Source organism: Qipengyuania sp. (assembly GCF_043423005.1).
In the GTDB taxonomy this organism is placed as follows: domain Bacteria; phylum Pseudomonadota; class Alphaproteobacteria; order Sphingomonadales; family Sphingomonadaceae; genus Qipengyuania.
This window is the reverse complement of sequence record NZ_JBHWMI010000005.1, coordinates 1-55,106: the sequence shown is the minus strand read 5'-3', so window position 1 is coordinate 55,106 and position 55,106 is coordinate 1. Positions and strand designations below refer to the sequence as shown.

At 66.0% G+C, this 55,106-nt stretch carries 56 protein-coding genes (1 of these 56 running past the window's edge); 31 read left to right on the top strand and 25 right to left on the bottom strand.

Going from position 1 to position 55,106, the window contains the following annotated elements:
* The 5 genes in view from ACHFFA_RS01235 to ACHFFA_RS01215 are tightly spaced (at most 11 nt apart) and all read right to left on the bottom strand, a layout consistent with a single transcriptional unit that may run on beyond the window.
* Positions 1 to 431 carry the start of a hypothetical protein gene (locus ACHFFA_RS01235; RefSeq protein WP_394269017.1) on the bottom strand. 433 nt of this gene lie to the left of the window's left edge, so 431 of the gene's 864 nt are visible here — the first part of the coding sequence; its start codon is at positions 429 to 431; its stop codon lies off the left edge, out of view.
* Entirely contained in the window at positions 428 to 1,246 is an 819-nt protein-coding gene (locus tag ACHFFA_RS01230; RefSeq protein WP_394269016.1) for a hypothetical protein, read from the bottom strand. The genes ACHFFA_RS01235 and ACHFFA_RS01230 overlap by 4 nt, the downstream gene beginning before the upstream one ends.
* A complete protein-coding gene (locus ACHFFA_RS01225) occupies positions 1,212 to 3,749 on the bottom strand; it encodes a poly-gamma-glutamate biosynthesis protein PgsC/CapC (protein WP_394269015.1) in 2,538 nt (845 codons plus the stop codon). Before ACHFFA_RS01225 ends, ACHFFA_RS01230 begins: the two co-directional genes overlap by 35 nt.
* Before the next feature lie 11 nt (positions 3,750 to 3,760).
* A complete protein-coding gene (locus tag ACHFFA_RS01220; RefSeq protein ID WP_394269014.1) occupies positions 3,761 to 4,138 on the bottom strand; it encodes a response regulator in 378 nt (125 codons plus the stop codon).
* Positions 4,138 to 6,162, bottom strand: a complete 2,025-nt coding sequence (locus ACHFFA_RS01215) for a hypothetical protein (protein WP_394269013.1) — start codon at positions 6,160 to 6,162, stop codon at positions 4,138 to 4,140. Before ACHFFA_RS01215 ends, ACHFFA_RS01220 begins: the two co-directional genes overlap by 1 nt.
* Positions 6,163 to 6,240: 78 nt before the next feature.
* On the opposite strand from ACHFFA_RS01215, the gene ACHFFA_RS01210 reads away from it, so the two are divergent.
* On the top strand, positions 6,241 to 6,723 hold the full coding sequence (locus tag ACHFFA_RS01210; RefSeq protein WP_394269012.1) for a hypothetical protein: 483 nt from the start codon (positions 6,241 to 6,243) through the stop codon (positions 6,721 to 6,723).
* Here the strand turns inward: ACHFFA_RS01210 and ACHFFA_RS01205 are convergent.
* Genes ACHFFA_RS01205 through ACHFFA_RS01180 form a run of 6 tightly spaced genes read right to left on the bottom strand, consistent with a single transcriptional unit; the run spans position 6,696 to position 12,472 of the window.
* Positions 6,696 to 7,631 carry a ParB/RepB/Spo0J family partition protein gene (locus tag ACHFFA_RS01205; RefSeq protein ID WP_394269011.1) on the bottom strand — a complete coding sequence of 312 codons (936 nt, stop codon included), beginning with the start codon at positions 7,629 to 7,631 and terminating at the stop codon, positions 6,696 to 6,698. The two genes, ACHFFA_RS01210 and ACHFFA_RS01205, sit on opposite strands and share 28 nt — an antisense overlap.
* Positions 7,628 to 8,401, bottom strand: coding sequence for a ParA family protein (locus ACHFFA_RS01200; protein ID WP_394269010.1), 774 nt, complete (start codon positions 8,399 to 8,401; stop codon positions 7,628 to 7,630). Before ACHFFA_RS01200 ends, ACHFFA_RS01205 begins: the two co-directional genes overlap by 4 nt.
* Positions 8,398 to 9,027 carry a 16S rRNA (guanine(527)-N(7))-methyltransferase RsmG gene (rsmG, locus tag ACHFFA_RS01195; protein WP_394269009.1) on the bottom strand — a complete coding sequence of 210 codons (630 nt, stop codon included), beginning with the start codon at positions 9,025 to 9,027 and terminating at the stop codon, positions 8,398 to 8,400. The genes ACHFFA_RS01200 and rsmG overlap by 4 nt, the downstream gene beginning before the upstream one ends.
* The gene (mnmG, locus tag ACHFFA_RS01190) at positions 9,024 to 10,910 is read right to left on the bottom strand and encodes a tRNA uridine-5-carboxymethylaminomethyl(34) synthesis enzyme MnmG (protein WP_394269008.1); all 1,887 of its coding nucleotides are present in this window, start codon (positions 10,908 to 10,910) and stop codon (positions 9,024 to 9,026) included. Before mnmG ends, rsmG begins: the two co-directional genes overlap by 4 nt.
* Complete coding sequence (gene mnmE / locus ACHFFA_RS01185) at positions 10,910 to 12,184, bottom strand: tRNA uridine-5-carboxymethylaminomethyl(34) synthesis GTPase MnmE (protein WP_394269007.1); 1,275 nt, start codon at positions 12,182 to 12,184, stop codon at positions 10,910 to 10,912. The genes mnmG and mnmE overlap by 1 nt, the downstream gene beginning before the upstream one ends.
* Positions 12,185 to 12,199: 15 nt before the next feature.
* On the bottom strand, positions 12,200 to 12,472 hold the full coding sequence (locus tag ACHFFA_RS01180) for a DUF6489 family protein (RefSeq protein WP_394269006.1): 273 nt from the start codon (positions 12,470 to 12,472) through the stop codon (positions 12,200 to 12,202).
* Positions 12,473 to 12,558: 86 nt separating this feature from the next.
* Here ACHFFA_RS01180 and ACHFFA_RS01175 point away from each other — a divergent pair, with 86 nt between their 5' ends.
* The 3 genes from ACHFFA_RS01175 to ACHFFA_RS01165 all read left to right on the top strand — a co-directional run bounded on the left by ACHFFA_RS01175 (position 12,559) and on the right by ACHFFA_RS01165 (position 15,268).
* Positions 12,559 to 13,254: a dienelactone hydrolase family protein gene (locus ACHFFA_RS01175; protein WP_394269005.1), complete on the top strand. Its 696-nt coding sequence runs from the start codon at positions 12,559 to 12,561 to the stop codon at positions 13,252 to 13,254.
* A 65-nt stretch (positions 13,255 to 13,319) separates the two neighbouring features.
* Positions 13,320 to 14,873: an FMN-binding glutamate synthase family protein gene (locus ACHFFA_RS01170; protein WP_394269033.1), complete on the top strand. Its 1,554-nt coding sequence runs from the start codon at positions 13,320 to 13,322 to the stop codon at positions 14,871 to 14,873.
* Positions 14,870 to 15,268 (top strand): nuclear transport factor 2 family protein, encoded by a 399-nt coding sequence (locus ACHFFA_RS01165; protein ID WP_394269004.1) that lies wholly within the window; start codon positions 14,870 to 14,872, stop codon positions 15,266 to 15,268. The genes ACHFFA_RS01170 and ACHFFA_RS01165 overlap by 4 nt, the downstream gene beginning before the upstream one ends.
* Here the strand turns inward: ACHFFA_RS01165 and ACHFFA_RS01160 are convergent.
* The 4 genes from ACHFFA_RS01160 to hemE form a co-directional block, all read right to left on the bottom strand.
* Positions 15,265 to 15,771 carry an AAA family ATPase gene (locus tag ACHFFA_RS01160; protein WP_394269003.1) on the bottom strand — a complete coding sequence of 169 codons (507 nt, stop codon included), beginning with the start codon at positions 15,769 to 15,771 and terminating at the stop codon, positions 15,265 to 15,267. The two genes, ACHFFA_RS01165 and ACHFFA_RS01160, sit on opposite strands and share 4 nt — an antisense overlap.
* 9 nt (positions 15,772 to 15,780) lie before the next feature.
* Positions 15,781 to 17,046: a transcription termination factor Rho gene (gene rho / locus ACHFFA_RS01155; RefSeq protein WP_394269032.1), complete on the bottom strand. Its 1,266-nt coding sequence runs from the start codon at positions 17,044 to 17,046 to the stop codon at positions 15,781 to 15,783.
* A 186-nt stretch (positions 17,047 to 17,232) separates the two neighbouring features.
* The gene (locus ACHFFA_RS01150) at positions 17,233 to 17,676 is read right to left on the bottom strand and encodes a CopD family protein (RefSeq protein ID WP_394269002.1); all 444 of its coding nucleotides are present in this window, start codon (positions 17,674 to 17,676) and stop codon (positions 17,233 to 17,235) included.
* Between the two features lie 31 nt (positions 17,677 to 17,707).
* The gene (gene hemE / locus ACHFFA_RS01145; protein ID WP_394269001.1) at positions 17,708 to 18,733 is read right to left on the bottom strand and encodes a uroporphyrinogen decarboxylase; all 1,026 of its coding nucleotides are present in this window, start codon (positions 18,731 to 18,733) and stop codon (positions 17,708 to 17,710) included.
* A gap of 322 nt (positions 18,734 to 19,055) precedes the next feature.
* Here hemE and ACHFFA_RS01140 point away from each other — a divergent pair, with 322 nt between their 5' ends.
* The 11 genes from ACHFFA_RS01140 (at position 19,056) to ACHFFA_RS01090 (ending at position 28,192) form a co-directional block, all read left to right on the top strand.
* Positions 19,056 to 19,931 carry a pyruvate, water dikinase regulatory protein gene (locus ACHFFA_RS01140; protein ID WP_394269000.1) on the top strand — a complete coding sequence of 292 codons (876 nt, stop codon included), beginning with the start codon at positions 19,056 to 19,058 and terminating at the stop codon, positions 19,929 to 19,931.
* Positions 19,928 to 20,533 carry a Maf family protein gene (locus tag ACHFFA_RS01135; protein ID WP_394268999.1) on the top strand — a complete coding sequence of 202 codons (606 nt, stop codon included), beginning with the start codon at positions 19,928 to 19,930 and terminating at the stop codon, positions 20,531 to 20,533. Before ACHFFA_RS01140 ends, ACHFFA_RS01135 begins: the two co-directional genes overlap by 4 nt.
* Positions 20,530 to 21,387: a shikimate dehydrogenase family protein gene (locus ACHFFA_RS01130; protein WP_394268998.1), complete on the top strand. Its 858-nt coding sequence runs from the start codon at positions 20,530 to 20,532 to the stop codon at positions 21,385 to 21,387. Before ACHFFA_RS01135 ends, ACHFFA_RS01130 begins: the two co-directional genes overlap by 4 nt.
* Positions 21,384 to 21,995 carry a dephospho-CoA kinase gene (coaE, locus tag ACHFFA_RS01125; RefSeq protein WP_394268997.1) on the top strand — a complete coding sequence of 204 codons (612 nt, stop codon included), beginning with the start codon at positions 21,384 to 21,386 and terminating at the stop codon, positions 21,993 to 21,995. Before ACHFFA_RS01130 ends, coaE begins: the two co-directional genes overlap by 4 nt.
* A 30-nt stretch (positions 21,996 to 22,025) precedes the next feature.
* Complete coding sequence (gene dnaQ / locus ACHFFA_RS01120) at positions 22,026 to 22,715, top strand: DNA polymerase III subunit epsilon (protein WP_394268996.1); 690 nt, start codon at positions 22,026 to 22,028, stop codon at positions 22,713 to 22,715.
* A 64-nt stretch (positions 22,716 to 22,779) separates the two neighbouring features.
* Entirely contained in the window at positions 22,780 to 23,349 is a 570-nt protein-coding gene (gene hpf / locus ACHFFA_RS01115) for a ribosome hibernation-promoting factor, HPF/YfiA family (RefSeq protein WP_394269031.1), read from the top strand.
* Between the two features lie 11 nt (positions 23,350 to 23,360).
* Positions 23,361 to 23,831, top strand: coding sequence for a PaaI family thioesterase (locus ACHFFA_RS01110; RefSeq protein ID WP_394268995.1), 471 nt, complete (start codon positions 23,361 to 23,363; stop codon positions 23,829 to 23,831).
* Positions 23,831 to 24,157, top strand: coding sequence for a DUF1491 family protein (locus ACHFFA_RS01105; RefSeq protein WP_394268994.1), 327 nt, complete (start codon positions 23,831 to 23,833; stop codon positions 24,155 to 24,157). The genes ACHFFA_RS01110 and ACHFFA_RS01105 overlap by 1 nt, the downstream gene beginning before the upstream one ends.
* A gap of 212 nt (positions 24,158 to 24,369) precedes the next feature.
* A complete protein-coding gene (locus ACHFFA_RS01100) occupies positions 24,370 to 25,035 on the top strand; it encodes a cell wall hydrolase (RefSeq protein ID WP_394268993.1) in 666 nt (221 codons plus the stop codon).
* Between the two features lie 98 nt (positions 25,036 to 25,133).
* Entirely contained in the window at positions 25,134 to 26,627 is a 1,494-nt protein-coding gene (locus tag ACHFFA_RS01095) for a DUF2868 domain-containing protein (protein ID WP_394268992.1), read from the top strand.
* Positions 26,624 to 28,192 carry a DUF3482 domain-containing protein gene (locus ACHFFA_RS01090; RefSeq protein WP_394268991.1) on the top strand — a complete coding sequence of 523 codons (1,569 nt, stop codon included), beginning with the start codon at positions 26,624 to 26,626 and terminating at the stop codon, positions 28,190 to 28,192. Before ACHFFA_RS01095 ends, ACHFFA_RS01090 begins: the two co-directional genes overlap by 4 nt.
* Here the strand turns inward: ACHFFA_RS01090 and ACHFFA_RS01085 are convergent, their stop codons facing one another.
* Entirely contained in the window at positions 28,193 to 29,230 is a 1,038-nt protein-coding gene (locus tag ACHFFA_RS01085) for a glycosyltransferase family 2 protein (protein ID WP_394268990.1), read from the bottom strand. It abuts the gene before it with no gap.
* Complete coding sequence (locus ACHFFA_RS01080; RefSeq protein ID WP_394268989.1) at positions 29,227 to 31,068, bottom strand: ABC transporter ATP-binding protein; 1,842 nt, start codon at positions 31,066 to 31,068, stop codon at positions 29,227 to 29,229. The genes ACHFFA_RS01085 and ACHFFA_RS01080 overlap by 4 nt, the downstream gene beginning before the upstream one ends.
* Between ACHFFA_RS01080 and ACHFFA_RS01075 the strand changes: the two genes are divergently transcribed.
* From ACHFFA_RS01075 to ACHFFA_RS01055, 5 genes are read left to right on the top strand one after another with little or no spacing between them, the layout of a single operon-like run.
* A complete protein-coding gene (locus tag ACHFFA_RS01075; RefSeq protein WP_394269030.1) occupies positions 31,049 to 32,776 on the top strand; it encodes a glycosyltransferase in 1,728 nt (575 codons plus the stop codon). The two genes, ACHFFA_RS01080 and ACHFFA_RS01075, sit on opposite strands and share 20 nt — an antisense overlap.
* Entirely contained in the window at positions 32,773 to 33,774 is a 1,002-nt protein-coding gene (locus ACHFFA_RS01070) for a polysaccharide deacetylase family protein (RefSeq protein ID WP_394268988.1), read from the top strand. Before ACHFFA_RS01075 ends, ACHFFA_RS01070 begins: the two co-directional genes overlap by 4 nt.
* On the top strand, positions 33,771 to 34,649 hold the full coding sequence (locus tag ACHFFA_RS01065) for a glycosyltransferase family 2 protein (RefSeq protein ID WP_394268987.1): 879 nt from the start codon (positions 33,771 to 33,773) through the stop codon (positions 34,647 to 34,649). Before ACHFFA_RS01070 ends, ACHFFA_RS01065 begins: the two co-directional genes overlap by 4 nt.
* On the top strand, positions 34,646 to 35,713 hold the full coding sequence (locus ACHFFA_RS01060) for a glycosyltransferase family 2 protein (protein ID WP_394268986.1): 1,068 nt from the start codon (positions 34,646 to 34,648) through the stop codon (positions 35,711 to 35,713). The genes ACHFFA_RS01065 and ACHFFA_RS01060 overlap by 4 nt, the downstream gene beginning before the upstream one ends.
* A gap of 3 nt (positions 35,714 to 35,716) precedes the next feature.
* Entirely contained in the window at positions 35,717 to 36,751 is a 1,035-nt protein-coding gene (locus ACHFFA_RS01055; RefSeq protein WP_394268985.1) for a glycosyltransferase family 2 protein, read from the top strand.
* Here the strand turns inward: ACHFFA_RS01055 and ACHFFA_RS01050 are convergent.
* The 3 genes from ACHFFA_RS01050 to ACHFFA_RS01040 are packed head-to-tail and all read right to left on the bottom strand — an operon-like array spanning position 36,739 to position 39,967.
* Positions 36,739 to 37,764, bottom strand: a complete 1,026-nt coding sequence (locus ACHFFA_RS01050; RefSeq protein ID WP_394268984.1) for a glycosyltransferase family 2 protein — start codon at positions 37,762 to 37,764, stop codon at positions 36,739 to 36,741. The two genes, ACHFFA_RS01055 and ACHFFA_RS01050, sit on opposite strands and share 13 nt — an antisense overlap.
* Complete coding sequence (locus ACHFFA_RS01045) at positions 37,761 to 38,879, bottom strand: glycosyltransferase family 4 protein (RefSeq protein WP_394268983.1); 1,119 nt, start codon at positions 38,877 to 38,879, stop codon at positions 37,761 to 37,763. Before ACHFFA_RS01045 ends, ACHFFA_RS01050 begins: the two co-directional genes overlap by 4 nt.
* Positions 38,880 to 38,899: 20 nt before the next feature.
* Positions 38,900 to 39,967, bottom strand: coding sequence for an NAD-dependent epimerase/dehydratase family protein (locus ACHFFA_RS01040; RefSeq protein WP_394268982.1), 1,068 nt, complete (start codon positions 39,965 to 39,967; stop codon positions 38,900 to 38,902).
* 129 nt (positions 39,968 to 40,096) lie between these two features.
* On the opposite strand from ACHFFA_RS01040, the gene ACHFFA_RS01035 reads away from it, so the two are divergent.
* A complete protein-coding gene (locus ACHFFA_RS01035; RefSeq protein ID WP_394268981.1) occupies positions 40,097 to 41,155 on the top strand; it encodes a diacylglycerol kinase family protein in 1,059 nt (352 codons plus the stop codon).
* Complete coding sequence (locus ACHFFA_RS01030; protein ID WP_394268980.1) at positions 41,152 to 42,054, top strand: hypothetical protein; 903 nt, start codon at positions 41,152 to 41,154, stop codon at positions 42,052 to 42,054. Before ACHFFA_RS01035 ends, ACHFFA_RS01030 begins: the two co-directional genes overlap by 4 nt.
* On the opposite strand, the gene ACHFFA_RS01025 is transcribed toward ACHFFA_RS01030, so the two are convergent.
* The 4 genes from ACHFFA_RS01025 to ACHFFA_RS01010 all read right to left on the bottom strand — a co-directional run bounded on the left by ACHFFA_RS01025 (position 42,051) and on the right by ACHFFA_RS01010 (position 45,077).
* Positions 42,051 to 42,548, bottom strand: a complete 498-nt coding sequence (locus ACHFFA_RS01025; RefSeq protein ID WP_394268979.1) for a DUF2141 domain-containing protein — start codon at positions 42,546 to 42,548, stop codon at positions 42,051 to 42,053. The two genes, ACHFFA_RS01030 and ACHFFA_RS01025, sit on opposite strands and share 4 nt — an antisense overlap.
* 121 nt (positions 42,549 to 42,669) lie before the next feature.
* Positions 42,670 to 44,586, bottom strand: coding sequence for an asparagine synthase-related protein (locus ACHFFA_RS01020; RefSeq protein WP_394268978.1), 1,917 nt, complete (start codon positions 44,584 to 44,586; stop codon positions 42,670 to 42,672).
* Positions 44,587 to 44,616: 30 nt separating this feature from the next.
* On the bottom strand, positions 44,617 to 44,766 hold the full coding sequence (locus tag ACHFFA_RS01015) for a hypothetical protein (protein ID WP_394268977.1): 150 nt from the start codon (positions 44,764 to 44,766) through the stop codon (positions 44,617 to 44,619).
* A 44-nt stretch (positions 44,767 to 44,810) separates the two neighbouring features.
* Positions 44,811 to 45,077, bottom strand: coding sequence for a PqqD family protein (locus tag ACHFFA_RS01010; protein WP_394268976.1), 267 nt, complete (start codon positions 45,075 to 45,077; stop codon positions 44,811 to 44,813).
* 137 nt (positions 45,078 to 45,214) lie between these two features.
* On the opposite strand from ACHFFA_RS01010, the gene rpe reads away from it, so the two are divergent.
* From rpe to ACHFFA_RS00970, 8 genes are all read left to right on the top strand, one after another.
* A complete protein-coding gene (gene rpe / locus ACHFFA_RS01005; protein WP_394268975.1) occupies positions 45,215 to 45,877 on the top strand; it encodes a ribulose-phosphate 3-epimerase in 663 nt (220 codons plus the stop codon).
* Positions 45,874 to 47,754 (top strand): heparinase II/III family protein, encoded by a 1,881-nt coding sequence (locus ACHFFA_RS01000; RefSeq protein ID WP_394268974.1) that lies wholly within the window; start codon positions 45,874 to 45,876, stop codon positions 47,752 to 47,754. Before rpe ends, ACHFFA_RS01000 begins: the two co-directional genes overlap by 4 nt.
* An 8-nt stretch (positions 47,755 to 47,762) precedes the next feature.
* Positions 47,763 to 49,352: a bifunctional phosphoribosylaminoimidazolecarboxamide formyltransferase/IMP cyclohydrolase gene (gene purH / locus ACHFFA_RS00995; RefSeq protein WP_394268973.1), complete on the top strand. Its 1,590-nt coding sequence runs from the start codon at positions 47,763 to 47,765 to the stop codon at positions 49,350 to 49,352.
* 112 nt (positions 49,353 to 49,464) lie between these two features.
* Positions 49,465 to 49,596: a hypothetical protein gene (locus ACHFFA_RS00990; RefSeq protein WP_394268972.1), complete on the top strand. Its 132-nt coding sequence runs from the start codon at positions 49,465 to 49,467 to the stop codon at positions 49,594 to 49,596.
* Positions 49,596 to 50,276 (top strand): peptide-methionine (S)-S-oxide reductase MsrA, encoded by a 681-nt coding sequence (gene msrA / locus ACHFFA_RS00985; protein WP_394268971.1) that lies wholly within the window; start codon positions 49,596 to 49,598, stop codon positions 50,274 to 50,276. Before ACHFFA_RS00990 ends, msrA begins: the two co-directional genes overlap by 1 nt.
* 51 nt (positions 50,277 to 50,327) lie before the next feature.
* Positions 50,328 to 50,795, top strand: coding sequence for a Fur family transcriptional regulator (locus ACHFFA_RS00980; RefSeq protein ID WP_394268970.1), 468 nt, complete (start codon positions 50,328 to 50,330; stop codon positions 50,793 to 50,795).
* 66 nt (positions 50,796 to 50,861) lie between these two features.
* Positions 50,862 to 52,784 (top strand): 1-deoxy-D-xylulose-5-phosphate synthase, encoded by a 1,923-nt coding sequence (gene dxs / locus ACHFFA_RS00975; protein WP_394268969.1) that lies wholly within the window; start codon positions 50,862 to 50,864, stop codon positions 52,782 to 52,784.
* A 47-nt stretch (positions 52,785 to 52,831) separates the two neighbouring features.
* On the top strand, positions 52,832 to 53,221 hold the full coding sequence (locus tag ACHFFA_RS00970) for a hypothetical protein (RefSeq protein WP_394268968.1): 390 nt from the start codon (positions 52,832 to 52,834) through the stop codon (positions 53,219 to 53,221).
* Positions 53,222 to 53,230: 9 nt separating this feature from the next.
* Here ACHFFA_RS00970 and ACHFFA_RS00965 read toward each other — a convergent pair whose 3' ends face one another.
* Positions 53,231 to 54,226 carry an adenosine kinase gene (locus ACHFFA_RS00965; protein WP_394268967.1) on the bottom strand — a complete coding sequence of 332 codons (996 nt, stop codon included), beginning with the start codon at positions 54,224 to 54,226 and terminating at the stop codon, positions 53,231 to 53,233.
* Between the two features lie 116 nt (positions 54,227 to 54,342).
* On the opposite strand from ACHFFA_RS00965, the gene ACHFFA_RS00960 reads away from it, so the two are divergent.
* A complete protein-coding gene (locus ACHFFA_RS00960) occupies positions 54,343 to 55,029 on the top strand; it encodes an EI24 domain-containing protein (RefSeq protein ID WP_394268966.1) in 687 nt (228 codons plus the stop codon).
* Positions 55,030 to 55,106: the final 77 nt, after the last annotated feature.

Below are 55,106 nucleotides of genomic sequence, written 5' to 3'. Positions count from 1 at the left end.
CAGCCGGCATTCGCGCGCCGCGGGGCGCTGTTCCAGGCCGCGGCGGCGGCCGGGCTCTCGTCGAACAGAGATGCGGCAATCGTCCCCGTATGCCGATCCGAACCGCGATGGGGAGCAACGATCGCCAAGGGCAGGGCCGGGGGTTCCCGCAACAGATACGTGCCCTGCCCGCCGCACTGTCCGGCCTTTTCGCCGAGCACGCGATATCCTTCCTGGCGAACGGCGACCAGACCCGGCGGCAGCTGCGTATCATTGCCGGCAAGCGCGCTTGCAAACGCGGCCTCCGCCTTCTTCGCCTCGGCCGCGCTGGGAACGACGAAGCCGGTCGCTTGGCGGAGCGGGGAGAGGTAGCGGCTGGCTAGGGCGGCGAGGACAAGCATGGCAAGGACGAGCAGACCGGCACGGCGCCACTGGCGCCCAGATGTGCTCACACTCCCCCTCCGTCATCGTCGCGCCGCGGTGCGAAGGGACGTTCATAGACGACTTCGACCTGATAGTCCCGCCCTGCGATACCTGCCGGGCCAACCGCTTTCCAGCGGTTCGTCATCAGCGAGGATCGCTCCCGGTCGCTCAGCAATTCGGCCGAGAAGGCATCGGCGCGGGCGAGGTCCGCCTGCTCGTCCGGAGCGCGGCGGCGAAAGGCCGACATGGCCGAGGTGCCGATGAACGGCAGGCGCTCGTACAGCCGTGCGTCGACGCTTCTGACCCCGGCGGCCCGGTCGAGCGCAACAAGGTCGACCATCGCCACCTCGGTGGGAGCCTCGATAACCGCCTCGTCCTGCAGGGCGATTTGAAGGCGTGAGGTCCGATGGAAGCGGACCGGGCGCTTGTAGGCGCGCAGGCGATCCGGATGCAGCGCGCGAGAATAGATGTCATGCGCGGCGACGATGGCGCCATCTCCATCCCGCAGTACGGCGCGATACCCGTAGGTCCAGGTCCGATCGCGGCGCCAGTCGCCAGGATCGATATTGGGCTGCGAGGTGATGCGGACGATCGTCGTCGGTTGCGACAGAATGAAACGCACGCGTCCCCTATCGGGAACACGGTAGACCAGGGTCCGCGTGGTATCGGCAAGATTGCCCCCCGCGGACGGCGCCTCGCGCGTGATCATGGGCCCGAGGGCATCGCGGGCCGCATAGGCGCCGCCGGTGGCCAGAGCGGTCAGCAGCCCTGCCCCGGCGATCCTCCCTAGAACGGTCAACCGCACGAGGTCAGTCGTCCGCCGCCGGAGCATAGATGACGGCATACCGCTTGCCTTGCGAATGGGCGAGATACAGCAGCGCGGTCTGCGGATACGCCTCGAACCCCGCCACATCGCGCGTCCGGCGGGCAAGCACAGGGTCGAGCCCAGCGGCTCGAGCCACCGCCAGCACCTCAGCCGCCAGCGCGCCGGGCGTTCCCAGACGATCCATCGTCACGATCGCCCGCCCATCGGCGATCCCGGGATCGACGTCGGGGCGCGACCGCAGCTGCAGCACCAGCGCCGGCTGATCGCCCACGCGGTCGAGCGCAGTCTGCAAGACCACTCCGAACATCGTCTGCTGTTCGCTGTCATAGGCCAGTTCGCGTGGTGCAAGGGCGAACAGCGCCGCATCGGAGGCTCGGGCAATGGCGAAACCGATGTCGGCCAAAGTGTCCAGGCCGCCGCCGCCTCGCCGCTCCTCGCGCAGGGCCGAAATGACGATCCGGTCACGGCGCCCGGCCGGATCGATGAAGAACGTGCCGGCACCCTGCGGCCCTTGCAGTACGAAAAGCTTTCGGCCCGCGTCGTCGCACCGGTGCACGACAAAACCGGCAAGGCCCGCCGCGCGGGCGGGGATTGTCAGGTCGATGCGATTGCCGGGTTCGACGTCCAGGAGTGGATCAATCACTTGATCACGCAAATAGAGCCTCTGGGCAAGACTCAGATCGGGTGTTCGGTTCACCGAATAGGTGGGCGCGGTACAAGATGCCGAACCCGAAAGGTTCGTGAGCTCACCTTGGAGGATCCTGTTCAAACTATTGGGAGAGAGCGTTAGTCGAGCAAGCGGATTTTCGCGACCGCTTGCACTATCCCGGCGTGTCGCGATCCCAAGCCTCACGTCGGGCACCGCAGCCTGCAGACCCGTAAGGTCCAATCCGGAGGCGCTGCGGTCCGAAAGCATGAGCGTCGATGACCCGCCATCATCATCACCATCGCGAGCAATAACGAGTTCCAGCCCGGAATGCGCGCGGCGAAAAGCATCGATCGCCCGGCTCCCGCCCTGCCCCGTCGCTGCCGACAATCCCAGAAGCAACCACCGCGCTTCCAGCCGGCGTTGCAATTCGAGAGCCGCGAGCGCCAGCCCGGGGGTTTCCGGCTGCTCCACCATGATTGCGAGATCCCGTTTGGCCGCATCATCGAACAGCAGGAGTTCCGCCCCCTCGCCCCCTGCCCGCGCCAGCGCGACGCGTTTGTCGCCCAGGGTCTCGATCCGCCAGCCATCTGCCGCCGCGTTGGCTCCGGCCTGCAACGGCGGCAAACCAGCCTCCAGGATCGCGACGCTGTGCGCGAGCGCCGCCGCTTCCTCGCCGCTCAGGCCGCCGCCGCCAGTCGCAGCTTGCAGACTGGCCGCGCTTAAGGCCTGAACCACCATGTCGTCGACCCGTCCGCCCGCCCTCGCCCCCGCCGGCGCCGCCTTTGCCGCGCTGGTCGGGACGATCGCGGCAAGAGCAAGACCCGCAAGATTACCCAGCCCCGCGCCGATCAACGACACCTGCAAGGTCGAACGCATCAGGCGCGGAAAGATGTCCTTGTCGTGCGCCTTGATTGCCAGCAAGGTCGAGAGAAGGTAACCGAACCCGTAGAAATCGGTCGTCTTGACGTCCCATGCCAACCACACGAGGGCGTGACCGACGATCAGCTTGAGGACGAAGCTGATATTGAAGAACAGCAGGATCTTGTTCGCGCCCTCCATCGTCACCCCGGCCAGCCACGGCGTCTTGAGCAGCTGACGCGCGATCAGGTAAATCGCCGCCGCCTCGACGAAGGAAGTGACGATCTTGGTCGGCTGATACCACTGCAGCGCGATCAGCGCCGGGATCAGGATGCCGGAGAAGTCCCATCCATACCGCACGTTCATGTGCGACGCATACAGCGCGGTCAGGACCAGGATCATATAGGCTTTGGGGCTGGCCAGCACCGAACTGGCAAGCCCTTCGTAAAGATAGGTGACGCCGCTCATCCGGAAATTGGTGAACTCCATCAGGCCGTAGCGCACGATGATGAAGGTCAACCCGGTGACGACGGCGGTCGCGAACAGGCCTCGCGAGAGGCCGGGTTTCCAAAACTGGTTGGCAAGCAGCGAGATGATCACGAGCCCGAAGCTTTGCAGATCGCTCTGCCAATCGAGCTGGCGGTTGAAGTTGTCCGCCAACCAATCGGCGAGATGCGGCAAGGCCCAGCCGTCCATCGCCAGCCTGACCGCGATGCTGGCCAGGATAAGACCCATGAAGCGATCGCGGCCGAAAAGGCTCGGATAACGGCCGGGAGCCAGCCTTTCGGAAAATACCCATACGAGAAGATAGGCGAGGATCGCCTCGACCAGGATGACTGCAGCCGCGAGCGGCTTCACGATCATCAGCGGCACGACATAGCCTGGCACCACGAGGCCCGACAGCACCCAGCCGAAGCGCAGATTGAAAAAGCACAACACCAGCACGCCGACCCACACTGTGGTGATGACCGAACTGGCAAGAGCGCCCTCGGGAAAGATCGGCAGCGGGAACATCGAACTGATGGTTACGGCGAGGACGGCGCAAACGCCGCCGCCACCGCCCCGAGCAACCGCGCCGCATCAACAGGTTTGCGGATCATGCTGCGAACCCCGTAATCCCGCCCCTCGGCGATGATGTCCGCAGTGACCGATGCCGACATTACCACGATGGGCGGATGATCAGGCAGTTCGGCGGCGATCGTGCGCATGAACAACAGGCCGTCCATTCGCGGCATGACCAGATCGAGAAGGATGCAATCAAAACGTCTTCTACGGCACAGTGCGAGACCGGCGTCGCCATCGTGAGCGACCGCTACCGCATGGCCTTCGAGCTCCAGGAGCGCGGCGATCATGTCGCACAGCAGCTCGTCATCGTCGACGATGAGAATCGATCGGCCAGTCATCACACTCGTCTTAGCCGGATGGTGAAACGAAACCCTTTACCGGCCGCACTCCAGTAGCTTGCCTCGCCCCGCCATTTCAGGGTTTCGGCGATTCCGGCGGCGGCGATCTGGTATTCGGACGGCACCTCCCCGGCACGCGCGTCCAGTGCGTGCATGAACCGGTCGAACGGCAGCCCGAAGCCGCCGCTGACCTCGATCAACGTCGCCGCCTCGCTCTCGCTCAGCGACAGAACGACCGATCCGCCTTGCGCGGTATCGGCAATGACGATGCGCAGCATGGCCTCGATGGTGTCGGACAGCATCAGCGGTTCGGCGATGCTGAATCCGCCGATTGCCGGCATCGCGCTCGAAATCGTGACGCCCAGTTCCGCGGCATAGGGAGCCGCACGGTCAAGCGCCTGCTGCACGGCCCTGCCGGCCTCTATCGGATAGCACGCATCGGGCGAGGCGCCCGGTTCCTCCTCGAGCAGGTCGCGGACATCGTCGAGCCGGGTGCTTGCCCGGTCGGTCACCTCGGCGATACGGTCGAGTATGCGGCCCAGCGCGGACGCATCCAGCCGACTGTCGCGTGCCAGCCCCGTGCCAAGAGCGATCGCCTCGAGATCGTTGCGCAAATGCCGGTCGATGAAGGTTCCTATCGCCAGACGCAGTTCCGCCAACCGATCGAGTTCGGTGATGTCGACGGCTTCCAGCACAAGGACGGTTTGCGCGCGATGGCGCACTTGCGATGCGATGCCGAGACGCAGAATACGTTGCCGCGCGCCCAGATCGCGCATCGGCACGCGCATCTCGGTGCCGCACAGCAGAGTCTCGCGAACCATCGAACGTGCCTGGGCTACCTCCAGATCGGCCAGCTGGGTCAGAGTGTCCACCAGCATCACGGTATCGGGATCGATGCCGGCAAGGCCGAGGATGTCTCGCATCCCGGCGTTGGCGTGAATGGGCGTGCCCAGCGGGCGGAAAACGAATACTCCGGTGTCGAGCGCGTCGAGCCCGCGGGCGAGTTCATCGGAATGGATCGCGATGAGGTTGGACGCACTCCGGAGCCGGGAATCGATCGAATCCGTTCCCTCGGCGGCCAGCAGCCGGCTCTGCCACTCTCGCCCAGCCTGCAGCCGTGCCACCGCATCATCGAGAATTCGCCCTATCGGCCGCGCCTGTGGCCCGGGCGGCAAGGCGTAGGCAAACCGGTACTGGCGATCAGGATCTGCGATGATCGACTGACGAACCGGTCCAGCCGAGACCCCGTGGAGGAACAGCTCTTCCCAAACCCCTCGGGCGCCGCTGCGCACCTCCATCCGGGCGTAAGGCAGTCCTAACAGGGCGCCCGCCTGTTCGAAAACCGCCGGAATTTCGGCGCTCTTGTGAAACACACTGCGCTCGAACGACAGGTTGATGGCATTCGCCATCGTCCGCTCGAGACGCCGGTCCTTACCGCGCTCCTCTGCCAGCGTCTTCGTTATGGCGCCGATAATCAGCGCAAGGAGGATGGCCGTCAGGGGCAAAAGGACATGCGCGCTCTGAAGGGCGACCCACCATAGCGCAGTGAGCGTCGCCGTTCCCCCCGCAATGGTCGTAAGGAAACGGCGACGCAATGCAGGCCGGCGCAGCGCGATGCGGCCGGCAAGGCTGACCGACAGCAACAGGATGAGAGCAAGCGGAAGACCGGCTTCGACGACCTCGCGCCGGTCGATCAAGGACTGGACGGCATAGGCGCTGAACAGTGGCGGCGAGGAAAAGCGCGCGCCGGGATCGAGCGGGGTGCCAATCCTGCGCGAAGCCGCATCTTCAGACGAGGCAAGGGCAACGAAACCGCGCAGGGTATCGTCCGCGAAAGCGCCGGCAACGATCTGTTGGGCGTCTATGCGGGGGACGTTCTGCGTTGCCGGCATTCGCGGATAGTAGCGCTCAGAGACGTTTTCGCGATCAGCCAGCCGGGGCTCCATAAGCGGCAGCGGGCCGGATGGCCCTGCGACGAAGCTGGCATGGCGCCGCGTAATGCCGTTCGTGACGAGGGGACCCACCGCCGGCGCGAACTCGCAAGGTGTTTCCCTGTCATCCGCCGCAATCCCAGACGCCCCCGGCCTCGCGCTGATGGATGAGTGCGCGACGATGGTGAAGGCGCGGAGTCCAGGGCGGCAGAAAGCAGGTACCAGCGTGTCGTCCGCAAGACCAAGAGCACGGACGCCGGCAGACTCCAGCGCGGCCAGCAAATCAGCGGGATCGACGTCATCCGCGCGTTCGATGACGATAACCTGTGGCCGGGTAGGGTGATCGTATATTGTGGCCGTATCGAAGGCCCAGCCATCCAGCAGCTGGAATGGAACCGACGGAAGAAGAAGGCTGATAAGAAGCGCGATCAGGCCACTGGCAATGCAATCGCGAAGATCCTCGGACGCGCGCAGCCTTTGCCGCATCGCGCCTGTCCGGCCACCTCCCTGCCCCTGCTGTCCGCTGCCGCCCAAAAATCCCGTCCACCGACCCCGCCGGACGCTATGACGGCCACTGTCATGCTGCAAGCAATCTTGGCGTCAACTGGCGAGCCCGGGGCTGGCTATCAGATGTCGCCGCCGGTCAGCCGCTGACAAATGAGATCGAGTTGGTCGAGGGTTCGATAGCTGATCGTTACGCTGCCTTCGCTGGGTGCAGTTCCGGTAGCAATCCTGACCTTCAGCCCAAGGAATTCCTCCAGATGACCTTGAACGGCCAGGATGTCCGCGGCGTCCTCAGAGTTTTCGCCATACGAAGGCTTTGAATCTGAACGCTTTTTCGTTGGTTTGTCGCGTTTCGCAAGACGCTCGATCTCACGCACGGAAAGACCGCGTTGTGCCGCTTCGCTTGCGATCTCGGACGCGTTCTCATGCCCGACAAGCGCCCGGGCATGGCCCATCGACAACCGCCCATCCGCGACGAGCGCAAGAACATCATCCGGCAAGGACAACAGCCGTTGCAGATTGGCGACATGGCTGCGCGACTTATCGACCAGCTTGGCGATCTCGGCCTGGGTCATGTCGTCGGTATCGGCCAGCCGTTGATAGGCTCGCGCCTCCTCGATCGGGTTAAGGTCCTCGCGCTGGAGGTTCTCGATCAGCGCGAGGGCCATCGCATCCCCATCGTCCAGTTCGCGAACGATGGCAGGGATCTCATGCAACCGCGCCCTTTGCGCCGCACGCCATCGACGTTCTCCGGCGACAAGTTGGTAGCCACCTTTCCCGGTAGGCCGTACGATTATCGGCTGGATGACACCGCGAGCCGCAATCGAAGCCGCAAGTTCGTCCAATGCCGCGTCGTCGAAACGCGTGCGGGGTTGGCCGGGTAGCGGCGCAATGCGGGCGACCGGGATCGTTACCATCGCGCTATCGGTTGCGCCCGGCTCGTTATCGTTGTCACGAAAACCTGTGGCGGCATTGACCAGCGGTTCCTCGCGCCGCGTTTCTCCGAGCAGTGCGCCGAGGCCCTTGCCGAGCTTTTTCTTGCGATCGATCGTCGTCATGCCGCTTTCCTCTGTTCCGGCAGGCGCCCGATCAACTCGCGCGCCAACCCGATATAGGCGCGGCTGCCGGGACAGTTGTGGTCATAGATAAGGGCGGGAAGGCCATGGCTGGGCGCTTCGGACAACCGCACATTGCGCGGGATCACGTGTTCGAAAACAAGATTCCCGAGACAATCGCGTACGTCATCGGCGACCTGATCGGTCAGCCGGTTGCGCCGATCGAACATCGTCAGCGCAATCCCCACGATACCGAGACGCGGATTGAAACGCTCCTGCACCCGTTCGACCGTTTGCAACAGCTGGCTCAACCCTTCGAGGGCGAAGAACTCACACTGGAGCGGAACAAGCAATGTGTCTGCCGCACCCAGAGCATTGAGGGTAAGAAGCCCCAAGGACGGCGGACAATCTACGAAACAGACATCATAGTCGGCATTAGACAAGGCACGACGTAGCCGTTCGACGCGATCTTCGACTGCCACGAGTTCAACTTCCGCCCCCGACAAATCTTGCGTTGCGGGCACGATGTCGAGGTTGGGGATGTCAGTCCGCTTCACGCACAAAGGAAGCGCGGACCCCTCGACCAGGAGATCATAACTCGTGTGGGTTCGTTCAGCTGTCGGAATACCCAAGCCAGTCGACGCATTGCCTTGCGGATCCAGGTCGACAAGCAAGGTGCGCCAGCCGGAAGCCGCCATCGCAGTGGCAATATTGATCGCCGTAGTGGTCTTGCCCACCCCGCCCTTTTGATTGGCAATCGCCACGCAAATCATGGGAGCGGCTCCTTGTATTGGCCTATTCCGACAATGATGCCTGCGTCCGTATCCGTCAGCGATTGTTCCACGTGAAACATCGGCTGGGAATTGGGCGGAAGGTCATTGATCTCCTGCCGCGCATTCCGGCCCTTTGGCAAGACCCACCTTGTGGATGGTGCCGAGAATGGGGCACCCCACAACAACAATTGCCAAAGCGGAGCGACCGCACGCGCAGAGATGACATCCGCTGCAAAAGGCTTCAGGCGTTCGATCTTCGATGGCTCGACCGTGCAGTTAGCGAGGCCGAGCTCGGCATTTGCACGCGCCAGCCAATCTACACGGCGCGCACGCGGCTCCACGAGGGTCATCTCGATCGAAGGCTCAAGCACCGAGATAACCAGACCGGGAAGCCCCGCCCCGGACCCGATATCAATCCATCCGAGCCGCGACGATCGGGATATCAGTTCAAGCAGCTGAGCGGAGTCGACGATATGCCGCGCCCAAACCTCCGTCAGCGATTTGGCGGACACCAGATTCTGCTCGGAATTTTCCGCTCGCAGTAAAGCCACGAAGCGATCAAGCAATTCGAGTTTTTCCCGGCCCCACCGCTCCTCAAGCCAGGCTTTCGCTTCCTCTTCCGTCACGCGGCTAGCTGTTTTTTGTGTAAGCGTTGCGCCACGACCAGCAGAGCAGCAAGTGCCGCTGGCGTAACTCCGGGAACCAGACTTGCACTTGCCAGGGTTTCGGGTCGGGCCGAACTCAACCGCTCAACCATTTCATTCGACAAGCCCGGAACGGCAGCATAGTCGAAATCGATGGGAATATGGACACCGTCATTCGCTCGGAGCGAACGGATTTCGGCGTCCTGACGTTCGATGTAAGGGCGGTACAGCGCGTCCTCCGCGACCTCTACCGCCACCTCGTCAGCAGGATCGACACCACCCAGGAACGGCGCGAGATCCTGCAGGGTCAGCGATCCGCCCTCCAACCACGCGGCAAGGGCCTTCCGCCCGCTCGCGACGTTTACGGACAGCCCCAAGTCCCGCAATTGCGCGGCGGTGACTTCGGCATCCAGAGCCGACGTTACAGCCGTTGCCTTCTCCATCCTTTCTTCGAACCACGCCCTTCGATCAGCTCTAACCAAGCCGGCTTCGATACCGATCGGAGTCAGCCTGGTACCGGCATTTGCCGCCCGTAGACGCAAACGATATTCCGCGCGCGACGTGAGCATCCGGTAGGGTTCGCTGACTCCGTGTATGGTCAGGTCATCGACCATCACCGCCATATAGCTGTTCGCACGATCGAGCTTCAGGGGCTCGCGAGCGAGCACCCGCGCGGCCGCGTTTGCTCCGGCGATCAATCCTTGGGCAGCAGCCTCTTCGTAACCCGTGGTCCCGTTGATCTGACCTGCGCAGAACAGGCCTTCGACATCCTTGCTTTCCAGATTGGCCCGAAGCGCCCGGGGATCGATGTAGTCATATTCGACGGCGTAACCTGGAACGATCATCTCGACCCGCTCCAGGCCGTCCATTGTTCGAAGCATCGCTAGCTGAACGTCGGCCGGGAGAGACGTGCTGATCCCGTTCGGATAGATGACGGGGGTGCGAAGCCCTTCGGGTTCGAGGAAGACCTGATGCCCGTCCCGGTCGGCAAAGCGGTGAATTTTGTCCTCGATGGACGGGCAATAACGCGGGCCGGTGGCGCCGATGGCACCCGTAAACATCGGTGAGCGATCGAGATTTGCGCGAATGATGTCGTGCGATCGCTGGTTCGTTCGCGTGATGCCGCAGAAAACCTCCGGGTTTGTCCTTGCCGGGATTAGCGCCGACATCGTCCAACTTTCCGCATCCGAGGCTTGCATCTCCAACCGCGCCCAATCGATTGTACGCCCATCGAGACGAGGAGGTGTTCCGGTTTTCAACCGGCGGATTGGTAATTCCAGGAGGCGAAGATCGGCCGCGAGACGAGTCGCAGGCCGCTCCTCGATCCGGCCGCCCTCTTGCCGCTCGTCACCTCTGAAAAGCCGCCCGCCAAGGAATGTGCCGGTAGCCAGAATAACGCATTCGGTATCAAGCCGGGTGCCGCAGGCCAGTTCGACCCCAGCGACCCTTCCGCCTTTCAGGCGCAGGCCGACAACCTCGCCTTCGATGACCTCAAGATGATCGAGAGATCCAGCCATCTCCTGAACGGCTTGGCGGAACAGGCTACGATCGGCCTGTATGCGCGGGCCCCAGACCGCGCTCCCCTTGCTGCGGTTGAGCATCCGGTAATGGATAGCCGCACGATCGGCAGCACGAGCGAGAATCCCATCGAGCGCATCGACTTCCCGAACGAGATGACCTTTGCCCAACCCGCCGATTGCAGGGTTGCAGCTCATTTCGCCAATCTTTGACGCGTCGAAGGTTACGAGGGCCGTGCGTACACCCATCCGCGCGCTTGCAGCGGCCGCCTCCACGCCGGCATGACCCCCGCCAATGACGATAACATCATGCCCGCCTGGCGATCCAGATTGTTTCACGTGAAACATCACTTCCCAATACAGAACTGGCCAAACAGGTTGTCGAGCATTTCGTCGGTCGAAACGCGTCCGGTAATGGCATCGAATTCGACCCGGGCACTGCGCAAGGCCTCGGCTACGATAAGCGGGTCGGCGTCCTCCGAAATAACCGCCATAGCCTGCGCCACCGCGCAAATATGCGATCTATGCCGCGCGTTCAAGGCAGCAGCGCCCGGCTTGGGAAGTAACTCACGCGCCTGATGTGCAATGGCCGTCCTCAGCGCGTCGATCCCTTCCTGCGATACCGCCGAAACACGGTGGGCATCGGCGGACTTCAAATTTACGCCCATGTCCGCTTTCGATGCGACCTCAAGGGATCCTTTCGGCCCCGCCCCCTCCTCGCCAAGCCACAGGACGAGGTCCGCCTGTCCGACATGTTGGCGCGACAGGCCGATGCCGATCCGTTCGATCGTATCTTCGGCATCATCCCGCAGCCCTGCCGTATCGATCAAGGTGATCGGCACTCCGTCGAAAGCGACAGGACGCTCGATCACATCACGGGTGGTCCCGGCTATATCCGTCACAATAGCTGCTTGATCACCGAGCAATGCGTTGAAAAGAGAAGACTTTCCGGCGTTCGGCGGACCGGCGATGACGACCCTTATCCCTTCTCTCAAGCGTTCTGCGGAGGGTGCTGCCAAGGCTTCCGACAGGTCTTCCGACAGCTCCCGGGCTCCGGTCACGATGGTGGTCAGGTCTATCGCCACGTCGTCTTCGTCTGCGAAATCCAGTAGTGCCTCGAGGCGCGCCGAAAGCCCGATCGCGCGAGTGCGCCAGCTTTCGACCATCCGGGACAGCGCCCCGCCGAAATTGGCTTGGGCGGTAAGTCGCTGCACTTCGGTCTCGGCAGACAGCAAGTCGGCAAGCGCCTCGGCCTCTGCCAGATCGAGCCGGCCGTTCTCGAACGCCCGTCGCGTAAATTCGCCGGGCTGAGCAGGACGCAGTCCTGCCATGCGGCCGAGCTCTGCCTCGACTGCCCTGACAACCGCGCGGCCCCCGTGGCAGTGCAGCTCTGCCAGATCCTCGCCCGTCGCAGTCGCCGGGGACCTGAACCACAGGATCAGCGCCTGATCGATTGTCCTCCCGTCTTCGCCGCGCAAGATACGAACTCGCGCATGGCGCGGCTCGGGAAGACTGCCGGACAGGCGCGCCAGCGCAGTTCCGGCCATCGGTCCACTGATGCGGATGATACCGATTGCCGCTGGCGGCGCCCCGCTCGACAGCGCGAAAATGGTGTCACTCACCCTTAAGCTGATATTTCAGGGGGCTGGATCGCGCTTGGTCTCGGGGGCGGCGGCGGCCGCCTTTGCCGTCATCGCTCCTTCCATGAAGCTCTGGAAAAGCTTGAGCCCGGCCTGTCCCATGGGCGCCAGCTGGCGGGCGTAATCCTGCAGCTTGTCAGTATCGGAGACGCCTTGCATCGCCTTCGACATCATGTCGACATAGACCGCATTGGCCTTGCCGACATCGGGCAAGCCCATGAAGGCACGCGCTTCTTCGGGCGTGCAATCAATTTCGACATGGACCTTCATCGCGCTTCTCCGTTATCGTCTCACCAGTAATCTGGGATGTCCCGCGGCAGGCACAAGCGTACCATCCCCGCAGCAAAGGGAAAGCGATGAGCGAAACGATCCGCGTCCAAGGTCTCTCCGGAGACACCGACTTCCCCGCCTACGTGGCAAGACCGCAGGACAGTCCGACCGCCGCCATCGTGGTCATCCAGGAGATCTTCGGGGTGAACGCCGGAATTCGCCGCAAGTGCGACACGCTGGCCGAGGCCGGATATCTCGCCATCGCGCCCGACCTGTTCCACACCTTCGGCGAAGGGATCGAACTCGATCCCGACATCCCGGCGGAAATGGACCAGGCCATGACCCTGTTCCAGAAATTCGACCAGGATCAGGGCGTTCGCGACATCGAGGCAGCCATTCGCTGGGCCCGCGGTGAGGGCTGCGCCAAGGTTGGCGCGGTCGGTTACTGCCTCGGCGGACGGCTGGCCTACATGACCGCCGCCCGGACCTACAGCGATGCAAGCGTCGGTTATTACGCCGTCGGGATCGACAATCTCCTCCACGAAAAGCGCGCCATCGCCAATCCGCTCCTGCTCCATATCGCCGGCGATGATGGCTTCGTCGATACGGCGACCCAGAAAGCGATGCACGAAGGACTGGACGATCACCCGCGGGTGACGCTGTACGATTACGAAGGCATGGATCACGGCTTCGCCACCGAATTCGGCAAGCGCCGCAACGACGCGTGCGCCAGGCTGGCGGACGAGCGCACCATGGCCTTCTTCGCCGAGCATCTGGCGTGATCCACAAGGATCAGGATCGCCGCAACCCTCTCGACCTGTTTCCGCGGTTCGCGGTTCCGGCGATCGTGATCCTGCTTACTGCCCTGTGCGCCCTTGTTCCTGCCTTGAGCTGGGGCCTGCTGATCGCGGTTCCGGCGCTGCTGGTCACCGCGTGGGACTTCTTCCAGACCGAGCATACCCTCCGGCGCAACTATCCGCTGGTGGCGCGCGTCCGCTGGATCATGGAAGACCTGCGCCCCTTCGCCCGCGCCTATATCGTCGAAGGCGATCTGGAAGGCCGCCCCTTCAATCATGACGAGCGCAGCCTCGTCTATGCCCGCGCCAAGGGCGAACTCGACGTGCATCCCTTCGGCACCGAACTCGATGTCTATTCCGACGAATACGAATGGCTTGCCCATTCGATGGTGCCCAGGACGGATGCCCCGAAGGAATGGCGCGTGAACGTCGGCAGCCGGCAATGCAGCAGGCCCTATTCGGCGGCGCTGCTCAACATTTCGGCAATGAGCTTCGGTTCGCTATCCGCCAATGCCATCCGCGCGCTGAACAAGGGCGCACGCGCGGGCAACTTCTACCACGACACCGGCGAAGGCGGCGTATCGCGCCATCACCTCAGCGAGGGCGGAGACCTCGTCTGGGAGATCGGCAGCGGCTATTTCGGCTGCCGCGACAGCCGCGGCAACTTCGATCCCGAACGCTTCGCCGCCACCGCGGCCAACGACCAGATCAAGATGATCGAGATCAAGCTGAGCCAGGGCGCGAAGCCCGGCCACGGCGGGGTGCTGCCAGGTCCCAAGGTGACGCAGGAAATTGCCGAGGCACGCGGGGTCCAGGAAGGCGAGGAATGCGTATCGCCAGCTGCGCATTCGACCTTCTCGACGCCGATCGAACTGGTCGAATGGGCTGCGCGCCTGCGTGACCTCGGGGGCGGAAAACCGGTCGGCGCCAAGCTGTGCATCGGCAAGCCGCACGAGTTCTTCGCCCTCGTCAAGGCAATGCTGGAAACCGGTATCCGGCTGGATTTCCTCGTCATCGACGGGGCGGAGGGCGGGACGGGCGCGGCCCCGGTCGAATTTTCCAACCGGGTCGGGATGCCGCTGCGCGAGGGATTGATTCTCGCACGCAATGCCCTCGTCGGCGCGGGGCTGAAGGACGAGATCAAGCTGGCAGCCGCCGGAAAGGTTCATTCGGGTGCAGGCATTGCGATGAACCTTGGGCTCGGCGCCGACTGGTGCAATGCCGGACGGGCCTTCATGTTCGCCTTGGGCTGCGTCCAGTCGATGCAATGCCATACCGATCGCTGCCCTACCGGCGTCGCGACCCAGGACCCCGCCCGCCAGCGCGGCCTGGTGGTCGAGGACAAATGGGAGCGAGTAGCCCGGTTTCAGCGGCAGACCCTCGCGACCTTGCGCGAAATGGTCATGGCGATGGGCTATGATAACCCGTGGCAGATCAACCCCGCCGCGATCTCGCAGCGCCTCGATGCGGTGCGGGCCGAGCCGCTCGACCGAGTGCACCGCTTCCTTCAACCGGGCGAGCTCCTCGCAGACCCTGATGCAACGCCCTATGCGCGCTACTGGCACGCGGCGCAGGCCGGCAGCTTCATAGCGGCCGCCACATGAGCGCGCGCGAGGGCTTGGAGCGCTGGCACGGCATTCTTGCGAACGGCAGCAGCGCGCAGGACCTTGCCGCCATCATCCACGAGGATGCGGTGTTCCATTCGCCCGTCGTGCACACCCCGCAGCGGGGCCGGGCGCTGGTCGTCGCCTATCTCGCGGCGGCGGGGCAGGTGCTGGGCAACGAAAGCTTCCGCTATGTCCGAGAACTGGTCGACGGCAAGGACGCACTGCTCGAGTTCGATACCGAGCTGGACGGCATCCTTGTCAACGGCGTCGATCTCATCCGCTTCGACGAGGACGGCATGATCGCCGACTTCAAGGTAATGGTGCGGCCGCTGAAGGCGGTGAACAAGGTGTGGGAGGTGATGGCGGCTCAGCTGCAGGCGAACGGCGGCTAGTCGCCGCCGATGCGCGTGCCGCCATTAGCCTGCCATTCGTCCTTTTCAGGCGGTTCCCACATCCCTTCCATGAAGTCGAATATACCGCGATCCACCGTCATGGCGTAGGTGTTGCCCTTTTCGGCATTGCGCCGTTCTACGCGCCGCCATCGTTCTTCGACCGGGACGTCGACGAAATGGAGCGCAGCCGAAAGACCCGCCTCGCGCGCCATCTGCCGGAACCGATCGCGATGGTCTTTCTGGGTGAAACCCAAGTCCAAGATCGCGGGAATGCCGCGGGCGGCAAGCTGCTGCGCCATGGCCAAGATCTGCGCCTCGCAGCGCCTCACCCGTTCCATCGTCCAGGCGAACTCGAGCGGTTGCGGGCTGTCTTTCCAGAACAGTGCCATCATCCACTCGTCGATCGAGAAGCGGATACCGCCGGTTTCGTCGGCCAGACGGCGGGCATAGGTGGTTTTGCCCGCCCCGCTGCAGCCGACGATCAGAATGAGGTCGGCTGGCATCTGGTGCCCCTATTGGTTCATCGTCGCGAAGAAGTCCTCGTTGGTCTTGGAATCCTTCATCTTGTCGAGGAGGAACTCCATCGCGTCGACCGTCCCCATCTGCATGAGGATGCGGCGCAGGACCCACATTTTGGAAAGCTTGTCCTTCTCGACCAGCAACTCTTCCTTGCGGGTACCGCTCTTGCCCACGTCGAGCGCGGGGAAGATGCGCTTGTCCGCGACCTTGCGGTCGAGCACGATCTCGCTGTTGCCGGTGCCCTTGAACTCTTCGAAGATGACTTCGTCCATGCGGCTGCCCGTGTCGATCAGCGCGGTGGCGATGATCGAGAGGCTCCCGCCCTCCTCGATATTCCGCGCGGCGCCGAAAAAGCGCTTGGGTCGCTGCAGCGCATTGGCATCGACACCGCCGGTCAGCACCTTGCCCGAGCTTGGCACCACGGTGTTGTAAGCGCGGCCGAGGCGGGTAATCGAATCGAGCAGTATCACCACGTCCTTCTTGTGCTCGACCAGGCGCTTGGCCTTTTCGATCACCATCTCAGCGACCTGGACGTGACGCGTTGCGGGCTCGTCGAAGGTCGAGGAAATGACCTCGCCCTTCACGCTGCGCTGCATGTCGGTAACTTCCTCGGGCCGCTCGTCCACCAAAAGGACGAGCAGGAAGACCTCGGGGTGGTTGTCGGTGATCGCTTTGGCAATGTTCTGCAGCAGCACGGTCTTGCCGGTGCGCGGCGGGGCGACGATCAGGGCGCGCTGGCCCTTGCCCTGCGGCGAGATGATGTCGATCACCCGCGCGCTCCTGTCCTTGACCGTGGGATCGACGGTGTCGAGGGTCAGCTTCTCCTCGGGATAGAGCGGGGTCAGATTGTCGAAATTCGTGCGATGGCGAACCGCATCGGGATCGTCGAAATTGACCTGGTGAAGCGTCGTCAGCGCGAAGTACCGCTCGCCATCCTGGGGGGCGCGGATCTCGCCTTCGACGGTGTCACCGGTGCGCAGGCCCCATTTGCGGATCTGGTTGGGCGAGACATAGATATCGTCGGGACCGGCGAGATAGTTCGCCTCGGGACTGCGCAGGAAGCCGAAGCCGTCCTGCAGCACCTCGATGGTGCCGATCCCCATGATCTTTTCCTCGTACTCCTCGTCCTCGGCCAGTTCGCGTAGGATGCAGAACATGAGGTCCTGGCGGCGCATGGTCGACGCGCCCTCGACGCCGAACTCCTCGGCCATCGCGACGAGATCGGCAGGAGCTTTTGCTTTGAGGTCTTTGAGGTGCATGAGATGTTCGCTTGAATTGATGACGATATGTCGCGGTCGAACGCCGCGTTGGATGGCGACGGCTTGGAGAAAGCGGACCTTGCCCGGCACGACGGCGCCGGTACCCGGAACGGGCGTGTGGCGGCGATAAGTTCGCCTGTCGCCGCCGTCAATCGCAATGTCACCGGTTCGGGCCCGGCGGATGGTTCAGAACGGTTTGACGACCACCAGCACGACGATCAGCGCCAGTGCGATCCCGGGAAACTCGCCCCACAGGCGAAGCTGTCTTTCGCTGAGCGGGCGATGACCGGCGATCATCTTGCGCGCCCGGCCTACCATCACACCGTGATAGGCGGTCAGCGCCAGCACCAGCGCCAGCTTGATATGGAACCAGCCTTGCGAAAAGGCCCCTATGCTGACCGCCAGGAGCAGCCCCAGCACCCAGACGACGATCAGGCTCGGGGTGAGGATGATCTTGCGCAGCAGGCCCATCCGCTTGGCCCACAAGGCCGCCTCGGCGGTATCTGCGGCATGGGGGTGCAGATAGAGCATCTGGCGCGGCAGCATGAACAGCCCCGCCATCCAGAACACCATGAAGATGATGTGCCCTGCCTTGAGCCACAGATACGTCATCGCCAGCACGCTCGCCATGATCGCGATCTAGGATGCGTCATCGGCTGCGTCACCCCTTCCAGTTGCGCACGGCGGCAATCAGACGTTCGACATGGGCAATGGGCGTTCGTCGGTCGATCCCGTGGCCGAGGTTGAACACATGCGGACGGCCGGCGAACGCGCGCAGGATGACGTCTGCCCGCTGTTCGAGCGCCGGAGTGCCGGCGAGCAACAGCAGGGGGTCGACGTTGCCCTGGACCGGCATCCCGGCAGGCAGGTTGGCATCGATCCATGCAGGGTCCAGCGTCTCGTCGACACCGACCGCATCGACCCCGGTTTCGCGCGCGTAGGCCGGCAGCTTTTCACCCGCCCCCTTGGGAAAACCGATGATCGGCAATGCCGGGTAGCGTGCCTTCAGGGCCGCGACGATGCGCGCATTGGGGGCAATCACCCAGCGGGCAAATTCATCCGGTGCAAGACTGCCGGCCCAGCTGTCGAACAGCTGCACCGCTTCGGCCCCGGCATCAATCTGGCCGGAGAGATAGTCGATCGTCTCGTCCGCGATGGCGTCGAGGATCGCCGTCATCGCCGCCGGGTCGCGATAGGCCAGGGCGCGGGCATCGTGCTGATCGCGGCTGCCCTCGCCCGCGATCATGTAGGTCGCCACCGTCCACGGGCTGCCGGCAAAACCCAGCATCGTCGTCTCGTTGCCCAACTCCGCACGGCACAGGCGCACCGTCCGGTAGATCGGTTCATAACGCGAGCGGTCGGGCACCAGGGACGAGAGGGCTGCATCGAGCAGGCGGGGCGAAAGCCGCGGTCCCTCGCCCGCCAGGAACTCGAGATGCTGGCCCATCGCATGGGGCACGATCAGGATATCGGAGAACAGGATGGCCCCGTCGAAGCCGAACCGGCGGATCGGCTGAAGCGTGATCTCGCAGGCTGCCTCGCTGTCATAGGCAAGTGCCAGAAACCCGCCCTTTCGAGCCCGCAAGTCGCGATATTCGGGCAGGTATCGCCCGGCCTGGCGCATGAGCCAGAGCGGAACACGGGCACCGCGCGTACCGCCGAGCGTTTCGAGAAGAGGGCCGGGCATCGGTCTGGTCCAATCCAATAAATAACGGATTCTATAAAGGTAGAATTAGTCAGTTGGCCCTGTGGATAGCGGGCACAGCGTGCCTGTGGCGCAATTGTCCCGCCGAAGGAAGCTGCTTGGTAAGCGCTCGCGACTCGCCGCGGCCGGCGCGGCGTGGAAGAGTCGAGCGAAACTTATCCCCCCTCTCCCCAGCCTGTTCGCAAGTCGCATTTGGCGTGGGCGAATCGCGGGACGAATGCCGGCACAGCGGGGAGCCTTTTGATCCCCGAACTTGTCGCCAGCCCTATACCGTGGTTTATGCCCGGTCTGTCCACACCCTCACTTGCCGCGAACTGCAGGAGCGCGTGTCATCGCCGAACGGGTTCATCTTCACCTTCTGTCGGATTCGACCGGCGAGACGCTGGAGATGCTGGCCAAGGCGGCTTTGGCCCAGTTCGACGACATTGACGTGGTGCGTCACTTCTGGCCAATGGTCAGGAGTTCCCAGCATCTCGAACGGCTGTTGCCCGAACTCAAGGCCAATCCTGGTCTGGTCCTCTTTACCCTGGTCAATCCCGAAACCCGCGCCCAGCTCGAGCGGGCCTGCTCGCAGCTGGGCATCCCGGCGGTGCCGATCCTCGACCGTATTACCGAGGCGCTCGAGCAGGCGTTGGGGCAGGAAGCGCACGGCCGCCCGGGCCGTCAGCATCGCATGGACGAGGCGTATTTCGAGCGGGTCGATGCGATCCAGTTCACCATCGCGCACGATGACGGGGTAAACTGGGAAAACTGGGAAGAAGCGGACATCGTCCTTGCCGGAGTCTCGCGCAGTTCCAAGACCCCGACCAGCATCTATCTCGCCAATCGCGGCTACAAGGTCGCCAATATCCCGCTGGTGGTGGAGAGCCCGCCGCCGGCCAAGCTGTTCGAGTTGAAGCACCCCCTTGTCGTCGGCCTGACCACGGCGCCCGAACGGCTGGTCCAGATCCGCCGCAACCGCCTGCTCACCCTTAACGAGACGACCGCCACCGCCTATGTGGACAACGACCGGGTGCGGGACGAGGTCGCCTATGCCCGGCGGATGTTCGCCGACAATGGCTGGCCGGTCATCGACGTGACCCGCCGCTCGATCGAGGAAACCGCCGCCGCGATCATTCGCCTGTGCGCCCAGCGGGCCAATGCCTCGGGCCGCGAGTTCGAAGGCGTCAAGGCGATATGAGCCACCGGCTGGGCGGCGAGGGCATCGTGCTGGCCTCGACCAGCGCGTCGCGCAAGGCGATGCTGGAAAGCGCGGGCGTGCAGTTTACCGCCCGGTCCCCGGCCGTCGACGAGCGCGCGCTGGAGGCCGAGATGGCTGGCGCCGAAGCGGGCGAGATCGCGCAGGCGCTGGCCGCGGCGAAGGCGGCGGCAATTACCGACGCCGGGGATCGCCTCGTGCTCGGCAGCGATTCGCTGGTCGAGGCCGGCGGGCGCCGGTTCGACAAGCCGCGAACCCGCGCCGAGGCAGCCGAACATCTGCGCTTTTTCTCCGGGCAGGTGATGACCCTGCACAGTGCGGCAGCACTGGCGCGCGGCGGGCGCATCGTCTGGATCGGGAGCGATCATGCTCGCCTCCAGGTGCGCGACCTGTCCGAAGGGTTCATCGAAGCCTATCTCGACGCCGAATGGCCGGCAGTTGCCGCCTGCGTGGGCGTGTTCCGGATCGAAGGCCCGGGCGTCAACCTGTTCCGCAGCATCGCCGGCGACCAGTTCACCGTACTTGGCATGCCGCTCTTGCAGGTGCTTGCCGCCTTGCGCGACGAAGGTGTGCTGCCGGCATGATGGCCCGCTATGCCGAGGTCATCGGCGATCCGGTCGGACAATCGAAATCCCCGGCGATCCACCGGTTCTGGCTCGAACGGCTGGGGCTGGAGGGCGATTACCGCGCAACCGCGGTCACCGCCGCGCAACTGCCCGACTATCTTGCACAGCGCCGCAACGATCCGTTCTGGCGCGGTTGCAATGTCACGATGCCGCACAAGCAGGCCGTCATCGGACTGGTCGACCGGCTGGAACCGTTGGCCCGCAAGGTCGGCGCGATAAACACGATCGTTCGCGCAACGGACGGCGCATTGATCGGCCGCAATACCGATGTCGCGGGCTTTCTCGAGCCCTTGCGGGGGCATCTTGATCAGTCCCATTACTTCCGCATGGCGCGCGTCATCGGGACGGGCGGTGCGGCCCGCGCCGTGATCGCGGCGCTTGCGCGAGAAGGGTTCACGATCGTTCTTGCCGCACGCGATCAGGCCAACGCACGCGGGCTGCTGGCCGATCTTCCCTCCGGGCGCGAGCATTATGCCGCCCCCCTTGATCACTTCGCCGCGCCGACCGACTTCGCGTTCGACGACCGGGAGGGATGCCTTGATCTCGTCGTTAATGCGACGCCGCTGGGCATGCGGGGCCAGCTGCCGCTCGCCTTCGACTGGAGCCATGCCCCGCCCGGGGCAATCGCCTACGACATCGTCACCGATCCAGTCGATACGGACTTTCTCAGCAATGCACGGGCCGCGGGGCATCGGGCGATCGACGGTCTGGCCATGCTGATCGGACAGGCCGCCGCCGCCTTCACGTATTTCTACGGTGCCCCGCCCCCGCGCGAGCACGACGGCGAATTGCGGACCCTGCTTAGCGCATGACCCGTCCGCTCATCATCGGGCTCACCGGGTCCATCGGCATGGGCAAGTCCACGGTCGCGGAGATGTTTCGCGCGCACGGCGTGCCCGTGTTCGATGCCGATGCCGCGGTGCGGGCGATGCAGGGTCGCGGCGGCGAGCTGCTTGCGGCGATCGAGGCGGCGTTTCCGGGATCGACCGACGCCGGTGGCGTGCGCCGGGCAGAACTCGGGGCGCAGGTCTTCGCCGATCCCGCCGCCCTCGCCCGGCTCGAGGCGATCGTCCACCCCGCTGTGGCCGCCAGGCGGCAGACGTTTCTGATCGAACATGGCCATGCGCCGATGCTGGTCTTCGATATCCCGCTGTTGTTCGAAAAGGGCGGGGCGGATCAGGTGGACAGGATCGTCGTCGTCTCCGCCCCCGGCGACGTCCAGCGCCAGCGGGTCCTGGCACGGCCCGGAATGACGGCGGAAAAATTCGCCGAGATACTCGCGCTCCAGACCCCGGACGCAAACAAGCGTGCCGCCGCCGATCATGTCATCGATACCGGCCAGCCGCTTGCCGCGACCCGCCGCGATGTCGCCGCGCTTATCGCGGAACTTGGCGCACAGCGGATGCTGCCGCCCTTGTAATCCACGCGCCCGAGGCCGATACGAAAGCCGATGCGCGAGATCGTTTTCGACACCGAAACCACTGGCCTTGATCCATCCACCGGGGACCGCATGGTCGAGATCGGCTGTATCGAGATCGTCAATCTGGTTCCCACCGGCAAGACCTATCACGCCTATTTCAATCCGCAGCGCGACATGCCCGGCGGGGCCGAAGCGGTGCATGGACTGTCCGCCGCCTTTCTGGCCGACAAGCCGCTGTTTCGCGACAAGGCTGACGAACTGCTCGAATTCATCGCCGATGCGCCTCTGGTGGCGCATAACGCGGGCTTCGATTTCGCCTTTCTCAATGCCGAGCTTGGCCTGTGCGAACGCACGTCGGTGTGCCTGACGCGGATGATCGATACCGTGGCCTTGGCCAAACGACGGCATCCGGGTGCCAAGCTGTCGCTCGATGCGCTGTGCACCAGGTACGGCATCGATCGCAGCCACCGGGTGAAGCATGGCGCGCTGCTCGACGCCGAGCTTTTGGCGCAGGTCTATGTCGAATTGAAGGGCGGACGGCAGATCGGGCTCGAGCTGGCGGCGACCCGTTCCGCCGCGCCAGCTGCGCCCGCCCTCGTGCTGCGCAAGGCGGATGTCGGCGCCCGGCGACCGCCGCGACCCCATGCCCCGACGCCTGCCGAACTGGCCCGCCACAGCACTTTCATGTCCGGGATCGAAAACGCACTCTGGAACGCTTGATACATTGCCGGCGAGACGGGCCGGCCGGGATCGTCGGGGGGCGTGACGAAGGAGAAGAATGACCATGGATATCCGCATTTCCGGCCACCAGATGGATACCGGCGCCGCGCTTCAAAGCCATGTCGAGGAGCGTCTGCAGGGGATCGTCGACAAGTATTTTCGCCGCGCGATCTCGTCCCAGGTGACGTTCGGCAAGGCCCCGGCAAACGCCTTCAGCGCGGATATCGTGACCCATGTGATGCAGGGGTTGATCCTGCGCGGCCATGGCGAGGCGCATGACGTCCACCAGGCGTTCGACCAGGCGGCCGGCAAGATCGAGAAGCAACTTCGCCGCTACAAGCGCCGGTTGCAGGACAGGCATCAGCAGGCCGATCAGGCGGTGCGCGAGGAAGACGCCGCCTACACGATCTTCGCGCCGGCCAATGTCGATTCGGACGAAGAGGTCATGGAAGACAGCCCGCCGGTGATCGCGGAAACCCGCGCCAACATCCCGGAATGCAGCGTTGCCGATGCGGTCATGATGCTCGATTTGCGCAGCACCGATGCGCTGTTGTTCAAGAACGCCGCGACCCAGCGGCACAACATGGTCTATCGGCGCCGTGACGGGTCGATCGGCTGGGTCGAGCCATCCTGAACGCAGTGACGATGGTGGGGGCAGGGGCGGAAACGTCGGCCGGGGCACAACGGCATCATCGCGCGCTCGAGCGCCTGTATGCCGCGGCGCCGGTCAACCGGCTGTTCGCCTCGCGCCTCGAGATCGCCGGCGAGGGAGCAGCGCGCATTGCCTTCGACGTCACCGAAACGGTCTATCACGCAGCCGGGGCCGCGCACGGTACGGTCTATTTCAAGATGCTGGACGATGCCGCCTTCTATGCCGCCAACACCCTGGTGACCGACCGCTTCCTGCTGACCACCTCGTTCAATCTCCATTTCACAAAGCCCGTACGCAGCGGACGGGTGCTGGCCGAGGGACGCTGGGTGAGTGGCCGGCGGCGGGTCTTCGTCGCCGAAGCGCGACTGGTGGACGGGGAAGGCGAGGAGATCGGACGCGGAACCGGCACCTTCATGAAAAGCCGCATCGCGCTGTCCAGTCTTCCCGGTTACAGCGAAGGCTAGTGTTTCCGGCCCGCCTGCCAGCCCATCTGGAGGTCGCCGGCCTGATTCGCGCGGTCGGGAATGCAGGAGGCTTTGCCGCGGTCTTGCATCGGGGCGACCGCGACGCCGGCACTATCGCCTTGGTGACGCTTCAGCGCGGCGGGCCGGCCCAGTTGTGGGAGCGAATGCCACAGCTCGACGGATCGCGCCCTTACGTCATCAGCCAGACCGAGGATGCAGCCGATCCGGGGTCATTTGCGCGGTATCTCGCGCGGCGCAGCGAACAGGACCGCGACCTATGGATCGTCGAACTGGACGTCGGGAATCCCGAACGCTTCATCAGCTGAGCGCCCATAACGCTTGACTTGATTTCAAATGAGACTATCCGGCGCCAACCTTTCGATGCGAAGGCGGCACTGTTCGGCAATACGGCCGGCGCGCTAGCACGCAGACGGGGAGACATCGGCAAGACTGCCAACGATCCGGATACAGAACGCCGACAAGCGCGTCCCGGTTCCAGTCTCGCGACGGATTTCTCACCGCCGAAAAACTCGAGCACATGTTTCGCAAGACCACCGGTTTTACCGCGGCTGTCGCCGTGGCTGCCTTCGTTACACTTGCCGGCTTCGAAGAAACCGGCGCCAACGCCCAGGTCGTCGAACCTGCCGCAACCCTCACGACCACTGACCAGTCCGCGCGATTGACCGATGAAGTGATGCCGGTTTTCGTAGGCGGCGAAGTGGTTCAGGATGTTCCCCCCGCATCCCAGCCCGAAAGGGAGGCCCAGGCGGCCCCGGTGCCCGACGCCGACAGCCTGCACCAGCTGGTTGCCGGGATGCCCGCCGCCGGCGACATGTCGCGCGAGATGCGCTGCCTTGCCGGAGCGGTGTTCTTCGAAGCCCGCGGCGAGCCCCTCGAAGGGCAGCTGGCGGTGGCGCAGGTCATCATCAATCGCGCCGCATCGGGTCGCTTCCCCTCGAGCTATTGCGGGGTGGTTCACCAGCGTTCCCAGTTTTCCTTCATCCGCGGCGGTCAGTTGCCGGCGATTCGCGAAGGTTCGGCCGCCTACAAGCGCGCTTCCGCCATCGCCCGGATCGCCCATCAGGGACTGTGGGATAGCGAAGCGGGCGATTCGCTCTATTTTCATGCCCGGTATGTCAAACCCGGCTGGGCGCGCCAGAAGGTCGCCCGCGTCACGATCGACAGCCACATCTTCTACCGCTGATTCGCCTGCTGTCGCACGCCGCGGCAGTCGCTTCGGACCCGCAGCGCAGGCTAATGCGTTGATGGGGCCAGGGCAGGCCATACGCGGGGGGATGAGCGATGACGGAAGACGAGGCACGCCGCATCGAACTCGTGCGCGCGGTGGAGGTCGAGGACCGTGAGGGCACTCTGCTCACCCGCGAGGATCGCGAACAGGCCGATGCCCACGCACGTGCGGTCTCAGGAGATGCAGCGGGAAGCCGGCGGTTCGCGCATCGCTATCTTGCCGCGCGTTCCGACTTCGCCGCCGCCCGGCTGACGACGCGCCACCAAGGGTTGGCCGATCTGTTGAAGGCAAGCCGCTGGCCCGGCTGGGTGGGTTTCGCTGTTCCCGTGATCGCCCTCATTGCCGGGTTTCTTGCCAACGAGCTTGGCAACGGGCGGCGGATGAACCTGCTGGCGGTTCCGCTTATCGGCACGATCGCATGGAACCTGGCCGTCTACGCCTGGATCGCGGCGAGCGCGATCCTGCGGCGGCGGTCTGGCGCGGCCCGCGATCCGCTGACGATGCTTCTGGCAAGGGCCGGGGGGGTCGGCCGGGCACCAGACGCACAGGGATCGCCCACAGGGCGCGCCGCGGCCGCATTCCGTCGCCGCTGGTCCGCGCTAACTGCGAGGCTTAACGCGGCGCGGGCGGCGCGCACTCTCCATCTTGGCGCGGCGCTGTTCGCTGCGGGACTGATCCTCGGCATCTATGCCCGGGCCATCGTCATCGAATACCGCGCCGGGTGGGAAAGCACGTTTCTCGGCCCGGCAGCCGTGCACTGGCTGCTATCCATGGTGCTCGGCCCGGCCAGCGCGGTCAGCGGCGTCGCGATACCGTCGGTGGCAGAAATCGATGCGATGCGGTGGGACGATGGCGGCGGGGCGGGGGTCAATGCCGCGCCGTGGATCCACCTCTACACCATCACTGTTGCGGGACTTGTCATCGCGCCGCGGCTGTTGCTGGCCTTGGCGCAAGGGCTGAACGCCGCACGCCTGTCGCGCAGCCTGCCGGTCGCCAGCCGCGAGGATTTCTACGTCCGCCGCCTGCTGCGCGCCAGTGGGGCGGCGCCAGGCCGGGCGCGCGTCACCCCGTATGCCTATGCCCCGGGTGAGGAGACCCGCCGCCGCCTGACGGCTGCCTTGCGCGGCGTCCTGGGCGATGGGGCTGAGGTCCGCTTCGATCCGGCGATACCCTATGGCGGGGAAGACGGATGGGCGACCGCCCATCCCCCCGACCCCGAGGAGGATTACCATCTCCTGCTGTTCACCTTGTCATCCACTCCCGAGGCGGAAAATCACGGCGAGTTTGCCCGCCTGCTGGCGGGCACGACCGCGCGGGCCAAGGGAACGATCATGGGCGCGCTGATCGACGAGACACCGTGGCGGGCGCATTTCGCCGGACAGCCCGGTCTGGACGAACGGGTCGCGACCCGCCTTGCCGCTTGGCGCAGCGTCCTGGCTCCTGCCGGCATCGCGCCCCTCGGCATCGACCTCACCGATGTGCAGGACGACGACCTGGCGAAGCGGATCGAGGCCAGCCTCATTCCCGATGCGGAGCTTCACCGATGACCCCCGCAGGTCCAGCTAGCCCGGTCGCGCCCGGCACTACGATCAATCTCAGCCTCATCAGCCATACCAACGCCGGCAAGACCACGCTCGCCCGCACGCTTCTCGGCCGCGATGTGGGCGAGGTCCGCGATGCGGCGCACGTCACCGATATCGCGACCGGCTATGTGCTGGTGCAGGATGGTGCCGATACCCTGATGCTGTGGGATACCCCGGGCTTCGGCGATACCGCGCGGCTGCTCACCCGCTTGCGGAACAGCGGCAATCCGATCGGCTGGTTCCTGAGCCAGGTGTGGGACCGCTGGCGCGAACGGGCGCTATGGTCGAGCCAGCAAGCGGTGAAGAACGCCCGCGAGGAGGCGGACGTCATCCTTTATCTGGTCAATGCTGCCGAGGATCCGGCGAGCGCGGCCTATGTCGCGCTCGAGATGGAGGTACTCGGCTGGATCGGCAAACCCGTGGTGGTCCTGCTCAACCAGATGGGTCCACCCCGTGCCGATGTCGGCGGCGAGATCGCGCGATGGAGCGAAATCGGCGCCCCCGGTCAGGTGCGCGGGGTGCTGCCGCTCGACGCCTTCGCGCGTGTCTGGGTTCAGGAAGGCGCGCTGCTCGATACGGTGATGCCGCTTCTGTCGCCCGACAAGCGGCCGGCGATGGCACGGCTGAGGGGGCGCTGGGAACAGCTCAACCTCGCGCGGTTTGGCGAATCGATCGATGTCCTCACCCGATATCTCGCCCGGGCGGCCGCCGACCGCGAGGCGGTCGACGAGGCGGGCTGGCAGGGCAAGCTCGCCGCCGCGCTTTCGGGACGCGAGAAAGGCGATCGGGCGGCCCGAAAGGCCATGGGCGCACTGGCCCAGCGGCTGGCCGAATCGACGGCATCCTCGACCGACGAACTGATCGCGCTTCACGGATTGTCGGGCAAGGCGGCACGCAAGGTGCTGGAGCGGGTGGGCGAAGATTATGCCCATGCCGCCAAGACCCCGGAGGGGGCGGCGGCGGCTTTGGGCGGGCTGTTTTCAGGCGCGCTGGGCGGACTGGCGGCCGACCTTGCGGCTGGCGGACTGACCCTTGGCGGTGGGATGATCGTCGGCGGGATACTGGGCGCGCTCGGCGCCACCGGGGTGGCCAAGGGCGTCAACATGGCAAAGGGAGAGGATGGATCCTCGATGCGCTGGGCCAGCGACTTTCTCGAACGGCTGACGGTGACGGCGGTGCTGCGCTATCTCGCCGTGGCACATTACGGGCGCGGACGCGGCGAATGGTCCGAAGGCGAGCATCCGCCGTTCTGGCAGGGCATCGTCGAGGAGGAGGTCGCGCGCCGCTCGGATGGGCTGAAAAGCGCCACGCGCGGACGCCGACAGGGCGAGGGCGTCCCCGCCGGCGATGCAGCGCGCGAGCTTGCCGTCGTTCTGCGGACGGTAACTGCGGCGGTGCTGGTTCGCCTCTATCCGCAAGCAGCGCAGATCCCGCTCGCACGAACCGACGAAACTCGGGTTTCGCCCCGCAATCCCGCCCCTTTACTCGGTTTACCCCCGACCTCTGCGCCCCAGCGCCCGGACGATTGATCAGCCTTGAGGTTCGCCCGCGAACGCGCGGTAGCGGTCGGAGATATGCAGAAAGCCTTCGCCGACCAGCGCATCGGTGCCGGCGAAACGGCGGGCCGTGTCGCTCGCGATGGTGAAGCCGGCATCGCCCGCCCGCCGGCGATAGGCGCGGTATTCCTCGGTCGTGTGGTAGCCGTACCGGCCCGACTGCGCGGCTTCTTCCACCTTGCGCGCGAAGCCGGCCTCGAACGGAAAATGATAGAGCACCCCGGCAACGTCGGCGATCGTGCCGCGCGCTACGTGGTGCCAGTGAACGAAAGGACCGAGCCCCCTTCGGTTGCGGAAGAACGAAACCTTGGTCAGCCCGTTCTCGGTCCCGAATACCGTCTTGCGGATCCCGCCCCAATGCATGGGAATCGGGGCAGCAGGGGCAAAAGGGTAGGGTTCGGTGCGGATCGAGGCCAGATCGTGGGACGGGAAGATTGCGAACAGATCGCTCTGCCCCGCAATGTCGAGCGTGTGCAGCGGGCGGCTGGCGAACATGTCGAGCATCTGGGTGATCATCGCATCGGCGCCCGTCCGATCGAGATAGGCGGTCAGCCGGGCGAGCGGAACCTGCCGCCGAAGGGGATAGTCGAACTGTTCATCGATATCGACGAACAGGCACCAGCGATCCCGGCCATAGGAATCGACGAGGTAGCGTTTGAGGGTATTTTCATAGGCGTGATAAGGTGCCGCCGTAGCGAGCACGGTCACCCCGTCCTCCTGCATCATCGCGGCCAGCGTGCCATCGTCCGAGCCATTGTCGAGCATGACGAAATGGCGAAAGCCGAGGGCGCGATGGTGGGCCAGGAAACTTGCCAGCCAGGGCATTCCGTTGCGCAGCAGGCAGAAGACGATCGGCTCGTCCGTCCCCGCGGCCGGATTTCGCGGTCCGCCAAGATGCCTGACCCGCAGCGGGACGATGGCGCGGCGCAATCCGAATTGCACCCAGTCCGCCTTGTTCAGCCGGTCGCGCCAGTGACGCAGCCGCGCGCCGACGCGCCGCAGGCCGCTCACGGCATGGTGCCGGTCGCCGGATGAGGCGATTCCATCCGGCCGACATAGGACAATGTGGCGAACTCGCCCTGTTCGACCACCCGTCCCGCGTCGAGCACGATGCCATAGTTGCACGCTGCAAGCGTGCTGCGCCGGTGACTGATGATCAGCGCGGTCTCGAACCAGCGGCTGCTCGCAAGGAGGCGGATGATCGAGGCTTCGGAAACCCCGTCGACCGCATTGGTCGCCTCGTCGAGGATCAGCAGTTGCGGCCGCCGGACGAGGGCGCGGGCCAGCCCCAGCCGTTGCCGCTGCCCGCCCGAAAGGTTGAGGCCGCGCGCCGCCACGGAGGTGTCCAGCCCGCGGGGCAGGTCCTTCACCAGATCGAGCACATCCGCAAGCCGGGCGGCCTCGAAGACTTCCTCGTCACTCGCCCCGGGTTGCCCGTAGACGATATTGTCCCGGACCGACCCGTCGATCAGATCGACGTCCTGCCCCGCGAGCGCGATCCGCCTGCGCCAGTGGCCGACATCGATGTCGGCAAGTTCGCGATCGCCATAAAGGATGCGTCCCGAACCCGGCTCGAGCAGGCGGCACAGCAGGTTGACGATCGTGGTCTTGCCCGCCCCCGACCGGCCGATCAGCGCCGTGGTGCGGCCGTGCGGGATGACGAAGCTGGCCTCGCGCAAGGCGTCCCCGCCGCGGTCGGTGCCAGGAAATCGGAAGCTCACCCGGTCGAACCGGATATCCGCCGGGGGGAGGGCGGCGGGATCCGCGGTACCCGAACGCTCGACCGCGGAAACCTCGGTCGGAGATACCGGGCGGGCCAGCAACCGCTCCACCTCGTCGACCGAACCTTGCAAAGATGCAAGGCCCACCCGCGCCTCGCTGACGGTGCGCAGGTGCGGCTGAAGCCGATAGAGCAGCACGAGGAACGCCGCCGTCACCGGCAGTTCGACGCCCAGCCGGGTCGACACGAGCAGGGTGGCGATCAGCAGCACCGCAAGCGAAAACTCGAACACCGGCCCCACCAGCAGCGTCGCGCGCGCGATCGAGAACATCGATTGCCGCACGTCTTCCGAAGCCTCGTCGAACCGTTCCTGTTCGTAGGCGTCGCGGCCGAACACGCGGATCATGCGGATGCCGGTGACGAGGTGAAGCATTCTTGCGGCCAGCCCCTGGTTGGCGGTGGTGACCCACACGCTGCGCCGGCGCACGTGGCGATTGTAGGCGGTCTGCCCGAGGCGAATCGCGAGGACACCGGCGCTGACCATCAGGAACAGGCGCCATTCGATCAAGGCGAGGAAGGTGCCGAACCCGATCAGAGCCGCCGTGGCGGTGGCGAGGCCGAAGATATGCCGGGTCGCATCGGCGGCCCGCCAGCTGTCGGTGGCGACGACATTGACGAGATACGCGGGATCGTGCCGCAGGAAATACGGAAATTCGGTGCGCAGCAGGTGCCCGGCAAGCCGCTGGCGGATGCGGTGGCTGACCCGCCCCTCGATCGAGGCGACGAGGTTGGCATTGGTGATGATCACCAGCGCCTTGACCAGGATGAGCCCCAGGATCGCGCCGCCGATGTAAAGCAGCCGAACCTCGGGCGAAAAGGAGCGCGCGAATTCGGCCAGCGGGCGAAGCAGGGGCGGTATGCTGGCCGGGATTTCCTGCGCTAGGCCGACATACATCAACGGCACGAGGAGCCCGATGCCCAGACCCTCCAGCACCGCGCTGAACAGGCCGAGGACGGCCGCAACCGGGATCGCCCACAGGAATGGCCGGCCCAATTCCAGCAGCTGGTTGTCGCGGTGACCCGTGCCCACCGGGAACAGCATGTAGGCCATCCGGTCGGGCAGTCTCATCGCCTTCGTCCTTGCAGGGGGCGCAGGATTACCTCGATCATCGATCTCTTTTCGCGCAGCACGCCGTTTCCTAATATGTTACCGGTTCAGTGCAAGGCCGCTTGCCAGGGGGTCCCACATTCGCACGACCGTTGCCATTGCCGTCTACAACCAGGCCCGCTTCCTGTCCGATGCGCTCGACAGCGTGCTGGCGCAGTCCCGCCCGGCCGATCAGGTGATCGTCGTCGATGACGGGTCCGACGACGACCCGGCGGCGATCGTCGCGCGCTATCCGGGGGTCGAGTTCGTGCGGCAGGCCAATGCCGGGCTGTCCGCAGCGCGCAATACCGGCCTTGCGCACGCCCGGCACGAGGCGATCCTGTTCCTCGACGCGGATGATCGCCTGTGCCCCGATGCCCTCGCCCTGGGGGTGCAAACCCTTGCCGCCCGTCCCGGGGCGGCGTTCGTCTATGGCGGGCATCGCCGGATCGACGCCGCCGGCACGCCGCTTGGTCCCGATCAATTCGATCCCTCCGGCAACGACCCCTATGCGGATCTCCTGCGCGGCAATCTCATCGGCATGCACGGGACGGTGCTTTATGATCGGGCCATCCTTGCCTGGGCCGGCGGGTTCGATACCGGCCTTGCCAAATGCGAGGATTACGATGTCTATCTTCGTCTCGCGCAGGACCATACGATCGGGCACCATTGCGGTACAGTGGCGGAATATCGCATTCACGGTGCGAATATGTCGGGTAACTCGCGCAGCATGCTCCAATGGGTCGAGACGGTCCGGGCCAGGCACGCCCGTGTCGCACGGGGCAATCCGGCTCATGCCCGCGCATGGGCCCAAGGGGGACGGATATGGCGCGAATACTATCATGATGAACTGGTCACCAATGCCCTTGCGGCACCGTCCGCGGCGGAGCGTCGCCGGCTGCAGCGCGAGGCGTGGCGCATCGCGCCCCGCAGGCACGCTAGGATGAGCGCCCGCAACCTGCGCCGCCGGCTTGCCGCCAAGCTCCCGGCGGGAGTGCGGCACCGCATCAAACGGGCGATGGGACGCTCCTCCCAGCCGCCGGTCGGCCATGTCGACCTCGGCGATTTCGACCGGGTGCGCCCGGTCAGCTTCGACTTCGGTTTCGACCGCGGTACTCCGGTGGATCGGTTCTACATCGAGCAGTTTCTCGCAGCGCATGCCGGGGATATCGCCGGCCGGGTGCTCGAGATCGGCGATGCCGCCTACAGTCGGCGCTTTGGTCGCGGCATCGAGCAGCAGGATGTCCTGCACATCGACCCCGAAGCCCCCGAGGCGACGATCGCCGGCGATCTCAGCCAGCCGGGCGTTCTGCCCGAAGGGGCGTTCGACTGCCTGATCATCACCCAGACTTTGCACCTCATCTACGATATGGGGGCCGCGATGGAGCGGCTTCACGCCAGCCTGAAACCCGGCGGCGTGCTGCTGCTGACGGTGCCGGGCATCTCGCCGATCGATCGCGGAGCATGGGGCGATACCTGGTACTGGTCGCTTACCGAAGCCTCCGCCGGCAAGCTGGCGGAGGGGGCGTTCGGCCCCGGTCAAACCGAGGTGACGACCCATGGCAACGCCTATGCCGCCACCTGCTTCGTCCAGGGCCTGGCGCTCGAGGAGGTGCGACGCGAACGGCTTGGCAAGACCGATCGCTCCTATCCCGTGGTGGTCACCGTGCGGGCGGTGAAGCGCAGGTGACGCTGCGCGCCCGCCTTTCGCGGTTGGTGCGCGGGCCGCAGGTGCGCCCGGTGATCCTGATGTATCACCGGATCGCCGCGCCCAAGGTCGATCCCTGGGGCCTGTCGGTCTCGCCCGACAACTTCCGTAGCCAGCTGCGGATGCTCAAGTCACGCCGCACGCCGATGACGATGGACGGGCTTGCCCGCGCCTGCCGCGAAGGGCGGCTGCCGGACGATGCGATCGCTCTGACCTTCGATGACGGGTATCGCGACAATCTTGCCGCCGCCAAACCCCTGCTCGAGGCAGAAGGGGTTCCGGCGACCATTCTGGTGACGACCGGCTGGGTGGGCTCGAAGGAATTGTTCTGGTGGGACGAACTGACCCGGCTGATCCTGCTCCGGGCCGAACCGTTCTCGGGTTCGCTCACCATTGCGGGCGAAGGCCTGCCTTTCGCCGTCGGTCCCGCCGACGATTGGGAACCCCGCCGCACCTGGCGCAGCTGGGATCCCCCGCGCAGCGAACGCGAGAAACTCTACGTCATGCTGTGGACGCGGCTTCAGCGGCTGGGCGAAAACGAGCGGCAGGGGCACGTCCGCGAACTTGCCGCGCAGCTCGGCGCATCGCCAGCCGCCCCCGCCGACGATGACGATCGGGTGATGACCCGCGCGGAACTGGGCCGGCTTGCCTCGCCCATGGTCGGTGTGGGGGTCCATGCGGTCACCCATCAGCCGCTTACGAGCATGCCCCCGGCCCAGCGCCGGGCTGAAGTGATGGAAAGCCGCACGGTGCTGGAAGAGGTCACCGGCCAGCCGATGACCGGCTTTGCCTATCCCCACGGCGACCTCGACGAGGAAACCCGGGCAATCGTCGGCGAGCTTGGATTTGAGTGGGCGGTCACCACCGAAAGTCGCGCCGTGCGCCCCGGTGCGGACCATCTGCTCGCCCTGCCGCGGATCATGGCACCGGACCTCCGCGGACCGCAGCTGCTCGATCATATTGCGGAGCAATCGCGATGAGCGGCGCCGCCCGTCCGCAAGTTTCGGTCATCCTGCCGCTGTACAATGGCGAAGCCTTTCTCGCTGAGACGGTGGACAGCGTGCTTGCCCAGACGATGGCGGATCTCGAACTGCTGATCATCGACGATGGATCGCGCGACGGCGGGCCGGCGCTGGTTCGGTCGCTGGCGGCGCGCGAGGGACGTATCAGGGTGCTGAGCCATCCGGGCGGTGCCAACCACGGAGTCAGCGCGACCCGCAATCTCGGGGCGCAAGAGGCGGCGGCGGATGTTTTCGCGTTCATCGATGCCGATGACGTCTGGCCGCAGGAGAAGCTTGCCCACCAGCTATCGATCCTGGCGCGACATCCCGAGGTCGGGCTGGTCGGCGGGGCGGCGCTCTATTGGGATTCGTGGCGCGGCGGCGAGGACGGGCTGGTCGTTGCCGGGCATCGTCCCGATACCGTCGTTCCCCCGGTCGAGGCGGCCTTGTACATCTATCCCCTGGGTCAGGCGCAGGCGCCCTGCCCTTCGACCCTGATGATCCGCCGGGCGCTGTTCGAAACGATCGGCGGGTTCGAGCCGGAATTCGACGGGATCTACCAGCTCTACGAAGATCAGGCGTTTCTCGCCAAATGCTATCTCGAAGGCTCGGTCTACATGACCAGCGAAACCTGCTGTTTCTATCGCCAGCATGACAGTTCTATCGTCGCCTCGGTCGTCGGCGGCGGTCGCTATCACGATGTCCGGCGATACTTTCTGGCTTGGCTGGCCGGCTATATCGGCCGGCGGGGCATCCACGATGCGCGGCTTGCCTGGCGCCTGTGCCGCGCACAGCTTGCCTATGGCGGCGCGGTGCAGCGTTTCTTTGCGCGGATGCTGGACCGTTTGCGATGACTGCGAGCCAGCCATTGCCGCTCGTCTCGGTGATCGTACCTGCCTACAACGCTGCCGCGACCCTGGCCGCAACGCTGCGATCCGCGCTGGCGCAAAGCCATGCCGAGATCGAAATTATCGTGGTCGACGATGGCTCGGCGGACGAAACTGCGCGGGTGGCGCGAGCGATCGCCGCGCAGGATCCGCGCGTAACCGTCGCCCGGCAGGTCAATGCCGGGGTCGCCGCGGCGCGCAACCGGGCGCTGGCGATGGCGCGGGGCGAGTTTGTCGCACCGCTCGATGCGGACGATTTGTGGCACCCGGCAAAGCTCGCCCGCCAGCTTGCCCGCATCCGCGAGATGCCTGAAGCCACGATGGTCTATTGCTGGTCGGCCGACATCGATGCCGATGGGCTGATCAGCGAACTGCGGTCCGATGTGGCGCGCTTCGAAGGCGACGTCATGGCGCCGCTGCTGGTCGCCAATTTCATCGATACCTCCAGCGTGCCGCTCATCCGGCGCGAAGCCCTGATCGCGGCCGGCGGGTGGGAGGAGGGTCTTCACCGTCGCAATGCCCAAGGATGCGAGGATTGGGTCCTCTACGTACGGCTCGCCGCCGCCGGCCCCGTGCTGCTCGAGCCGGCGTTCCTGGTGGGCTATCGCCAGAGCGCCACCGCCATGTCGCGCGATACCGGCCGGATGCGGCGGTCGATGGCACTCGTTCACGAGGAGGCGGCGCGGCGCATCGGCCGTCTTCCCCGGTGGGTGCAGCGGTTCTCGCTGGCCGATTTCGATCGCTATCTGGGCGACATTCTGGCCGAAAGCGGCAATCCAATACGTGCCGCGGGGTACCGGCTGCGCGCGGTTCTGCGCGATCCCGCGTGGCTTACCAGCCGGGTCGCACGGCGGCGGCTCAAGGGCTGGCTCACGCGCAGCCCGGCCTATCCCCCGGTCGGCGGCGGGACGCTGCATTTTGACGCCATTGATGCCGATCTTGGGCGATTTCCCGAACCCGATCGCTGGACCAGACGGCGGTGGGCGCGGCTGGCCGCGGCACGGCTCGCCGCCGCCCCGCACAGGGACTGAGCCATGCCCCGCATCGCCGTGATCATTCCGGCCTACAATGCCGCAGCCACGATTGCCGAAACGCTGGCCTCCGCATGCGGACAGAGCATGACCGATATCGAGGTCGTGGTAGTCGATGACGGGAGCACGGACGAGACCGCCGCGCTGGTGCGCGCAGCCCAGCAGGGCGATGCGCGCATTCGCCTGATCGAGCAGGCCAACGTCGGCGTTGCCGCGGCCCGCAACCGGGCAATCGAGGCCAGCGACTGCGCCTTCCTCGCACCGCTCGATGCCGACGATCTGTGGCACCGCGACAAGCTCGCCTGCCAGCTGGAACGGTTCGCGGCGGCGCCGCGGGGGACGGGGCTCGTCTACACCTGGTATCACCCGGTCGACGCCGCATCGCGCATCATCGAGCCGGTCGCGACCCCGGTGGCAGAGGGGTTCGTGCTTCATCGCCACCTCGTCTGGAACTTCGTCGGCAACGGCAGCGCCCCATTGATCCGCCGCAAGGCGCTGGGCGATCTGCGGTACGAATCCGACCTTGCCGCCCGCGGGGCGGGCGGATGCGAAGATTACCTGCTGCAACTGCAACTGGCGCTAAATTGGGAATTCGCCTGCGTGCCGGCGCATCTGGTGGGCTACCGCCAGGGCGAGGGGCGCATGTCAGGCGATCGGCTGGCGATGTTGCGCTCGCATCTCGAAACCTATCGGCGGATGCGCTCACAGGTCGAAGGCACGGCCCGGCAGCTGTGCGACGACGGCTGGTCGCGGACCAAGATACTCGAGGCGAGCCTTCGCGCGGGGCGGGGTGAAGCCGGCGGTGCGGCAGCGGCGATGGCCGGCGCCCTGCTGAATTCGCCGGTTGCAAGCGTTCACGCGGCGATCCGGCAGGCACGCATCCTGCGCAAGGTTCGCACCCGTGAAGGTCCACGTGGTACACCGCCAGCCGCGCGGCCATCGTTTGGCGCCGTCGATCCGTTCCGGCCCGCGCGCCACTGGGTTCCGGCGCGCGAGTTCGCGCGGGCGGCGCTGCTCGACCGCGATTACCCGAGGTAAGCGATCTCCTCGTCCAGCCGGCGGAGCGGGACAAGACGCTTCTGCCGCGCATCGGGTATCGCAAGGCCAAGCGGCGCGAACGGGTCATCGTGCGGAAAGGTCCAGCCTGCCGCACCGGCGGGTTCCCGCCCCGGCTTGCCCCAGGAAGCACGGCGCAATTGCGCAAACCCGTGACGGAGCGCAGGCAGGGGCGCACGACTTGCAGCCTGGAAGGCATAGCGCGCAGCCCTTGCCAGTTGCCCTCGCCGGCCGCGGTGGCGGGCAAGTTCGATCTCGAATTCGGCAATCCGCCGGTCGATGATCCGATCGGCCTGCGGCCGCATGGGGGAGCGGAACGAGTCCAGCACCGCGATATGCGACAGCAGCATCCGTTCGGCATTGCTCGACATGCTGCCGCCGACCTTGCGGTAGCCGGTGAGGACGGCCGGCACGCAGGTGAACCGCCCGACCAGCGCCAGTTCGAGCTGCAGCTTGTAATCCTCGCACGAGGGCAACGCAGTGTCATAGCCCAGCTTGCGGGCGGCGCCCGTCCGCATCAGCGGGCTGCTGCCGTTGGAAATGAAATTGTAGTCCAAGTGGCGATGGAAGACCGCACCTTCGATGCGCGGGGTCTTGGGCGGGGTCAGAACCCGGTCGTCCGCCCCGATCGCCGCAAACCAGCCATAGGAAAGCACGGTGCCTTCGCCGGCATCAGCCAAGGCCCGTGCCTGCAGTTCGAGCTTGCGCGGATGCCACAGGTCGTCGGCATCGAGCGGGGCGACCATCGCGCCGGCGGCTTCCGCCAACCCGCGATTGCGGGTCGCGGCGAGGCCCCGGTTAGCCTGCGAGATCAGGCGCAATCGGCTGTCGGACGCTGCGATCCGGGCGGCGATTGCGGGTGTCTCGTCGGTCGACCCGTCGTCGATCACGATGACCTCGATATCGCGGTGGGTCTGGGCCAATGCCGAACGCAGCGTCGCCGCCAATGTCGCCGCACCGTTGAACACCGGCACGATCACGCTGATGAGGGTCATGCCGGCGGGCGGGGCCGGGCGAGGGCGCGGGCGATCACCTGTTCGAGGACCGCGCCCCAGGCCTGCCAGTTGAGCCGTGTTTCATAGGCTTGCCGCGCCGCCAGCTGCATCGCTGCATAACGCTGCCGATCGCGCCAGATGGCGAGGATCGCGCCGGCATATTCAGGCGCCTCAGCCGCGGCGGGCAGGAGCAGGCCGTTTTCGCCGTCGCGAATGATCTCCCCCACCCCGCCGGTATCGCGTGCGACCGGCGGAAGGCCGTAGGCGCAGGCTTCGCAATAGACGAGGCCGTAGGCTTCCTGCAGGCTGGGCATGCAGAAGAACGACGCTTCTCGAAGCAGCCGTTCGAACAGGGCGGCATGGGGCGCATAGGCCTTGCTGAGCGGGCCATGGACCCGCACGCCCGGCACTCCGGCTACCGCGCGAGGATTGCAGCCGACGATGTGCAGTTCCGCTGCAGGTTCATGCCGGCGCAGCGCGGCAAGGATGTCGAGCGCCAGGGGGCCGCCCTTGCGGTCCCACTCGTAGCCGATGAAGAGCAGGCGGAGCGGGCTTTCATTGCTCCGCAGGGCCGGGGCCGGGGGGCTGGTTTCGAGATTCGCGCCCATCGGTGCGACGGTGATCGCATCGGCCGGGCAGCCGTAATGCTGCTGCGCCGACTGCGCCGCCCACTGCGAAGCGACCATCAGGCCCGCGCCCTCGTCCACTATCCGCTGCTGGAGAGCGTGGCCAAGCCTCCGGCTGCGCGGATGAAGGTTGGCGTATCGGGGATAATAATCGACGATGGTATCGAACATCGCATCGGTCACGTGAATGACCCGGTGATCGCGCAAGAGGCCGCCGATCTTCTGCGGGGCGCCGATCGAGACCACGATGTCGGGCGCGACTGGTTGCAGCCGGTGCTTCAGGAAGGCCGCATAGGCACCCACCAGCAACGGTTCGCGCAGCAGCTGGACCCGGCTCTTGCCGAACTTGTGGGCCTTGATCACCAGCCGGTCGATCAGCGGGGTATCGATGATCGCCACGTCGCCGAAGCGGCGCTTGATCTCGCGCGCGGCGAAATAGGGGATCCCGCTCCACGAGGCCCGCGAACTCGGGCTCGAAGTGGAGAGCACGGCAATGCGCATGGAAAGACTCAGCCGCGAGCGGAAGCGACCGCGGCTCCATTTCCTCGCCCGCCTTCTTCCTGGGATTCGCCATGGCTCTCGCCATTGTCCTCATCCACGAAGACCGGTTCCGGCGGCAGCGGCAGGTCGCCCTGCTCGGCGACCTTGTCCCTGAACCAGTCGAGCGTCTGGCGGATGCCGTCCTCGTAGGATGTGCCCGCGACCCATCCCGGCAGGATGCGATTGCACAGGGTCAGGTCGGGCCGGCGGTTGGTCGGGTCCTGAGGTACCGGCGGCTTGAACACGATCCGGCTGCCGGGGACGAGCGTGGTAATGAACCGCGCGATGTCGATCACCGAGACCTCGCGGTCGTTGCCGATGTTGAGCGGTCCCGGATAGTCGACCCGGTCACGCCAGAAATAGCGCGCCAGCGCCTCGACGATGTCGTCCACGTAACCCCAGCTGCGCGACTGGCGTCCGTCGCCGTAGACGGTGAGCTCGCCATCCTTCAGCGCCTGACCGATGAAGTTGGACACCGCCCGCCCATCGTCGATGCGGGTGCGCGGGCCATAGACGTTGAACAGGCGGATGATGCGAATGTCGAGGCCGCGCGTCCGGCGCATCTCGAACAAGAGGCTTTCGGTGCAGCGCTTGCTTTCGTCATAGCTCGAGCGGGGGCCGGTGCAGTCGACCATGCCGCGGTAGCTTTCCGGCTGCGGCGATACCAGCGGATCGCCATAGACCTCGGATGTCGAGGCGAAGCTGAATCGCCCTCCGGGAGCCAGCGCGCCGAGCAGGTTGATCGCCCCGCCGACATTGGCGGTGATCGTGCGCAGAGGCTCACGCATGTACCATGGCGGCGATGCGGGCGAAGCCATGTGGATGATTTCGTCGAACCGGTGTTCGCTGCGAAAGTGTTCCGCATCTTCGATGACCACGTGAACCCGCGGATCGCGGATATGCGCGATATTGGCGCGGGTACCCGTCCACAGATTGTCGAGCACGACGATCCGGTAAACATCCTTGCGCTCGACCAGGCGGTCGAGCAGATGGGAGCCGAGAAATCCGCAACCCCCGGCAAGCAAGACAGAACGCATAGGCTACCCCTCTTCCCGATTCTCTAGCACGCGGTTTCGCAAAACGATACCTGTTCCGCCGGCCGATCTGCCAGGGTGTCCGGTCCTGCGACGGTTGGCCGCGAACCGCGAGTCGGCGCCGCGCGTGACATGGAAGGCCTATCCTTTTCCCGTTACCGGGCGCTAAAGGCGCAATCGCATATGGGCGACGAGCTTTCATCGTACGGACATGCCGGCGGCGGGCGCAAGGGACGCGCGGTGTGCCCGCGCGTGGGTGTCATCACCAATCCGCGCAGCCACCGCAACACGGGCGGCGAGGCCGGCGATCCGAGCCGGGCCGAGATCGAGATCGCCGCGCCCGCGACCAAGCCTGCCATCGGCGAGGCGCTGAAAGGCTTCGCCGACCGCGGCATCGATCTTCTGGTGGTGAGCGGCGGGGACGGCACCGTGCGCGATGTGCTGACCATGGGGCAGACGGTGTTCGGCGCCGACTGGCCGGCCATCGCCGTGCTTCCGCGCGGCAAGACCAACGCACTCAATGCCGATCTTCGCGTCCCCGCCGGCTGGACGCTTGACAATGCTATCGAAGCTTTCCGCAATGGCGGGCGACTGAACCGCCGTCCGCTGGCGGTGCGCCGGCTCGACACTGATGGCACCGGTGAGCCGATGCTCGGCTTCATCCTTGGCGCCGGGATATTCACGCTGGGGATCGATACCGGGCAGGATGCGCATCGCATGGGCTTCGTCGATTCTCTTGCGGTGGGGCTGACTTCGGCCTGGGGCATCGCGCAGACGGTGTTCGGCGGGCCTGCCAATCGCTGGCGCCGGGGAACCGCCATGCGGCTTACCGATATCGAAACCGGGCGGGAACTGCCGCGCTCTGCCCAGGGCGAGCCGGGTCGGCGCAGCATCCTGCTTGCCTCGACGCTTGGCCGGATGCCGCTGGGCATCCATCTGTTCGGCAAGGGGCAGGAGGGGATCAGGCTGGCCGTGCTGGATGCGCCGCTCAGGCGGGTGATGGGATTTGTCCCGGCGATGCTGGCCGGGTGGCACCCCCGCTGGCTGGCCGGCGCGGGGTTGCATCACCTTTCCCTCACCGGGTTCGAGATGGATATCGGGGATGCCTTCGTCCTCGATGGGGAAAGCTTTCCCGCGGGGCGCTATCAGATCGATCTCGGGCCCGATCTTACATTCGTGACCACGCGATGACTGTGCACCTTGCGGAAAGAGTGCTGGATACGCTGGCGACGCCGATCAGGATCGAGGTGCGCGCCCTTGCCCGGCGGCTGGGCGAGGAGAGCGGGGCACTCGGCGTGCTGTTCTATGGCTCGAACCTGCGCACCGGATCGCTCGACGGCGTGCTCGACTTCTATGTCCTCCTTCCCGGGCCGCAGGACGATCTCGTCTGGCCGCGGATCGGCTATCGCGAGGAGCAGGCAGGGGGCAACCGCTTGCGGGCCAAGACCGCGACGATGAGCCTCGCAAAATTCGCCGAGGCCGCCGCCGGACAGACCCTCGACACGACGATCTGGGCCCGTTTCGCCCAGCCCTCGGCGCTCGCCTATGTCAGAGACGATGATGCCGAGCTTGCAATTGCCGAAGCGCTTGCCGCCGCCTCGATGACCGCTGCCCGGATGGCTGCCGTGCTCGGTCCGGCAAAAGCCCCTGCCGAGGCATTCTGGCGCGCGCTTTTTCGGCGGACCTATCGCGCCGAATTCCGGGTCGAGAAACAGGGCCGGGAAGACAGCATCCTGGCGGTCAATCGCGCCCATTTCGACGGCCTGCTCGGCGCCGCATGGGAAGCGCAGGGCCTGCCCTATCGCAAGGATGGGACCGGTCTTGCACCCGATCTTGCGCCCGGGCGCCGCGCCGCGTTGCTGGCCGCCTGGCGCAGGCGCGAACGGCTGGGCAAGCCGCTCAACCTGGTGCGGCTCGCAAGGGCGGCACTGACCTTCGAGGGGGCGGCGGATTATGCCGCGTGGAAGCTGGAACGGCACACCGGCATTGCGCTCGAGGTGACGCCGTTTCGCGCTGCGCATCCGCTGCTGGCGATGCCGGGCGCGGCGTTCGACCTGTGGCGCGCCCGCCGGCGCCGCAAGGGCGCCTAGCGGTAGCGCATTTGCAAGGTGATGCTCTCGATCCGGTTGCCGACCTCGAACGCCGCCTTGCGATAGCTCGGCTTGCCGAGGTTGAAGATATTCACGCTCGGGTTGTTGGAGATCGCGCCGCCGTCGCCGAAGATGTCGGTCTTGCCGTCACCGTCGAGATCATGGCGGACGGCGATGCCATAGGCACCGGGGCCGGGCAGCGGCATGCAGACGCGCATCGTGCCGGCCTTTGCAGGCATCTCGATACGGTTGAGCCAGCGCCCCTTGACCATCCAGTCTGCCTGAGTGGCGCGGTAAGCCTGAACGCGGATTGTGCCGCGGCTTTGCTTCACCCCGTCGAGCGTCACCCACACACCGGGCCCGTCGCCGGCGGCGCACTTGCCCGAATTGGCGGGGATTGTCTGGCGGTATTGCGCGGCCGCGGGGGCCGCGGTGCCAAGCCCGGCGAGCGCCAGTGCGGCGCATCCGGCGATGGCGAACATTTTGATCTGCATGGAGTGACTGAACCCTGTTCCTTGCATGTGCCGTGTGCGGGCAGCGGCCCGCGATCGTGAGCGCGTGCTATCGCAAAAGCGCTGAATTGCGTCTGAATTGCGGGGCGGGCGGCGGTTAAGCCTAGCCATTGGCGCCGCTTTCGAAGCGCTGGAACCGCGCCACCAGGACCGCCCCGGTCAGTGCCGCGAAATGCCGCAATACCTCCTGCGGAGCGGACGGTGTTTCCGCCGGCCAGCGATCGAGCATGGCCAGCGCCCGATCGGTATCGATCAGTTCACCAAGTTCGGGATCGTCGGCCATGCGCTCGAATTCGCGGCGCATCTCGGGCAACCGGTGCGAGAGCCGCAGGTGCCAGTCGACATTGTGGCGTCCGTAGGCGGTGCCCAGCCGTTGAGCCTCGGGCATTCGGCCGCTTGCCATGCGCCGGGCAAGCCAGCGCTGAACCCCGCCGCGAACGAACTGGTCGGTCGGCAGCCCGGCACAATATTCGAGCAAAGGGCGATAGGCGGATACGTCGCGGTGGCGGATGCCGAAGACCTGTTCGACACCGTGACGCCATTCCGCCCCCATGTCGTGCATTCGCCAGGCGAACCGCAGCCATTCCTCGCGCGTGGTGAACCATTCGCCGGTGCGATAAGTGCCTGCCGCCTTCGCCCGTGTTACGAGATCGTATCGCGCGATAGCTTTAGGACGCAGCAGCGTGAGGTCCGGCATGAGATCGGGGGTTCGCCCATGCACCGCCGTGCGCAATGCCGCCCGCACCGGCCCGGGCAGGCGGGGCACCAGCGTGCGGGCAATCAACCGCCGCCACAAGGGTCGCTCGTCTCCGGGATGGTCGCGTGCCAGGCGTACCAGTTCGCCCCATTTCCCGGTTCGGGCAAACTCGAGATAGGCCCAACGCCCGTCATTGCTGAACCCGTTGTTGCCCATCGCGGCATCGAAGACCCAGTCGCACCCATCGCGAGCGGCGGCAGCGAGCGGGCCGTGGTAGGCGGCGTTGATCGCCATCGCCGGCCGGCCGGCATCGGTCGCGGCAAAGAATTGCGCGGCGAAACCGTCGAAGTCGATGCCGTCGTTGTCGCAATAGTGCGCCTCGAGACGGGGATGCATCGCGGCGAAGGCTTCGACCCGGGCGCGATCGTCGTCGTAGCTTCCGGGCGGGGCGACACCGGCATGGGCGGCAAGGGGCACGAAGGTGTAGCTGGGCAAGCGATCGCCGGGCGGCCGATGACGAAGGATCTCATCGGCCACGATCGCCGAATCGAGCCCGCCCGAAAGGAGGATGCCGGGTCTTCGCGCAGGCCTCAGCGCCGCCTTGACCGCTTCCGACAGCAGGGCATCGGCTTCCCCGACATAGTCTTCGTCCCTCGTGCGGCGAACGTCGGGAAGGGCCAGCGGATCGTACCATTCGTGCCGCCGTTCCGCCCCGCCGGGCGCGATGTGCACGATCGTGCCGTAGGCAACACGGCGAATCCCTTCGTACCAGTGCGCATCGCCCGCGTTCTCGATCCAGAACAGTGCGTCGGCCAGCTGACCTTGCATCAGGCGCCGGGGCCAACCGGCAGCAAACAGCGCCCGCGGAATTGAGCAGACCGCTGCCGCCCTGCCGTCATTCACGAAGAACAGGCTCGGAGCGGCCCAGGGGCTGCGCGACAACCGCAGCGCGCCGTCCTTGTCCAGCACGATGGCGGCATAATCGCCGATGCAGCGGGCGTCGGCGGCATCGCCCCAGCGCTTGGCGGCATGAGCAAAGACCAGCGCCTGTGGCGCGGTTTCCGGCAAGCCCAGCATGACGGCAAGATCGGCGCAATTGTCGATCTGCCCTTCGACCAGCACGATCTCGCCCTGGGGGCCGAGCTGCGGAGCCCAGCCTACGGGTTGCCGCCCCCGGGGGGTGACAAGGCAAGCAGCGTGACGGCGCCCGGCGCCGTCATGCCAGGTGGCGGCGGGGTGGCCCGCGAACAGCCCGAGCGAGGGGGCCATGCGCGAGGCATCGAGCCATGGTGCACCCGTCCAGTCGATGCTCGCAGCGATCATGGCCGCGGTATCGCCTTCCCTGGCGACACGTCAGCTGGCGATGGGGACGCCCTTGCCCGCCGCGCCCTGATTGATGTTGGCCCCAGGCTGGGCGATATCGCGCAAGCTGCCCAGCCTGACCAGTCGAGGCGTTTGCCAGGCTGGACGGTCGGCTTGATCGTGCGGCGCGCTCGTGCTCATGGTGCAAGGTTATACTGCGCCCGCGGGCCGGCGCAACGTTCCCGTCACCTGCCGAGTTCGACCAGCGCTGCGGCAGCGAATTCTTCGAGCAGGCGCCGGATGTCAGCAGCGATCTGATCCGCCTCGCCCCGGTAGCTGCCGGCCAGCATCCGCGCGATATCCGCGCTGCTCGCCGCGCCGTCGATCGCCCGCCACACCGCCTGCCCGGTTCCCTTGAGGGAGAACAGGAGACCACCCTCGAGGTCGATCAGCAGGGTTTCATCGTCGACATCGGTTTCGGCAAAATTGGCGGAAAGTTTGCGCGGGATCATCGATCCTGTTCATAAGCGGCAGGGCGAGCCGATCAAGCGGGGGGCCGTGGAAAAGGCGCCGGCAAGGCATTGTCCTGCATGGCTTCCCCCGCCTATGCGCTGGCGCTGTTGTCCTGTTGCCCCCCGGTATTCCCGCCATGCCCGCCCCGCTGATTGCTCCCTCGATCCTGTCCGCCGATTTCGCGCGCCTGGGAGAAGAGGTGCGCGCTATCGATGCCGCCGGAGCCGACTGGATCCATATCGACGTGATGGACGGCCATTTCGTGCCCAATCTCACGATCGGCCCGGCAGTGATCAAGGCACTGCGCCCGCATAGCGCCAAGCCGTTCGACGTTCACCTGATGATCAGCCCGGTCGATCCGTTCATTGAAGAGTTCGCCGAGGCGGGGGCCGATATCATCACGCTGCATCCTGAAGCCGGGCCGCACATTCACCGCAGTCTTCAGGCGGTGGCGAAGCTGGGCAAGAAGGCGGGCGTGGTGCTCAATCCCGGCACCCCGGTCGAGGTGCTGGATTACCTTCTCGAGGATGTCGACCTCGTCCTCGTGATGAGCGTCAATCCCGGGTTCGGCGGTCAGGGCTTCATCGACAGCCAGTTGCGTAAGGTCGAGGCGATCAGGGCGCGGATCGATGCGCTGGGCAAGCCTATCCACCTCGAAGTCGATGGCGGGGTCAATCCCGAAACCGCGCGGCGCTGCGTCGCGTCAGGTGCCGACGTGCTGGTGGCAGGTTCGGCGACGTTTGCCGGCGGGCCGGGCCGGTACGCGCCCAACATCGCCGCGCTGAAGGGTCTGGCATGAACCGTCCGGTCACCGATATCCGCGCCGGGGACGAGACGGAAGCGCCAGCCGCCCCGCGCACCGCGCGCTCCGCCTTTCGCCTGCCGCGCGCGGTCGAACCGCTGGTGGCCCGCCGCGGCGGGGGCGATGGGGACGGCGATGCCTCCGCCCCCCCGCCGTCGCGCGCGCTTGCCCTGTCCGACCTGCAGCCGCGCGAAACCGGCCTGTTCGATGCGGCGATCCGCTGGGCCTATCGCATGGGGGTGCCGGGATCGGTGCTTTCCGCGCCGCTGCGCAAGCCGGCCGCGCCTCGGCTGCGGGGCACGGTTGCGAGCCCGCTTGCCGGCGATCGTGCGGCTGGTGTCGCGCTGCGGGCGGGGCATCTGCAGGTTGCCGGCGTCCGCACTCCGCTGACCAAGGTCGACCTGCGGGCCGCCGCTACCCTGGCCCCGCCGCTCGCGCGGGCCGTTCACGGGTTTACCTGGCTGCGCGATCTGGGTGCGTCTGCTCCGCGATCACAGTGCGCGGCAGTCTCGGGGCGGCTCCTGTCCGCCTGGCTCGCCGCCAATGCCGAGCCCGGGCGCGGAGCCGCGTGGACAGTCGAGCATGCCGGTTTGCGTCTGCTTGCATGGCTGGTCCACGCGCCCTTGATCCTGTCGGGCGAAGGCGCCCGCCACCGGGCGGATCTGTTCGCCGCGATCGAGACCACCGCTCGCTGGCTCGACCGCAAGGTTACCGGCGAAAGCGACCGTCTTGCCGCCGCCATCGGCTGGGGCGCGCTGGTCGCCGCCGGCCTGCTGCTGCCTGACGGCAAGCCGCGCCGCCTGTTCGCCGAAGCAGGCTTGCTGAAGGCGCTCGGCGAACTGGTCTGCGACGATGGCGGCGTTTTGTCACGCAGCCCCCTCGATCAGGCCGGCGCGATCGAACTGCTGGCCGAACTGCGCGCCTGTTATGCCGCGGTCGGCCGTGACGAACCGGCGGCGCTTTCGGCCATGCTGGACCTTCTCGTCCCGGCGCTGCTGACGCTGAGGATGGGTGATCGCGGACTAGCCAACTGGCAGGGCGCGGGCGCGATCGGGGCCGCCCGGGTGGACAATCTGGTCGAGGCGAGCGGCGTCCGGGCCCGGGCGCTCAATGCCGGGCGGCACTGGGGCTATCAGCGCATCCGTGCGCAGCGCGGCGTTCTTGTCATGGATGCCGCGCCCCCGCCGCGGGCCAAGGATGCGCGCCACGGCTGCGCATCGACGCTGGCCTTCGAATTCTCTCACGAGAGCACCCGGATCATCGTCAATTGCGGCGGCGCGGCCTTCGCCGGGGCGCTGATCCCCTCGCGGATCGAGCAGGGGCTGCGCGGCACGGCGGCCCATTCCACCCTGGTGCTCGACGGGACCAACTCCACCGCGGTGCTCATCAACGGGCAGATCGGCAAGGGGGTCGGCGAAGTCGATATCCTGCGCGACCGGATCGAGCGGCGTGGACGCAAGGCGCTGAAGCTCGATGGATCGCACAATGGCTATGTGGCGCGTTTCGGGCTGGTCCACCGGCGGCGGCTGGCGCTGGCGGAGGAAGGGACCGAACTCGTCGGCGAGGATATCCTCGAGCCCGCCGCCCGCAGCGGCAAGCGCGGCAAGATCGGTTTTGCGATCCGCTTTCACCTTGGCCCGGGGGTCGATCCGATCCTGGCAAAGGACGGGCGCGGTGCGGGCCTGACGCTGCCCGACGGATCGCGCTGGCAGTTCCGCCTCGGAAGGGCGGACGAGGCCGTCACGCTGACCGTCGAGGACAGCCTGTGGGTCGACGGCCAAGGCCGCCCTCATGCAACCAGGCAGCTGGTGATCGAGGGGCTGGCGGATCGCGGCGGCGGGACGTTTCCGTGGTTGCTTAAGAAGGTGGGGTGATCGGCAAGGTGACGGCAATCACGATACGGCGGGCGCTGCTGTCGGTCTCGGACAAGACCGGTCTGGTGGAACTGGGGCAGGCGCTGGCGGCGCGCGGGGTCGATCTGGTGTCCACCGGGGGCACGGCAACCGCGCTGCGGCAGGCGGGGCTGACGGTTCGCGACGTGGCCGATGTCACCGGGTTTCCCGAGATGATGGACGGGCGGGTGAAGACGCTTCACCCCGCGGTCCACGGCGGTCTTCTGGCCGTGCGCGACGATACCGCCCACGCGCAGGCGATGACCGAACACGGGATCGGCGCGATCGATCTGGTGGTGGTCAACCTCTATCCCTTTGAGCAGACCGTCGCCCGCGGTGCCCCGCGCGATGAGGTGATCGAGAACATCGACATCGGCGGCCCGAGCATGGTGCGCTCGGCGGCGAAGAACCATCGCTATGTAACGATCCTCACCGATCCGGCCGATTACGCCCCGTTTCTCGCCGAGCTCGAAGCCGAGGACGGCGCGACCCTGCAGCCTTTCCGGCAACGCATGGCAGCCAAGGCCTTCGCCGCCACGGCGGCCTACGATGCGGCGATCAGCCAGTGGTTCGCCTTTGCCGATCAGGGCGAGCGGTTTCCCGCGCAGCTCACCACGTCGGCGCGCCTTCATTCCACGCTGCGCTATGGCGAGAACCCCCATCAGCATGCCGCGCTCTACGTGCCGCAGCGCGTCGGGACCCCGGGCCTGCCGCAGGCCGAGCAGGTGCAGGGCAAGGAACTGTCCTACAACAATTACAACGATGCCAATGCCGCGCTCGAGCTTGCCGCCGAGTTCGCCGGGGGCGCGCCGGCCGTGGTCATCGTCAAGCACGCCAATCCCTGCGGCGTGGCCCAGCGCAGCACGCTCAGCGAGGCCTGGCATGCCGCGCTCGAATGCGACAGCGTGTCGGCCTTCGGCGGCATCGTGGCAACCAACGTCCCGCTCGACGGGCCGACGGCCGAGGCGATCTGCGAGATCTTTACCGAGGTGGTGGTGGCGCCCGGTGCCGACGATGCGGCCCGCGCGGCCTTTGCGCGCAAGAAGAACCTGCGCCTGCTGATCACGCAAGGGCTGCCCGATCCGCGGCGGCCGGGCCTGACCCAAACGGTTATCACCGGCGGCCTCCTGTTCCAGACGCGCGACAATGGTGCCATCGCTCAGGCCGACCTCAAGGTCGTGACCGAACGGCACCCCACCGAGGACGAACTGCGCGATTGCCTGTTCGCGTGGACCGTCGCCCGCCACGTCAAGTCGAATGCCATCGTCTATGCGAAGGATGGCGCCACCGCGGGCATCGGGGCGGGTCAGATGAACCGGCGCGACAGTTCGCGCATCGCGGCCATGAAGGCGGCCGAGGCAGCCGAGAAATACGGCTGGCGCGAGGCGCGCACTGTGGGCAGCGCGGTCGCCTCCGATGCGTTCTTCCCGTTTGCCGACGGGCTTCTTGCTGCGGCAGAGGCAGGCGCGACGGCTGTGATCCAGCCCGGCGGGTCGATCCGTGACGAGGAGGTTATCGCCGCCGCAGACGCGCATGGCCTCGCCATGGTCTTCACGGGTATGCGCCACTTCCGCCACTGACGAAGCGCCAGTTCACCGCTTTTTTGGATGAACAGGGCGCAACCATTGCATTCAGCGCCTTGCAACGGCGTCGCCGGTACCGACCTGGGTCATACCGAAGAAAGACTGAGCCATGACCCTTTTTACGCCTGACCTTTACCGCAATTTCGGCTTCGGCTTCATCGCCGGCACCGTGCTTGTAGCGCTCAACAGCGGCGCTCTGGTGCTCGACGCGGTGCCGCAGCTGATAGCCTCGATCTTCTGATGCGGCGCACGGGGCTCGTGCTGCTGGCGGGTCTGGCACCGCTCACACTGGCCTGTCAGGCACCGCTCCACGCGGCCGAAAAGACCGTTGCCGCCCCCATGGCCGAACGCCAGTCGCGCGAGGGCAGCGGCCTCAAGACCGCGATCTTTGCCGGCGGCTGCTTCTGGGGTGTCGAGGCGGTCTTCAGCCATACCCGCGGCGTGACGAGCGCGATCTCAGGCTATCATGGCGGCACGGCCCGGTCCGCGCGCTATGATCTGGTTTCGTCCGGCATCACCGATCATGCCGAGGTGGTCAAGGTCGCCTATGATCCCCGCATCATCCGTTACGACCAGCTGTTGCGGATCTATTTCTCGGTCATCGCCGATCCGACCTTGCGTAATCGGCAGGGGCCCGACGAAGGGCCGCAATACCGTTCGGCCCTGATCCCGCTCTCTGCCGAGCAGCGCGCCACCGCGACCGCGTACCTTGCGCAGTTGCGCCGGTCCGGCTTGTGGTCCGACCCGATCGTCACCGCGATCGAACCGGCCGGCAAGTTTCATGCCGCCGAGGCCTATCATCAGGATTTTGCCGCCAAAAACCCGCGTCACGCCTATATCGTGCGCTGGGACGCGCCAAAGGTCGCGGCGCTCGCCCGGCTTTATCCCGGCGTCTATCGCAAGGACTTCCGCCGGTCGTAGCGTGATCCGGGCAGCTTGCGCGCGTCTTCCCCAAAGCCTATCTGCCCCGCCATGGCGAGCGCGATCCATGCCCATCACGAACATTCGGGCCCCGACCTGATCGACGCGGCTCGCCTTGCCCTCATGGATGCGGGCGAGCAGTGGACGGGAATGAGGGAGTCCGTTTTCGAGGAACTCGCCCGGCACGACAAGCCGGCCTCGGCCTACGATATCGCCGACAATCTTTCCGCCCGGCGGGGCAAGAGGGTCGCGCCGAACAGCGTCTATCGCATTCTCGACCTGTTCGTGCGAACCAATCTGGCAAATCGCATCGAGAGTGCCAATGCCTATCTGGTGAATACCCATCCTGGCTGCCGCCACGATTGCATCTTCCTCATCTGCGACGATTGCGGAAAGGCGACCCATCTCGACGACGAGCGGGTGACAGGCGCCTTGCGCGCGGCAGGCAAGGACGCCGGCTTCACCGATGTTCGCCCCGTGGTGGAACTGCGCGGCCTGTGCGACGATTGCGCCGCTTGAGCGGAGCGCGGTCCCGCCGAAACGGTTAATCGACAGTCCTTGCCATTGCGTGTAGGGCTTTCGTCTATGACTTCGCGACCCGAGACGCCGCTCCTCGACACTGTCGATACTCCCGATGACCTGCGCCGGCTCGACAAGAGCCAGCTTCGCCAGCTGGCGGATGAATTGCGCGCCGAAGTCATCGATGCCGTGGGCACTACCGGCGGGCATCTCGGTTCGGGGCTTGGCGTGGTCGAACTGACGACTGCGATCCATTACGTCTTCGATACCCCGACCGACAAGCTGGTGTGGGACGTCGGCCATCAGTGCTATCCGCACAAGATCCTCACCGGGCGGCGGGACCGTATCCGCACGCTGCGCCAGGGCGGCGGCCTGTCGGGCTTTACCAAGCGCGCCGAGAGCGAATACGATCCCTTTGGCGCGGCGCACTCGTCCACCTCGATCAGCGCAGCGCTGGGCTTTGCGGTCGCCAACAAGCTGCAGAACCGGCCCGGCCGGGGGATCGCGGTGATCGGCGACGGCGCGATGAGCGCCGGCATGGCCTACGAAGCGATGAACAATGCCGAAGTCGCCGGCAATCGCCTCGTGGTGATCCTCAACGACAACGACATGTCGATCGCGCCGCCGGTGGGCGGGTTGTCGGCCTATCTTGCGCGCACGGTATCGAGCAGCGAGTATCTCGGCCTGCGCAACCTTGCTTCGCGGTTGACGAAGAAGCTGAGCCGCAAAGTGCATTCCGGCCTCGAAAAGGCCGAGGAATATGCGCGCGGCATGGTCACCGGCGGGACGCTGTTCGAGGAGCTGGGGTTCTATTACGTCGGTCCGATCGACGGGCACAATCTCGAACATCTCATACCGGTGCTGGAGAATGTGCGCGATAGCGATCAGGGGCCGGTGCTGGTTCACGTCGTCACCAAGAAGGGCAAGGGCTATGCCCCGGCCGAGAACAGTGCCGACAAGTATCACGGCGTCGCCAAGTTCGACGTCATTACCGGCGAGCAGAAGAAATCGAAGGGCGGTCCGCCGGCCTTCCAGGACGTTTTCGGCGATACCCTGGCCAAACTCGCGCAGAACGATCCGCGCATCTGCGCCATCACTGCGGCCATGCCGAGCGGGACGGGGATCGACCGTTTCGCCAAGGCCCATCCTTCGCGTGCCTTCGATGTCGGCATCGCGGAACAGCACGGGGTGACCTTTGCCGCCGGGCTCGCCGCACAGGGAATGCGCCCCTTCGCCGCGATCTATTCGACCTTCCTTCAGCGCGCCTACGACCAGGTCGTCCATGACGTTGCGATCCAGAACCTGCCCGTGCGTTTCGCCATCGACCGGGCGGGGCTGGTCGGCGCTGACGGCTGCACCCATGCCGGCAGTTTCGACATCGCCTATCTCGCTACCTTGCCGAACATGGTGGTGATGGCGGCGGCGGACGAGGCGGAACTCGCCCACATGACCTATACCGCGGCCGAATACGACGAAGGGCCGATCGCGTTTCGCTATCCCCGCGGGGCCGGCACCGGTGTGGCCATACCCGAAACGCTCGAAAAGCTGCCGATCGGCAAGGGCCGGGTCGTGCGCGAGGGGGCAAAGGTCGCCATCCTGTCGCTCGGCACCCGGCTGGAAGAAGCGAAGAAGGCCGCTGATACGCTGGAGGCCAAGGGTCTGACCACGACGGTCGCCGATATGCGCTTTGCCAAACCACTCGACACCGATCTGATCGCCCGGCTGATGCGCAGCCATGAAGTCGTCGTGACGATCGAAGAAGGCGCGGTCGGCGGCCTCGGTGCCCATGTCCTGACCTTCGCGTCCGACGAAGGGCTGACCGACAATGGGCTAAAGATCCGGACGATGCGGCTGCCCGACCTGTTTCAGGATCATGACGACCCTGCCAGGCAATACGACGAAGCCGGGCTGAACGCACCGCAGATCGTCGATACGGTGCTGGCCGCGCTACGTCACAACAGCGCCGGGGTCGAAGAAGCGCGAGCCTAGCAGTTTGCGCTTGCCAGCGGCGGGCCAGTAAAGCCACTATCACCGGCATGCCTGTTCCCGACCTTCGCGCCGCTTTCGTCCTGTTCGTGATGGGAGCCGCCCTTGGCGGATGCGAGCGCATCGCCGATGCCCCCGTGGCGTCGGCCGCGCCCGATGCCCAGCTGGCGGAGCATCACCCGCTGCAATTCGCGCAGGCCGCCTGCGGCGGTTGCCACGCGGTGGAAGCGCCGTGGCTGTCGCCCAATCCCGCCTCGCCCAGCTTTGCCGATATCGCCAATCGCGAAGGGGTGACGGAAGCCACGCTCCACACCTATCTGGTGGATGCGCACAATTATCCGCTCGAGATGGATTTCGATCTCGATCAGGGCCAGGCGCGGGCGCTGGCGCATTACATCCTGTCGCTGCGCGATCCCAACTACCGCCCGCCGCCGTCCTGATCGAGGCGGTCAGCCGAGCTTTTCGGCAACCAGCTGCTTCAAATCCTTCTGGCTGCGCGCACCGATGTGGCCGATAATCTCCGCAGCGCAGATCGCCCCCATGCGCAGGCACCTCTCGAGCGGTTCGCCCCGGGCGTGGCCGGTCAGGAAACCGGCGGCGAAAAGGTCGCCCGCCCCGGTTGTGTCGACCACCTGATCGACCGGCTCGGCGGGCACTTCGGCCCGGACGCCTTCGGCAATCCCCACCGCGCCCTTGGCGCTGCGCGTGGCGACGAGGACCGGGATCCTGCCGGCAAGGCTGGCGAGACCTTCCTCGAAGGCTGCAAGCCCGGTCAGGGACGCAAGCTCGTGTTCGTTGACGAACAGGATATCGATCTGCCCCTCCTCGATCAGGGCGCGAAAATCATCGCCGTGCCGGTCGATGACAAAGCTTTCGCTGGCAGTGAAGGCGACCTTGCGCCCGTTCTGCCGCGCCACCTCGATCGCGCGCCGCATGGCACTGCGCGGTTCCTCGGGATCCCACAGATAGCCTTCGAGATAGAGAATCCCGGCGCTGGCGATCAGCTCATCGTCGAGCGCGGCGGCGGGCAGAAACTGGCTCGCACCCAGAAAGGTGTTCATCGTCCGCTCGCCATCGGGGGTGACGAAGATGAGGCACCGCGCGGTCGGCGGATCACCGTCACGCGGCGCGGTATCGAAATCGATCCCCACGGCACGGATATCGTGGCTGAAAATCTCGCCCAGCTGATCATCCGCCACCTGGCCGACGAAGGCGCATTGCGCGCCCAGAGCAGCCATTCCGGCCAACGTATTGGCAGCCGACCCTCCCGAAACCTCGGTCGCCCGGCCCATGGCGTCGTACAATTCCCTGGCACGGTCCGCATCCACCAGCTGCATCCCGCCCTTGGCAAGATCGAGTTCGTCGATCAGCTCGTCATCGCAAGTCGCCATCACATCGACGATGGCATTGCCGATGGCGATCACATCGTAGCGGGGTTCGGTCATTGTGGCTCCAGATGGGGAAGGGGATGGGGGCTTCCGTCGGAGGCCGGTAGCGGTTTGTCGCGCAGCTTGGAAGGGCGGCGTTGACTTGTCGCCGCCGCTGGGCGAGCGAGCAGGCGATGGTGCGCCTTGTCTCCGCCTTCGCGCTATCGCTGGCGCAGCTTGCCGACCCGGCGATCCTCAAGGTGCTTGCCAAGAGCCTCGCCCTGACGCTGGCGCTGTTCGGCCTGTTCGGCTGGGGGCTGAGCGTCCTGCTGGGCGAGGCTTTTGCCCGCTCGGGTATCGCCGATGGCGGGCCGGCTGGGGCGCTGGTGGCCTCGCTGGCAACCGTAATCGCCGCCTGGCTGCTGCTGCGCATCGTGGCCCTGTTCGTCCTTCAGTTCTTTGCCGACGAGGTGGTGCTGGCAGTGGAGCGCAGGCATTACCCGCAAGCCCTTGCCGCCGCCCGCCGCGTTCCCTTGCGCGAAGAACTGGCGTCGGGGCTGCGCGCCCTTGCCCGGACCATCGGCGTCAACCTTGCCGCAATGCCGCTTGCGGTGCTGCTGCTGGCGACCGGGATCGGGGTGCCCTTGCTGTTCGGCGTAATCAACGCCTGGCTTCTGGGGCGCGAATTGCAGGACATGGCGTGGTTGCGCCATCGCCACCACCGGCATGCAGCGGCGCCGCTGGGGCGAGCGACACGGATGGCCCTGGGCGGCATGGTGACGGCGTTGCTGCTGGTGCCATTCGTTAATCTGGTGGCGCCGGTTCTGGGCGCGGCGGCCGCCACTCATCTCGTTCACAGGGATCGTCATGGTAAAGATTAGTCACGTTCTGCTTGCACTGCTGGCACCGGCCCTGTCGGCCTGCGTCTCCGTCCCGGCACCGCGCGATCCGGCGCCGG

What these genes read in the sequence shown, in the direction of transcription:
- mnmG (WP_394269008.1), bottom strand. Translation starts at nt 10,910, where the DNA reads ATGTTTCACGTGAAACAATCTGGATCGCCAGGCGGGCATGATGTTATC.
- ACHFFA_RS01010 (WP_394268976.1), bottom strand. Translation starts at nt 45,077, where the DNA reads ATGATCCCGCGCAAACTTTCCGCCAATTTTGCCGAAACCGATGTCGAC.
- dxs (WP_394268969.1), top strand. Translation starts at nt 50,862, where the DNA reads ATGACTTCGCGACCCGAGACGCCGCTCCTCGACACTGTCGATACTCCC.
- ACHFFA_RS01015 (WP_394268977.1), bottom strand. Translation starts at nt 44,766, where the DNA reads ATGAGCACGAGCGCGCCGCACGATCAAGCCGACCGTCCAGCCTGGCAA.
- ACHFFA_RS01000 (WP_394268974.1), top strand. Translation starts at nt 45,874, where the DNA reads ATGAACCGTCCGGTCACCGATATCCGCGCCGGGGACGAGACGGAAGCG.
- ACHFFA_RS01080 (WP_394268989.1), bottom strand. Translation starts at nt 31,068, where the DNA reads ATGAGACTGCCCGACCGGATGGCCTACATGCTGTTCCCGGTGGGCACG.
- ACHFFA_RS01090 (WP_394268991.1), top strand. Translation starts at nt 26,624, where the DNA reads ATGACCCCCGCAGGTCCAGCTAGCCCGGTCGCGCCCGGCACTACGATC.
- ACHFFA_RS01225 (WP_394269015.1), bottom strand. Translation starts at nt 3,749, where the DNA reads ATGTTCCCGCTGCCGATCTTTCCCGAGGGCGCTCTTGCCAGTTCGGTC.
- ACHFFA_RS00990 (WP_394268972.1), top strand. Translation starts at nt 49,465, where the DNA reads ATGACCCTTTTTACGCCTGACCTTTACCGCAATTTCGGCTTCGGCTTC.
- msrA (WP_394268971.1), top strand. Translation starts at nt 49,596, where the DNA reads ATGCGGCGCACGGGGCTCGTGCTGCTGGCGGGTCTGGCACCGCTCACA.
- ACHFFA_RS01230 (WP_394269016.1), bottom strand. Translation starts at nt 1,246, where the DNA reads ATGCCGTCATCTATGCTCCGGCGGCGGACGACTGACCTCGTGCGGTTG.
- ACHFFA_RS01160 (WP_394269003.1), bottom strand. Translation starts at nt 15,771, where the DNA reads ATGCCAGCCGACCTCATTCTGATCGTCGGCTGCAGCGGGGCGGGCAAA.
- ACHFFA_RS00960 (WP_394268966.1), top strand. Translation starts at nt 54,343, where the DNA reads ATGGTGCGCCTTGTCTCCGCCTTCGCGCTATCGCTGGCGCAGCTTGCC.
- hpf (WP_394269031.1), top strand. Translation starts at nt 22,780, where the DNA reads ATGGATATCCGCATTTCCGGCCACCAGATGGATACCGGCGCCGCGCTT.
- ACHFFA_RS01135 (WP_394268999.1), top strand. Translation starts at nt 19,928, where the DNA reads ATGAGCCACCGGCTGGGCGGCGAGGGCATCGTGCTGGCCTCGACCAGC.
- ACHFFA_RS01205 (WP_394269011.1), bottom strand. Translation starts at nt 7,631, where the DNA reads ATGACGACGATCGATCGCAAGAAAAAGCTCGGCAAGGGCCTCGGCGCA.
- ACHFFA_RS01180 (WP_394269006.1), bottom strand. Translation starts at nt 12,472, where the DNA reads ATGAAGGTCCATGTCGAAATTGATTGCACGCCCGAAGAAGCGCGTGCC.
- ACHFFA_RS01150 (WP_394269002.1), bottom strand. Translation starts at nt 17,676, where the DNA reads ATGGCGAGCGTGCTGGCGATGACGTATCTGTGGCTCAAGGCAGGGCAC.
- ACHFFA_RS01035 (WP_394268981.1), top strand. Translation starts at nt 40,097, where the DNA reads ATGGAAGGCCTATCCTTTTCCCGTTACCGGGCGCTAAAGGCGCAATCG.
- ACHFFA_RS01110 (WP_394268995.1), top strand. Translation starts at nt 23,361, where the DNA reads ATGGTGGGGGCAGGGGCGGAAACGTCGGCCGGGGCACAACGGCATCAT.
- ACHFFA_RS01030 (WP_394268980.1), top strand. Translation starts at nt 41,152, where the DNA reads ATGACTGTGCACCTTGCGGAAAGAGTGCTGGATACGCTGGCGACGCCG.
- hemE (WP_394269001.1), bottom strand. Translation starts at nt 18,733, where the DNA reads ATGCCCGGCCCTCTTCTCGAAACGCTCGGCGGTACGCGCGGTGCCCGT.
- ACHFFA_RS01095 (WP_394268992.1), top strand. Translation starts at nt 25,134, where the DNA reads ATGACGGAAGACGAGGCACGCCGCATCGAACTCGTGCGCGCGGTGGAG.
- ACHFFA_RS01100 (WP_394268993.1), top strand. Translation starts at nt 24,370, where the DNA reads ATGTTTCGCAAGACCACCGGTTTTACCGCGGCTGTCGCCGTGGCTGCC.
- coaE (WP_394268997.1), top strand. Translation starts at nt 21,384, where the DNA reads ATGACCCGTCCGCTCATCATCGGGCTCACCGGGTCCATCGGCATGGGC.
- ACHFFA_RS01025 (WP_394268979.1), bottom strand. Translation starts at nt 42,548, where the DNA reads ATGCAGATCAAAATGTTCGCCATCGCCGGATGCGCCGCACTGGCGCTC.
- ACHFFA_RS01130 (WP_394268998.1), top strand. Translation starts at nt 20,530, where the DNA reads ATGATGGCCCGCTATGCCGAGGTCATCGGCGATCCGGTCGGACAATCG.
- ACHFFA_RS00980 (WP_394268970.1), top strand. Translation starts at nt 50,328, where the DNA reads ATGGCGAGCGCGATCCATGCCCATCACGAACATTCGGGCCCCGACCTG.
- ACHFFA_RS00970 (WP_394268968.1), top strand. Translation starts at nt 52,832, where the DNA reads ATGCCTGTTCCCGACCTTCGCGCCGCTTTCGTCCTGTTCGTGATGGGA.
- ACHFFA_RS01065 (WP_394268987.1), top strand. Translation starts at nt 33,771, where the DNA reads ATGAGCGGCGCCGCCCGTCCGCAAGTTTCGGTCATCCTGCCGCTGTAC.
- ACHFFA_RS01055 (WP_394268985.1), top strand. Translation starts at nt 35,717, where the DNA reads ATGCCCCGCATCGCCGTGATCATTCCGGCCTACAATGCCGCAGCCACG.
- ACHFFA_RS01200 (WP_394269010.1), bottom strand. Translation starts at nt 8,401, where the DNA reads ATGATTTGCGTGGCGATTGCCAATCAAAAGGGCGGGGTGGGCAAGACC.
- ACHFFA_RS01040 (WP_394268982.1), bottom strand. Translation starts at nt 39,967, where the DNA reads ATGCGTTCTGTCTTGCTTGCCGGGGGTTGCGGATTTCTCGGCTCCCAT.
- ACHFFA_RS01060 (WP_394268986.1), top strand. Translation starts at nt 34,646, where the DNA reads ATGACTGCGAGCCAGCCATTGCCGCTCGTCTCGGTGATCGTACCTGCC.
- ACHFFA_RS00965 (WP_394268967.1), bottom strand. Translation starts at nt 54,226, where the DNA reads ATGACCGAACCCCGCTACGATGTGATCGCCATCGGCAATGCCATCGTC.
- ACHFFA_RS01020 (WP_394268978.1), bottom strand. Translation starts at nt 44,586, where the DNA reads ATGATCGCTGCGAGCATCGACTGGACGGGTGCACCATGGCTCGATGCC.
- rpe (WP_394268975.1), top strand. Translation starts at nt 45,215, where the DNA reads ATGCCCGCCCCGCTGATTGCTCCCTCGATCCTGTCCGCCGATTTCGCG.
- dnaQ (WP_394268996.1), top strand. Translation starts at nt 22,026, where the DNA reads ATGCGCGAGATCGTTTTCGACACCGAAACCACTGGCCTTGATCCATCC.
- ACHFFA_RS01175 (WP_394269005.1), top strand. Translation starts at nt 12,559, where the DNA reads ATGAGCGAAACGATCCGCGTCCAAGGTCTCTCCGGAGACACCGACTTC.
- rho (WP_394269032.1), bottom strand. Translation starts at nt 17,046, where the DNA reads ATGCACCTCAAAGACCTCAAAGCAAAAGCTCCTGCCGATCTCGTCGCG.
- ACHFFA_RS01165 (WP_394269004.1), top strand. Translation starts at nt 14,870, where the DNA reads ATGAGCGCGCGCGAGGGCTTGGAGCGCTGGCACGGCATTCTTGCGAAC.
- ACHFFA_RS01050 (WP_394268984.1), bottom strand. Translation starts at nt 37,764, where the DNA reads ATGACCCTCATCAGCGTGATCGTGCCGGTGTTCAACGGTGCGGCGACA.
- ACHFFA_RS01220 (WP_394269014.1), bottom strand. Translation starts at nt 4,138, where the DNA reads ATGACTGGCCGATCGATTCTCATCGTCGACGATGACGAGCTGCTGTGC.